This is a genomic window from Nonomuraea spiralis (assembly GCF_014648435.1).
GTDB lineage: Bacteria > Actinomycetota > Actinomycetes > Streptosporangiales > Streptosporangiaceae > Nonomuraea > Nonomuraea spiralis.
Genome location: NZ_BMRC01000052.1, coordinates 1 through 46,705, shown reverse-complemented (window position 1 = coordinate 46,705; position 46,705 = coordinate 1). Strand labels below are relative to the sequence as shown.

The following is a 46,705-nucleotide window of genomic DNA, read 5'->3' as shown; positions in this document are numbered from 1 at the left end:
CGGTGTTTCGTTCTTCTTGGTCGTTGAACCAACTACCGGAGACCTCTTCGTTCAACGATCACCGACACGCCTCACACGTGATCTTTCGAAACACGGCCTAGGCGTACTGGAAACGGACGGTAACCGCTGGAACTGACGGACAGGATCTCGAACCTCAAGAACGACCCGCGGACCAGCGGGTTCGCCCTCACTCCATGAAGTAGCTGGGCATGTCTGGTGCACGCCGGGCCCTCATCGTGGCCAACGACGAATACTCCGATCCAGGCCTGGCGGCCTTGCTGGCGCCGAACCAGGACGCGATCGGGCTCGCCGACGTGCTTGGCGACGAGAACATCGGCGGATTCGACGTCCAAGTACGGCGAAATGCCAACGTTCAAGAGCTGCGCCTGTCCATAGAGGACTTCTTCGTCGATGCCGCCAGAGACGACCTGCTGTTGTTGCATTTCTCAGGGCACGGCCTCAAGAGCCCATCGGGTGAGCTCTACCTGAGTGCTTCGGACACGCGTCCGGACCGGCTCGCGTCCACCGGCCTGTCAGCCGAGTACGTCAGCCGGCTCATGCTGGAGACCCGTGCCCAGCGTGTCGTGCTCTTCCTGGACTGTTGCTATGGCGGTGCGTTTCCCCGAGGAATGGTCGTTCGCGGCACGGCGGACGCGGCGGTCGGTGAAGCGTTCCTCCGGCAGGAGCGCGCCGGATCGGACAGAGGGCGCGTGGTGGTCACCGCCTCCAGCGCAATCGAGTACGCCTTCGAGGGACGCGACATGGTTCCCGATACGAACCTCAGCCCGTCTGTCTTCACCGCCGCCGTGATCAACGGACTCGCCACCGGGGATGCGGACCTTGACGGCGATGGCTGGATCGGGGTTCGGGAACTGTTCGACTACGTGGCGGATCAAGTGCGTAAGACGACCCCGCATCAGACGCCGCATATTTGGATCTTCGGTGCTCAGGGGGATGTGCGCATGGCGCGCGTCCGAGCCTCGCAGGTGGTGGCGACACCCGTGCCCGCGGTGCTTGTCGAAGCCATGAACAGCCCGCTCGCAGGGGCGCGGTTCGGGGTGGTTCACGAGCTTCGGGAGCGCCTGTTGGGCGAGGATCTCGGTCAGGCATTGACCGCGTGCCAGATGTTGCGCACGCTGGCCGAGGACGACAGCCGCCAAGTCTCCCGCGCGGCTGAGGCGCTGCTCGCCGAAGCCAGACCGCATGCGACGGCGCCACTCGTGGACTTCGGCAGCATCGACCTCTCGACCTGGTCCGAAAAGGTCGAACTGGCGCTGAACGGGCCGCCTGTGGCCTGTGCGGTCACCGCGGTGCCATCGGTGCCGTGGCTGCGGTTGGAGGTCCGCGATCGCGTGTTGTCGGCCCAGGTTTTCGGGGATGCTGCGGGCAGGCTGGTGGGAATCGGGACCCTGACGGCACCGGCTGGGGAGATCACGATCGAGGTCCAGGTGTCGGTGGAAGTGCCTGACGCCGTACGGGCCACGCAGCCCATGCCGATCAGTTCCCTGCGACCCTCCGGAGCTCTCGTGTGGCCGCCGAGAGCGAAGGACGTCGAAGCCAATGTGGTGGAGACCGGGACGGATGCGGTGGTGCCGGGACAGGCTTCGGCTTCTCCCACGGCCTTCCCCACATTTGAGGTTCTCCAACGGCTTGCCCCGTGGCGGCGACGCCTGGTTGCGCGGCTGATCGATGCTGCGCTGAACTACGTGATCGCCGTCACGTGCGGCTATCTCATCTACCTCGTCTTGGGCCCATTGCTCGCCGATGGAACCGCTTTGATGCCGGCGGTGATATTCGGATTGTGTTTCGTGTATGAATTCGTGCTGCTGAAGGTCCGCGGGCAGAGCGTCGGCAAAATAATCACACGCATCAAGGTGGTGGAGCTCGGCGCGCCGCCGGCGTCCGGTCTGTCAAACGTCGTCGCGTTCCTGCGCACGTTGCCACTCGTGGCGCCGGTGCTGCTGATGGACGCGTTCGAGTCGGTATTCAGCTACGTGCTCATCTGGCTCTACTGGATCGCTGTTCTCCTGTGGGCCCGTTGGGACAAGCCGCTCGGCCGATCACTTCTCGACAAGGCGGCTGGGACGATCGTCGTCACAATCCCTGCGGCTCGGAAACCTCGCGCTGACCACGCATAAGGGGGGGCCGATGTTTCGCCCCTGCTCCTGGCGGAGCTGCTGGTTCTCTCGAGGAAGGTCATCAGTGATGTCGACTGCCCGTCGCCAACGCTCAAGGGGCCGTACGAGCCCTTCCCAGAAAGATGTGAACGACGGTCCCGACCAGCAGTTCAGTCGAAGGTGGCCGCTCGGCTTCCAGCATCTCGAGGATGAGCTCGTGGAGCACACCGTGCACCCCTAGGGCGTACAGGTACGGATCGTCGGCGCGATTCCCCGGCAGCTTGATCACAACCTCGTGAAAGACCTCGGCGAAGCGCCTGAGCGCCTGTCGCCGGGCCGCTCCGGTGGAACCGGCTCGAACTGCTTCCACATGCATGATGCGCACCCGACGCCAATCCTGCATGGTGAACTCGATGTATCGCCTTATGCCGTCAACGAACTGATCTTCAGGTGCCGAAGCCTCTTCCATCGCTTTGGCGACCTGGGTGAGGGTGTCGTCCACGACGACCTCGTACAAAGTCTGGAGCAATTCCTCGCGGCCACCGAAGCACTCGTAGAAGGCCCTGTTCGAGATGCGAGCCTCTGAACAAAGTCGTTCGATGGTGGTGGCGTCAAAGCGCGGCTTCGCGAACAGGGTGTACGCAGCATTGAGGAGACGCTCACGTCGATCCGCCAGCCGTTGTTCTGCGCTCAGCCCTACATGTCGTCCGGCTCGTTGCTCTTGGATGCGCCGGACCTCGTCAGTTTCAGCTGGGGGGTGCGCTGTCGAAGCTGACGCGCACCGGTCGCGCCGAGTGAGGACCGCTCGATCAGCTCCTCGAACGGCTCATTGGCCGTGCTGTTCACGAGGGATCCCTCCTTCGGGGAGGTGTTGCTGTTCGATCTTTCTCCACCGATACAGCGCCCCCTCCACTGCCCGGACTGAGGCTTCGCCGAGCAGCTCGGCGATTTCCTCCTGGCTGTAGCCGTCGATGGTGAGGGCGACAATCGCCCGGGTGCGTTCACTGGCACGGCGCAGATCATCACGAACGCGGATCCGTCCCAAAGCCTGAGACTCCAAGTCGGCGGTGATGCCGGCGTCCGGGTCCAGCATGATGACTGTCGCGCTCGCTCTTCCACGGTTCCGCCCGCGCGCACTCGTCGAGGGCGGCTGGCTCTACGAAGGTGGCGCGAGCCTTCCCACCTACTTCATGATGGCCAGTTCCTCGCGGGCAGCTGAGTCGCGGTAAAGCTCTTCGAGTTCCGCATCGGTGGGGGCCAGGAAGAGTTTGCGAGTGGCGGTGAGCTTGAAGATGTTTCCGGTGTACATCCAGCCACGAAGCACTGACATGCCGTAGCGGGCCAACTCGTTCTCGAACTGTTGATACCTTTCTCCGCTGAAGTCGTACCGGGCCATCTCATCGCGTAACCGCTGGTCGGCCGCGCGACGTTCCAGGCTTTCTCGAAGCTGATGTGTCTCGACCGTGTGTGACGCCGAGATCGCCTGCACCATCTCCGGGCAAGCCGGCACGTCAAGATCGACAAGAACTTGTTCGGCAGGTTTTACCGGCTGGGCAAGCGCGCTGACCACAGGCGCCGAGCCCGTGATCTGTCGTGGGATGACCTCTCCTGCGTGACTTAGGAGCGACGGTTTCCGTCATCACCCTCGGGAGGATTTGTGGCAGCACCGCCTGGACCGTTGCTGAGTGTTCGTTCCGCCGTCGTCCTGTTGCTGGCGGCCGTCGTAGGTTTGCTTGCAGGACTGCTCGCCTCTCTCAGCGGCCAACCCCTCCCGGCAGCGTTCCTACTGGCCGGCGGAGCGCTGGCCCTGTTCCACACAGTCATCGGACGGTAGAACGACCGTGGGTGGCTACGCGGAGGCAGTCAAGTCGGCCATCGAACGGACCGTCCGCTCGGTCGGGATGGTCCGTGGCCAGGGCGTGGCCGGCGCGGGCGCTGTCTGCGGATCAAGAATGTCTGCAGGCGTCATCCTGGACCGAGTTCGGCGGCTCGGCCACGATGAGGACATGACCGGAAGCGGATCAGCGGGGGCGGGCGGCGGGGGAGCAGGTTCGCGCCTGAACTGGACGGCAGTGAGCGCTCTGGCGGGTTCGATCGCAGCCGTGGTCGCGCTCTTCGCCTACCTGATGCCGCCCAGGACCTCGCCCGGCACAGTAGTTTTCAGTCCGTCCCCGCCTCCATCCCCACCGGGTCGGGTCGTCACCCGGCCCTCACCATCGCCTGCGGACTCGTCGCCTGAGTCCAGCACGTCCCGACCACCGAGCCGCACGCGAGTGGTCCAGGATTCCCCTCCACCGCTGCCGGAGGTCCGGTCCGCCGGCTGCGACGAGACGGCGGCGGCCCTGACCGCCTACCGCAGGGATGCCGGAACCAGCCGCAGCGGCCAGGCGGCCGCGGCCCAGCAGACGTACAGCGACTTGATGGGCGCAGGCCTCAACGCGCAGGGAGCGGTGGGGGCGAAGATCAGGCGACTGGCCGCAGAGTTCCAGGAACTGAGCTTCCGCCTGACGGGCATGACCGGCGGCGACCCCAACCAGGTGATCGCGGATATCAATACGGACGTCGCGGAGTTGAACAGCTTGTGCGCATCCGGCTGATCGCACGACAGGTGTATCCCCTCAGAGGCTCTGGCATGATCTCCAGTGATATCTGAAGGTATGTCGTTGGCCATGGATTTGCCGGCTGGTATCTGAATGCCCGCGATGAACTCCACGGCCTAGTTAAAGCGTGTCTCTTTGTTCGTGGGCTAAGCTCCAGCCATGGGTAAGTTTCTCGCTGTCCTGAACGGCGCGGCCGACAACGCTGACAAGGTGAAGCTCACCGAGCAGCAGCAGAGTGAGTTCATGAATGCCTGGGCGGCGTGGGCTCAGAAGAACGAACACGCCTTGATCGATCCCGGGGCGCCGCTCTTTCGCAAGAAGTTGGTGACGGCCCAAGGCGCCGAGGACTTCACTGACTCGAAGACCGGATACGCGATCGTGGAGGCCGAGACACATGAAGACGCGGCGCGGCTCTTCAGTGACCACCCTCATATCGCTTTGATGCCGGGGAACTCGATCGAGGTCCTCGAGTGCCCGCCTGTCCCATCCTGAGTTCTGCTTCCTTGATCATCTTCGTACCCGGATGAGGATGGGCGGCGAGGTGCAGCGTTGCCTGGTAGGCGAGGGCGGGCGGTCGGCCTCCTCACGGCCTCGGCGCAGACGGTGGCCGACCTGATCGGAGGGTTGAGGGATGACCGCACGGATCCCACGCTGCCGGAGGTGATCCCGGCTCGCGCGGGATGAGAACGCGCGATCCGCCAGGACGGCATCCGGCCGGGTCCTCGATCTTCCGGGCCGGACTCGCGGAACACGGATGCCGGCGGTGATGGCCTCGAAAGCCGGTGTATCGCCCGCCTGGCCGGCGGTGACATGAAGGCCGGCGGCCGTGCTCGGCTGTCGCGGGCAAGGTGGACTTTCGTGCGCAGGCCGCCTCGCGGACGTCCGGTGCCGTGATCGTCGGGTTCAGCTGTCCGGTGCCCCTTCTTCCGGGCTCCGGCTGCATGTTGGTGAGCCCGGCAGACGGTCGAGTCCACCGATACGGTCCAGCCGATGTCCCCGCCGTCGTCGCTCGTTCGGCAAGTCTCTCCAGGGTGAGCCGGTGCGGTACTTCCAGGCGATGGTCTCAAGGGTTCGGCGGTGGTCGGCCCATCGTCGCCCCCGGGTCGGATCGGCCGGCATCAATGGCGCGATCCTGTCCCGCATAGCATCAGTGACTACTAACTAGGAAACAAGCGAAAAATCCGACTTGTGCTCGCACTGTCCGGATCTGAAAGAGATTGTCGGCCGACGGCATAATTTCCTGAGGGCGCCCCTTTCGGAGTCGAATTTGCTCGCGTTATAGTGCGAAAGGCAAGATACAACCAAGATTCGGATGCCTACTTGACGAGCCTCGCACGGGCAATCGCAAGCCTTGTCTGCAGGTCGGACGGCATGGATAGGTCCGAAAGAGCCTCCTTGCAACACATCACCCCCGCAACGTGAGCGACCGCTGCCCAAGATCGGGGGAAACGTCACAGGCGGAGTTGATGCATGGTGGAACGACGCATGTCGGTCGCGACGCACTGGGGTAGTTTCATCGCCGTAGTCGATTCCGGTCGGTTGGTGCGAATCGAGCCGAGGCACGATGACCCCGTGCCGTCGCCCATCGGCCCCGGCATGGTGACAGCCGCCGACGATGGCGCTCGCGTGTTACGCCCCGCGGTGCGCAAGGGCTGGCTGAACGGCGAGCCGCGCGCCCGCGACTCCGCCAGAGGCGCGGACGCCTTCGTGGAGGTGAGCTGGGACGACGCCATCACACTGGTGAGCGACGAACTCCGTCGCGTTCGTTCACAACACGGGAACAGCGCGGTGTTCGGCGGATCCTACGGCTGGGCGAGTGCCGGCAGGTTCCACCACGCGCAGGGTCAACTCCACCGGTTCCTGGCGCTGGGCGGGGGATACACCGACTCCCGCAACACCTACAGCACCGCGGCTTTGGAGGTCATCCTTCCCCATGTGATCGGCGGCCATCCGTGGAGCTACCAGAGCCGGATGCCGATGTGGGACGAGATCGCCGACAACTGTGAACTTGTGGTGGCGTTCGGCGGGCTGGCCCTCAAGAACAGCCAGATCAACCCTGGCGGCCTGGCCAGGCACCAGACCCAGAACCTGCAACGCCGGTGCCGTGAGGCCGGGGTGCGGTTCGTGAGCATCAGCCCCATCCGCAGCGACGTCGCCGGCTTCCTCGACGCCGAGTGGCTGCCCGTCATCCCCAACACCGACACCGCCGCGATGCTCGGCATCGCCCACACGATGCTGGTCAACGGCTGGCACGACGAGGACTTCCTGCGCCGGTGCTGCGTCGGGTTCGACCGCTTCGCCTCCTACCTGGCCGGCGAGCTCGACGGCATCCCGAAGGACGCCGCCTGGGCAGCGAAGATCACGGGCATCGGACGCGAGGCGATCATCGATCTCGCTCGCCGCCTCACCGCCCAACGTTCTCTCATCATGGTCAACTACGCGGTGCAACGGGCGGACCACGGCGAACAACCGATCTGGATGTCCGTCGTGCTGGCCGCCATGGCGGGCTCGATGGGCCGACCTGGCTGCGGCTGGGGCGCGGGCTACGCGACGATGGACGCGACCGGCGTCGCCCCAGGCCGCCCCTTCGTGGCGACGATTCCGGACGTCCCCAACCCCGTTCCGGACTTCATCCCCGTTGCAAGGATCGCCGATGCGCTGCTGCATCCAGGTGAGGTCATCGACTACGACGGTCAGCGCCTGACCTTGCCCGAGCTTCGCCTGATCTACTGGTGCGGAGGGAATCCGTTCCACCACCACCAAGATCTCCATCGGTTGACCCGCGCCTGGCAGGCCCCTGACACGGTGGTGGTTCACGAAGCCTGGTGGAACACCACGGCCAAGTTCGCCGACATCGTCCTGCCCGTCGCCACCAGCTTGGAGCGCGACGACTTCGCCGCCGGATTCTCGGACCCCCACATCGTCGCGATGCCGAAAGTCCGCGAGCCCGCGGGCGAGTCGCGCACCGATCACCACATCTTCACCGCCTTGGCCTCGCGGCTTGGATACGAGCAGGAGTTCACGGAGTCGCGCTCCGAGGTCGAATGGGTCCGGCATCTCTACGAGCAGACGAGGGCCGAGCTCGGCGGCGACGCCGCCTTACCGAGCTTCGACGACTTCTGGCGCAGTTCCACCGCCGAGCTGCCGGCGTTGACCGGACCGTTCCCCGGCAGCTTCGAGGACCTCCGTTCGGATCCGCAGCGTTTCCCGCTGCTGACGCCGTCGGGCCGGATCGAGATCTTCTCCGAGGAGATCGACTCGTTCGGCTACGACGACTGTGCCGGGCATCCGATGTGGTTCGAACCGGTGGAGTGGCTTCGTGCCGATCTGTCGGACCGGTTCCCGCTGCACCTGATCTCGAATCAGCCCGCCTCACGCCTGCACAGTCAGTACGACAACGGCGATCACAGCCTCAGCTCAAAGATCGGCGGACGTGAGCCCGTGACGCTCAATCCGTCGGACGCCGCCTCGCGCGGCATCCAGAGCGGCATGATCGTACGCGTCTTCAACGACCGAGGCGGCTGTCTCGCGGGCGCAGTCCTGTCGGACGACGTCATGCCAGGCGTCGTGCAACTGTCCACGGGAGCATGGTGGGATCCGGTCCAGCCAGGCCTGAGCGGAACATTGGACCGCCACGGGAATCCGAACGTTCTCACGGCGGATCGGCCGTGCTCACGACTGTCTCAAGGACCGAGTGCTCACAGTGTGCTGGTCGATGTCGAGGTCTACGACGGCCCTCTTCCCGATGTGCTCGCCTTTTCCCCACCGAGCCTCGAGCGTTGAGGCAAAGGCGAGCTTGAGGCGCCGGTGGTCAGGAAGCCGCCGCTGTCCTTGAGGTTGAACGGGTAGTGGCCCAGGAAGTTGGTGTGCCGCTTGCCGCTCACAGTCACCGTCTGCCGCCCGGCCGTACTCTCCGGTCGGCGACACCGCCGGGGGTGGCAGGACGTATCGGGCAGAGAGGCCGGGGCGCGGCGAAGGCGAGGTGGCGGGCGCATCTGACCCCACATGAACAGGGCCCCTGCCTCGGACCTTCTTGCCATGTCCTGTGACGTGAACACATATAGCGACACTTCATGTACACAGTGTTACAATCGGGATTGGTGTGCCCGGATGTGGCGCGATGAGCCACGTTGCCGTGCGCGCCACGCTGAGTCGGTGAACGTCCGGCGAATGGTGTGCCCGCCCGCCGGCGGAAGGGTGAGCCTCGGAGAGACGCACCCAAGGAAAGGGGTTTGTCCGTGAGTCGTGCACTGATCATCGTCGATGTGCAGAAGGACTTCTGCGAGGGTGGCAGCGTTCCGGTGAAGGGCGGCGCGGATCGAGCCGCCGCCATCGCCGAGCTGGTCCGGAGCGCCGATGGGCAGTATGCCTTCGTCGTCGCCACCCGTGACCACCACGTCGATCCGGGCGCCCATTTCTCCGACACCCCCGACTTCCAGGACTCATTCCCTGTGCACTGCGTCGTCGGCAGCGAGGGAGGCGAGTTCCATCCGGAGTTCGCGCCCGCAGTCGACTCCGGGCATGTCGACGAGGTCTTTTTCAAGGGCGCCCACTCCGCCTCCAAGAGCGGTTTCGAGGGCTCGACCCAGGACGGCGCGACACTGTCCGCCTGGCTCAAGGCTCGTGACATCACTGACCTCGATGTCGTCGGCATCGCGACCGATCACTGCGTGAAGGCCACGGCGCTGGACGGGGCCCGCGCCGGCTTCACCGTGCGGGTCCTGCTCGACTACACCGCTGGCGTCGCCGCCGACACCACACGCGCCGCGCTGGACGAACTGCGCCGGGCCGGTGTCGCGCTTAGAGGCGAACCCGTCGTCGCCTGAACGGGCCGGTCCCGCTCTGTTCGGCAGCGCTTTCAGGTGGCCTCATGGATCAGGCAACGCGACGACCGGCATGACGAACTTCCCGCGAGCGGATGCGACAGGTGATGGAGATTCTGTGTCATGAAGTAACACACGCCTCACCATCGCGCCATATCACACTCAGTGTCTGCACAAATACGGTCGGCAAGCAGTGGGTGGTGATCGCGACGGCTTCCAGGGCACCGCTGTCCGTTCGGGGTCACGGGCGTGATCACCTCCGGTCGTGGCAGGACTCCCGGGGGTGACGCCTCGGGGCAGACCCGAAGGTGAGGTGGCGGGTGCATCTGACGCCGCACGAACAGGAACGCCTGATGATCCATGTGGCCGCGGACGTGGCCCGGAGACGCAAGGAGCGGGGGGTCCTGCTCAACTATCCGGAGGCGGTCGCCCTGATCACGGCGCACGTGCTGGAGGCCGCCCGGGACGGCAGGTCGGTCCACGAGCTCATGTCCGCCGACGAGAAGATCCTCTCCCGGGCCGACGTCATGGCGGGCGTGCCGGAGATGATCTCCGACATTCAGATCGAGGCCACCTTCCCCGACGGCACCAAGCTGGTCACCATCCGCGACCCCATCGCCGAGCCGGAAGCAGGACCGAAAGCCGGACCGCAGGCGGAGGTGACCGCGGGCCCGCCGGTTCATCCGGGGAAGATCGACCATCCCGAAGGCGCGGAGCAGGTGCCCTTCAACGAGGGGCGCGAGATCACCATGGTGACGGTCACCAACAGCGACGACCGCCCCATCCAGGTGGGCTCCCACTACCACTTCTATGAGGCCAATCCCCGCCTCGACTTCGACCGCGCCGCCGCCTACGGCAAGCGGCTGCACATTCCCGCCGGCAGTTCCGTCCGGTTCGAGCCCCGTTGCACCCGGACGGTGACACTCGTGCCCATTGAGGGCAGGCGCGTCGTCGCCGGCCTGCGTGGCCAGGTCGGAGGGCAGCTCGATGGATGAGTCCCTGGCAGACGCGACGACCGCCGAACCGGCGGAGGGCTCCGCCGGGCCGTCGAGCGCCACGCTCGCCGAGCCCGCGGCAGGAACACCTGGGCAGGAGGACGCGCCGGGTCCGGTGATCCTGCCGATCGAGCGGCCGCTGACCCGCGTGGAGTACGCCGACCGGTACGGCCCGACAGCCGGCGACCGCGTCCGGCTGGCCGACACCAACCTGAGGATCGAGATCACCGAGGACTGGGCCGGTGGGCCCGGCCGCAGCGGCAACGAGGTCATCTTCGGCGGCGGCAAGGTGATCCGCGAGTCGATGGGCCAGTCCTGCGCGCCGCGCGACTCGGCCAAGTTCGGCGCTCCGCTACCGCCCGACACCGTCATCACCGGTGTGGTGATCCTGGACCATTGGGGCGTGGTCAAGGCGGACGTGGGCATCCGTGACGGCCGGATCGTCGCGCTCGGCAAGGCCTACAACGACGAGACCATGGACCGCCTGCACGACGGCCACGAGCGGGCCACCGACTTCCTGATCGGCCCGGAGACCGAGGTCATCGCGGGCAACGGCAAGATCCTGACCGCCGGCGGCATCGACACCCACGTGCACTTCATCTGTCCCGAGCAGGTGCACGAGGCACTGGCCGCCGGGGTCACGACCCTGATCGGCGGCGGCACCGGCCCCGCCGAGGGCAGCACCGCCACCACCGTCACGCCCGGCGCCTGGCACATCGCCCGGCTGTTCGAGGCGCTGGACGCCTTCCCGGTCAACATCGGCCTGCTCGGCAAGGGCAGCACGATGTCCACCGAATCCCTGTACAACCAGGTCGAGGCGGGCGTGCTCGGGTTCAAGATCCATGAGGACTGGGGGGCCACTCCGGCGGTGCTGCGCCGGTGTCTGGAGGTGTGCCGGGCGACCGGCGTCCAGTTGGCCCTGCACGCCGACTCCCTCAACGAGGCCGGCGCCGTGGCCGACACCATCGAGGCCATCGGGGATCACCCGATCCACATCTTCCACGTCGAGGGCGCCGGCGGCGGCCACGCCCCCGACATGATCACCATGGCGGGCCTGCCGAACGTGCTGCCCGCCTCCACCAACCCCACCCGGCCCTTCACCGTCAACACGGTCAAAGAGCACATCGACATGGTGATGGTCTGCCATCACCTCAACCCGCTGGTGCCCGAGGACCTGGCCTTCGCCGAGTCGCGGATCCGGCCCTCCACGATGGCCGCCGAGGACGTCCTGCACGACCTGGGAGCCATCTCGATCATGTCGTCGGACGCCCAGGCGATGGGACGGATCGGCGAGATGATCATCCGGACGTGGCAGACCGCACACGTCATGAAGGCCAGACGCGGCCCGCTGGACGGCGACCGGGACGGCGACGCCGGGGCCGACAACCACCGCGCCCGCCGCTACGTCGCCAAATACACCATCAACCCGGCCGTCGCGCACGGCATCGATCACGAGGTCGGCTCGGTCGAGGTGGGCAAGCTGGCCGACCTGGTGCTGTGGGAGCCGAAGTTCTTCGGCGTCAAGCCGTACCGGGTCATCAAGGGCGGCCAGATCGCCTACGCCCAGGTCGGCGACGCCAACGCCTCCATCACCACCCCGCAGCCGATCCTGCCCCGGCCCATGTGGGGCGCCACCGGTCGGGCGCCGGGCGCCAACGCGGTCAACTTCGTCACGGAGCAGGCCATCCGGTCCGGGCTGGCCGACAGGGTCGAGGTGCGCAAGCCGTTCCGGGCCATCCGCGACACCCGCAAGGTGTTCAAGGCCGACATGCGGGAGAACAACGCCTGCCCCGACATCGACATCGACCCCGACACCTTCGAGGTGGTGATCGGCGGCGCGAAGGCCAAGGACGTCAAGACCGAGATCGACGATCAACTCGTCGACGGCCGGCGCTTCGCCGACACGCTGCCCATGGCCCAGCGCTACTTCCTGTTCTGACCACACGCCGGGCAGCCCGCCGTATGGGTCCTCGCCGTCCACGAAAGGTGAGCCACGCACGATGAACCGCGCCGCCCTGCTGATCCTGGCCGACGGCCGCTTTCCCGCCGGAGGCCATGCCCATTCCGGCGGGGCTGAGGAGGCCGTCACGGCCGGTTGTGTGCGGGACGTGGCGAGCCTGGAGGAGTTCTGCCGCGGCCGGCTGCACACCAGCGGCCTGGTCGCGGCCGGGCTCGCCGCCGCTGCCGCCACCGGATACGACCCGCTCCTGCTGACAGAGGCGGCCGACGCCCGCACCGCGGCCCCCGCGCTGCGGCACACCTCGCGCAGGCTGGGTCGGCAACTGTTGCGGGCCGTTCGGGCCGCCTGGCCCTGCGCCGAGCTCGACGCCCTGGCCACTGCCCGGCCACGCGGCGCCCACCAGCCTGTGGTCCTCGGCCTGGCCGCCCGCTGCGCCGGGCTGACCCCACTGGACGCCGCCTACATGGCTGCGTACGAGAGCGTCAGCGGGCCGGCCACTGCGACCGTCCGCCTGCTCAGGCTGGACCCCTTCGACATCACGGCCGTCCTCGCCCGCCTGGGCCCCGAGGTCGACCACGTCGCGGGTGCCGCAGCCGAGGCAGCGCAACACGTCCACACCGACGGGCCCACCGCGCTGCCGGCCGCATCCGCGCCGCTGCTCGACATCATCGCCGAACGGCATGCCGCCCGCCCGGCCCGCCTGTTCGCCTCCTGACCACTCCGTCACCTCTTTCCAGGAGCAGCCATGCACCTGCACCACGACGACGCCTTCCCCGAAGGTTTCCCCAACGGCTCCGGCGGCTCCTCCCGCCGGCGTCCTGACGGCAGCCGTCGCGCCCTGCGCGTCGGCCTGGGCGGGCCGGTCGGCTCCGGCAAGACCGCCACCGTCGCCGCCCTGTGCCGTGCGCTGCGCGAGGAACTGTCCATCGCGGTCGTGACGAACGACATCTACACCCGCGAGGACGCCGAGTTCCTGCTGCGCGAGGCCGTCCTGCCCGCCCAGCGCATCACCGCGGTCCAGACCGGCGCCTGCCCGCACACCGCCATCCGCGACGACATCTCCGCCAACCTCGAAGCCGTCGAGGACCTGGAGGACCACCTCGGTCCCCTCGACCTGATCCTGGTGGAATCGGGCGGCGACAACCTCACCGCCACCTTCTCCAAGGGCCTGGTCGACGCGCAGATCTTCGTCATCGACGTCGCGGGCGGCGACGACATCCCCCGCAAGGGCGGCCCCGGCGTCACCACCAGCGACCTGCTCGTCATCAACAAGACCGACCTCGCCCCGCACGTCGGCGCCGACCTGGAGGCCATGGTCCGGGACGCCAAGACCCAGCGCGGCGACCTGCCCACGATCCTGACCGCGGTCAAGACCTCAGGCGGTATCACCCCCGTGGTCGACTGGGTCCGCGAGCGGCTCGCCGACTGGACCGCGCACGCCGCATGACGCCCACGGCCACCCCGCTCCCGCCCACCCAGCCCTCGCCGGCCCAATCCCCGCCGGCGCAGTGCGGGCCCGGTGTGCGCGCCACAGCCCGTATACGCGCCACCCGCGCCGGCGACACCACCGTCCTGCCCCTGCTCGCCGGTGACGGCCCCTTCGACCTGCGCCGCGCCCGCCCCCACGGACACCAGGCACGCGTGTGCGTCGTCGGCGCCATGAGCGCCCCCCTCGGAGGCGACCGGCTGCGCATCGAGGCCACCGCCGAACCCGGTGCCCACCTGCACATCACCACCGCCGCCGCCACCATCGCCCTGCGCGGCCCCACCACCGCCCACGCCACCTACGACGTACACCTGAATGTGGCCGAACACGCCAGCCTGCACTGGCTGCCCCAGCCGCTCATCTCCGCCGCCCGCAGCAACCTGCGCCAGAGCTGCACCATCGACCTCGCCCCGACCGCCCGGCTCCTGCTCCGCGAACAGATCGTCCTCGGCCGCGCGGACGAGCCTCCAGGTCGGCTGACCACCCGCCTGACCGTCAACCGCGACGGACGCCCCCTGCTGGACCAGCAGACGAGCTATGGACCCGGCGCACCCGGCTGGGACGGCCCCGCCATCGCCGCAGGCCACCGCGCCATCGGCCAGATCCTCATCATCGACCCCGTCCTGGACCGGCACCCGCCCCACGCCCGCCTGCTCGGCGACGATCCGGCAACCGGCCAGGCCGTGCTGACCCCTCTGGCCGGCCCCGCCATCCTGATCACGGCTCTGGCCCCGGACACCCTGCACCTGGACCACCTCATGGAGGCGGCATACACCCTGCAGTGAGCACCACGTCGTCGGCCGCCACAGAGCTCGCCCGCACACAGCGCCCCACAACGTCACAGCCCTTCGAGGTGGATCACTGCTGATCCTCAACATGAAAGGAACCGCACCATGTCGGAGTCGTTCAGCTCCCGCCTGCCCACCCCGCCCGAGCGCACCACCTCCGGCGCTCACGTCGGCATGACCGCCCTTCAAGAACGCAAATACCGCCAGTGGTTCAGGGGCGCCGACGTCGACGGGGACGGGGTCATCACCCGGCAAGACGTCCTGCTGATGGCCGAGCGCTATATCGTCGCCCGTGACGCGTCGCAGTCCCCGACAGCCCAGCGGCTCACCCAGGAGCTGGACGCGTTCTGGACCCACGTGATCGCTCCGATGGATCAGGACGGTGACGGGAAGGTCGACCTGCGGGAGATGACCGAAGGGTTCCAACGGGCCCTGACCGACCCCGCCCTGTACCCGCAGCAGATCCAGCTGGTGGCCGACTGCTACTTCGACCTCATCGATCTCGACGGCAACGACAAGATCGACCAGGAGGAGTTCCAGCAGATCTTCGGCCTGGCCGGCAATCTCCCCGTCGAGCACTGCGGCGCGGTCTTCACCGCTCTGGACCTGGACGGCTCAGGCGTGCTGGATCGCACCGAGTTCCACCAGGCGCTCGCGGAGTACTTCTACGGCAACGACCCCGATGCCCCCGCCAACCATCTGTTCGGCAAGGTCGCCGACTGACGGGTCCCGCAATGCCTCCGGCTGTGGGCGCGCGCGTTCTCGGCCGGGGCCACGTCGTGGGGTGAAGATCTCCCGCCGAACTCGAGTGAGCCGCAGGAGTCCACGCAACAGCCCCTTCGGCAGTCCGGTGGTGAGCAGCACGCGGGGTTTGAGGCGAGGCCGGTTACCGCGGATTGCTCAGGTGGCGTCAGATCGAGGGGCCAGTTGCCGAACCGGCGCGCAGCGCGGGTGACGTGGGGTGAGCCGGTGGGCAGGGGTGTCCAGGTCGACGGTCTCCTTCAGCGGCGAGGTCGTTGTGGCCGCTCAGCTTGCCAACCGGATCACCGGTGTCTTCGACAGGGGCACGGCGCCCGGGGGACACGCCGACGACCGGACGAATCCGGCTCAGGCGCGCCGTTGTTGCTTGGACCTGGTGCCGGAGGTCGAGCCGCAACCGGGCGAGCTGCTCAAGGTCACCATTTGGGTGGCGGTGCTCGTTTCTCAACGGATGTCCCGGAGCGGACGTAGGCGGCGGTGTGGCCGGCCATGGCGTTCCCCAGCTTCGTGGACGCCTCGTCCAAAGTGCCTGTTGTCGATCGCGTCGCCCGCCCGCCGAGGACTACGACACATTCGTCGAGACGTACGAGCACGAGGCGTCCGGTCAAAGGCCGTAGGCGCTCAATACTCCGCCGGCGTAGGCGGCGATCGGTGTCGCTACGTGTTCGGCGTCGCGGTGGACGCCGCGCAGAGTGTTGGAGGCGAAGGAACGCTGGAACTCCAGCCCGACGTAGCCGAGCCCTAGGTGAGTGGTGGACAGGCCGCCGGTGTGCAGGGGGAGTCCCGTCTTGTCGAGGGCGCCGAGCGGGGCCAGGTAGTCCAGGTGCGGCAGGTAACCGGTCGCGTAGATGACCGCGTCGATGCTCTCGCGTTCACCATCGGCCCAGATGAGGTGGTCGCCGTCGAAGGCGGTGAACATGGGGCGGCGCCGCAGGCGGCCGTCGGCCAGGGCTGCGGCGTAGTCGCCGGTGTCCATGACCAGGGTGCCGGTGGCGATGCGGGCCAGCCAGGCGGGCGGAAGCTGGTCGAAGCCGGTGGTGGTGTGCCAGTAGTGCACGTCCTTGCCGCCGACGATCTGTGGCATGAGTTGCAGCGGCTGGCGTGAGGCGATCGTGACGTCGGCCACGTCGGCCAGTTCGTAGGCGACCTGGATGGCGGAGTTGCCGCCGCCGACCACCACGACGCGCTGCCCGGCGTAGTGCTTGGGGTTGCGGTAGTCGGCCACGTGGAGGGCTTGGCCGGTGTAGCCGTCCTGGCCGGGAAGGGCGGGGATGTAGGGGTTGCCGAAGGAGCCGCTGGCGGCGATCACGCCCATGGCGCGGAGGGTGTCCCCGGCGGCGGTGTGGACGAGGAAGCCGCCCGAGCCGTCGGCTGCCACCGCGGTGACGTGGGTACCGGTGCGGATCTCGACGTCCAGGCTGTCGGCGTAGCGCCGTAGGTAGGCGACGACCTCGTCACGGGTGGGGTAGTGGTCGCCGTCGCCGGGGAAGTCCTGGCCGGGCAGGGCGCTGTAGCGGGCGGGTGAGAACAGGGTGAGGCTGTCGTAGTAGCTGCTCCATGAGCCGGTGGGCGTGTGGCCGGCTTCGAGGATGACGGGGGTGCGGCCGGCGTCGCGTAGTGCGCGGGCTGCTGCCAGGCCGGACTGGCCGGCGCCGATGACGATGGTGTCCATGCCGCCGGATCATATCCTCATATACAGAAATGACAATACGGTAGAGTCGTGCCATGCAGACGGCAGGCAGCGGCATCCAGCTCACCGACGCGGCGCGAGGCTTCCTCAAGGCCCTGGCCAGCGACACCCGCCAGCAGATCCTGTTCCTGTTCGAGGGTGGGGTCGAGCTGACCGTGGGCCAGGTGGCCGAGCGTCTGTCGTTGGCCCAGTCGGCCACCTCCACGCACCTGGCGACGCTGCGCGAGGGCGGAGTGCTCGCCTCCCGACGCGAGTGGAAGACCGTCTACTACCGGGCCAATCCCGATGGGGTGCGGCAGGCGCTGGCCGACCTGCAGGCGGCCTTGGCTGCGTGCTGCCCGCCCGGCGAGGGTCCCTCTGTCGGCGGTTGCGGCTGACTGAGGAGGAGGCGGTCGTACGCCAGGGTCTGAGCGCTCTGCTGATTTGACAACCTTCTAAGCAGTGGTTCAGAATCTGAGCTGTTTAGATGAAGTTCTATTCAGGAGGTGCGCGATGCGCGCTCTGCTCACCAACCTGCGCCGCCCCGCCGACGCCTCGGAATTCACCTTCAACGAGGCCACCTCGGAGGTGTGCGACCGCGTCTGCCGTGCCGATGCCGCCATCGAGCGCGCCCGCACCTCCGCCCTGTCGTCCTTGTCCTTCCGCTGACCCGCGCGCCATCTGGAGAGCCGTCATGAGTGACAGTTGCTGCGGCACCGTTGCCGTCGAGATCGAGCAGTTCGCCACCCCTCAGCAGGCCACCTCCGGGCAGACGTGCGACCTGCCCGTCGCCGTGATCGGCTCCGGCCCGGTCGGCCTGGCCGCCGCCGCCCACCTGGCCGAACGCGACATCGACTTCCTGGTGCTGGAGGCCGGCGAGCAGATCGCCGCGTCGATCGCGCAGTGGGGGCACGTACGGGTGTTCAGCCCCTGGAAGTACGACATCGACGCCGCCGCCCGTCGCCTGCTGGAGGCCGACGGCTGGACGGCTCCTGACTCCGACTGGCTGCCGACCGGTGCCGAGCTCATCGACGACTACCTCGCCCCGCTCGCCAAGCTGTTCGGCGACCGGGTACGGCTCGGCACGCGGGTGAGCGCGATCAGCCGTCTCGGCTACGACCGGGTCCGCACAGCCGGCCGCGAGCAGGCCCCGTTCCTGATCCGGCTCGACGACGGCACCGAACTGCAGGCCCGCGCGGTCATCGATGCCTCCGGCACCTACACCAGCCCGAACGTGCTCGGCGCGAGCGGCCTGCCCGCCCACGGCGAGAACGAGGTGTCCGTCGACCACGCCCTGCCCGACGTCCTGGGCGCCGACCGCGACCGCTACGAGGGCAGGCGCGTGCTGGTCGTCGGCGCCGGCCACTCCGCCGCCACCACCCTGCTCGCCCTGGCCGAGCTGGAGAACACCCCGATCACCTGGGCGATCCGCGCCGGCAGCGCCACCCGCGCCTACGGCGGCGGCGCGGCCGACGCCCTCCCGGCCCGCGGCGCGCTCGGCACCCGGCTGCGCGCCCACGTCGAATCCGGCCGCATCCAGTTGCTGCCCGGCTTCTTCACCCACCGCGTCAACGCCACCGACCAGGGCGTCGAGGTGATCAGCCGCGACCCCTCCGGCCACGAGCAGGCCGTCACCGTGGACCGGATCGTGTCCGCCACCGGCTACCGCCCTGACCACTCCATCGCCTCCGAACTCCGGCTCGACCTGGACCCGGTGCTCGGCTCCCCCCGCGCCCTGGCCCCGCTGATCGACCCCAACCAGCACTCCTGCGGCACCGTCCCGGCCCATGGCGTGGACGAGCTGTCCCACCCCGAGCCCGGCTACTACGCGGTCGGCGTCAAGAGCTACGGCCGCGCGCCGACGTTCCTCATGGCCACCGGATACGAACAGGTCCGCTCGATCGTGGCGGCGCTGGCGGGCGACTGGGAGGCGGCCCGGGACGTGCAGCTCGACCTGCCCGAGACCGGCGTGTGCTCCTCCAGCCTGGTCGAGGCCCAGGAGCAGCGGGTCGGCCTGGCCACGGGCATCAGCGGCGGCCTGCTGTCCACCCCGCTTCCCCTCGCCACCGTGAGCGCCACCGCCGAGTCCGGCGGCAGTTGCTGCGGCTGAAAGGACCCCCGGATGTCCGACGGCTACCCCACCGCCGCTCAGAAGGAGGCGCTGCGCCTCATCTGCGACCACGAGCCGATGCCTGCCAACCGGCTGGCCGACGAACTGGTCGCCGCCCGCAGGCCCAGCACCAATCCCGGCTACGCGCCGGCGATCGCCCGGATGGCGGGAACGCTCGCCTGGCGGCTGCAGGCCCAAGGTTTCGTCGCCGAGACCTGCGCGGGCGGCTGGGCGACCACGACTGAGGGCCGCGCGCTGATCGCCTGTCCGGCATGAGTTCCCCCGCCGAGACCGCCGCCCTCGAACAGCAGGGCGGCGGTCCGCCGCGTTCCGGACACGGCTGGCGGGTCGTGGCGGCGCTGGCCGTCACCCAGACCATCGGATACGGCGTGCTCTACTACGCCTTCTCCGTCTTCCTCGCTCCCATGGCCCGCGACCTGCACGCCACCAACGCGCAGATCGCCGCGGCGCTCACCCTGTCCGTCCTGATCGCCGCACTGTGCGCGCCGCTGGTCGGCCGTCTGCTGGACGCCCGCGGCGGGCGCGTCCTGATGACCGCCGGGTCGGTGCTCGGCGCCGCGGCGGTGCTGGCCTGGTCGCGGGTGGAGACCTTGCCACAGTTGTACGCGGCGTTCGCGCTCGTCGGCGTCGCCTGCTCCTTGGTGCTGTACGAGGCCGCGTTCGCCGTCATCGTCTCCCTGTACGCAGGCAACGAGCGTGGCCGGGCCAACGGGCTGCTGGCGTTGACCATCGTGGCCGGGTTCGCCTCCTCGATCTTCCTGCCGCTGACCGGCCTGCTGGTCGACCGGTACGGCTGGCGTACGGCGCTGGTGATCCTGGCCCTGGTCTACGGGACCGCGGCGATCCCGCTGCACGCCCTCGTGCTGCGCCGCCGCGCCCGTACGGCGAGCACGCAGGCGTCCGCTGAGGCGCAGGAGCGGGCCGCCATCGTCAAGGCGGCCACCCGCCGGCGGCCGTTCTGGCTGCTGGTGATCGCCTTCACCGCCAACGGCGGCGCGGTCGCCACCGTGGCGGTCCTGCTCATCACCTACCTGGTCCACCTCGGCCACCCGCCCGTGCTGGCCGCCACGCTGGCCGGGCTGCTGGGCGTGCTGTCGGTGACCGGACGGCTGATCACCACCGGCTTGCAGACCCGGCTGCCCGCCGCCCTCATCGCCGCCGCCATCTTCGCCCTGCAAGGCGTGGCCGTGCTGCTGCTGCCGCTGGTCGGGCGCAGCGTGGCGGGCGCGATCGGCGCGGTGCTGCTGTTCGGGCTCGGGTTCGGCATCGCCTCGATCACCCTGCCGCACCTGCTGGTCGGCCGGTACGGCACCACCGCCTACGCCTCGCTCGCCGGCCGCATCGCGATCTTCTCCGTCGCCGACAAGGCCCTGGCCCCGCTGGGCGCGGTCGCCCTGGCCCAAGCCGTTGGCTACGGCTGGGTGATGGGCGCGGTCGCCGCCGCCTGCGGGATCGCCGCGTTCGCGCTGCTGGCCTATCATCGCCTAGGATTTAGACAAGCTTCGAATCAGGAGGGCTTGTCATGACCGTCCCGACGGGCCAGTGCTGCGCCCCGATCGCCCGCGAACCGCTCGGCGAGGCCGACGCCGCCGAGCTGGCCACCCTGCTCAAGGCCGTGGCCGACCCGGTGCGGCTGCGCCTGCTGTCGATGATCGGCTCCCACGCCGGCGGTGAGGCATGCGTCTGCGACCTGACCGGCACCTTCGACCTGACCGCCCCCACCATCTCCCACCACCTCAAGGTGCTGCGTACCGCCGGGCTGATCGACGGCGAACGCCGCGGCACCTGGGTCTACTACCGCATCATCCCCGAGGCGGTGAACAAGCTGGGCACGCTGTTCGCCCCGCTCGCCGCCCCAGCCGGGGGGCCTGGCCCGGTGGACGTGGAACTCCTCACCGTATGACGGGCGCGGCGCGCCTGGCCGATGTCGTGGTCATCGGCGCCGGGCAGGCCGGGCTGGCGGCCGGCTACCACCTGCGGCGGGCGGGCGTCGACTTCGTCATCCTGGACGCCCAGCAGGCCCCCGGCGGCGCCTGGCAGCATGCCTGGCCGTCACTGCGGCTGTTCTCGCCCGCGCAGTACAGCTCCCTGCCCGGCCGCATGATGCCGATCCCAGCCGACGGCGGCTACCCGGACGCCGCCCACGTCACCACTTACCTCACCGACTACGAGCAGCGCTATCGGCTGCCGGTTGTCCGCCCCGCCGCGGTGCGGGCCGTGCGAGATGTCGGTGAGCGTCTGGCCGTGGACAGCGGCGCAGGCACCTGGCACGCCCGCGTCGTCGTCAGCGCCACGGGCACCTGGTGGCGTCCCTACGTGCCGCACTACCCAGGCATCGGTGACTTCCGCGGCGAGCAGCTGCACGCCGCCGGCTACCGCGGCCCCGAGCCCTTCCGCGGCCGCCGGGTGCTCATCGTGGGCGGCGGCAACTCCGCCGCGCAGATCCTCGCCGAACTCTCCCAGGTCGCCCGGACCACCTGGGCGACGCTGCGCCCGCCCCGGCTGCTGCCCGACGAGATCGACGGCCGCGCCCTGTTCGACCTGGCCACCCGCCGCCATCAGGCCGCCCTGGCCGGACAGAACACCGGAAGCGTCGGTGACCTGGGTGACATCGTCGCCGTCCCGTCCGTACGCGAGGCCCGAGACCGGGGCGCGCTCAAGGCTGAGCCCATGTTCTCCCGCATCACCCCCGACGGCGTGGCGTGGGCTGACGGCAGCACCGAGGCGTACGACACGATCGTGTGGTGCACGGGCTTCCGTCCCGCATTGGCCCACCTGGCCCCGCTACGGCTGCGCGGCCCCGGCGGCGTGATCCCCACCGACGGCACCCGCGCCCTGGCCGAACCGCGCCTGCACCTGCTCGGCTATGGCGACTGGACCGGCCCCGCCTCGGCCACCCTCATCGGCGCCGGCCGCACGGCCCGGCAACTGACCGCGGAGATCATCGCCCAGCTTCAGGCGCAGCACGACCTCTAGTTCGACTGCTGTCTATCTTGACGGGCGTCTAAATAGCATGAGATCGTAACTTCTGATTCGACGTACGTCTAAGTGTTGACGGTCTCGACCTCACACCCGCAGAAGGGAAACCACCATGACGACGAACCAGACCAGCGGCGGCTTCATCGGCGACCTGGCAGAGGCGTTCACGCCGCCCGCCGCCGGCGGCTGCTGTGGAGCTCCTGCCGTCGCCTCCCCGACGGCCCAGCAGGCAGAGGCGGCCGCCACCTCCTGCTGCGGCAGCACGGCCGCCGCGCAGCAGGCCACCCAGGCCGGCTGCTGCGGTCAGGCCCCAGCCGCCGAGGCCGCCTCAACCGGCTGCTGCGGATGACCTCCACCATGCCGGACATCCCTCAGGCGCCCGGCCTGGCCGCCGTCGTGGAGCGGGTGTCGGCGGCGCGGATGCTGGCCACGGTGCACGAGCTGGCCCGCGACCACTACGCCGGGCGGCGCGTGGGCACACCCGGCGGCCGTGCCGCCGCCGCGTGGCTCGCGGAGCGGCTGCGGGAGCTGGGCGGAGAGGTCGAGCTCGACTCTTTCCCCGTCGCCGACGTGCGGGAGTTGTATGCCTCGCCGGTGCTCGAATGGAGCGCGGACGGTCAGGCGCTGCGCCTGGAGCACCGCCGTGACTTCGTCGAGCACCTGGCGACCGCCGAGTTGCCGAACCCGTGCACCGCGCCGCTGGCCGCCGCCTCCGAGGCCGACCTGCGCGGCCGATGGGTCCTGGCCGAGGCCGGGGACTGGGCGCGGGCGTGCGAACGAGCCGAGGCCCACGGCGCGGCCGGAGTACTGACCGCGCGCGGCACCGACGCCGAGGGGTGGATGCCCAAGATGATCGCCGGACCGGCCCCCCGCGCCGTCCCGATCATCGCCCTGCGCACCGACCGGCACGCCAGCCTGGCCGACGCGCTGGCCGCCGGCCCGGTGCAGGTGACCGGCTCGATGCCGCTCCGGCAGGTCACTGCGGAAGGCCACAACGTCCACGCCCGCTTCCCTCACGCCGGAGGCGCGGGGAGCGGGCCGCGGGTACTGCTGACCGCGCACTACGACGGCGTCGGCGACGATCCCGGCATGCGGCTGCCCGCGGCCGCCGACAACGCCTCAGGCGTGGCCGCCGTCCTGGAGGCCGCCCGCGTCCTGACGGCCGACCCGGCCCTCGGGGCCGAACTGTCGGTGGCCTTCCTGGACGCCGAGGAGAGCGGGGCATGGGGCTCGGCCCACCACGCGCCCACGCTGCCGTCCGACACGCTGGTGCTCAACCTCGACGGCGCCGCGCAGTTGCACGATGCCGCCGCAGTCGAGGCGGGCGGACCCGCGCACGCCCTGCTGGCCACCCTCGACCAGGCCGCCCGCTTGGTCGACGTGCCGCTCCGGGCCGGCGCGATGGCCTCCGACAACCGCCGCTACGCCGCCGCCGGACTGGCCGCGATAGGCATCGGCATGGGCATGCCCGGCTACCAGACCCCCACCGAGACCCCCGACCGCGTCCAGCCGGACACGCTCGTGGCGGCGGCGCGGCTGCTGGTGGCCACCATGTGGCTCCTGGCCCCCTCGGCCACCTCAGCCCCCTGACGGGCGAGCGCTGCGCCGTGGCGCCCTGGTGGTGAGCAGGGCGTCATGGACGCGCGTCCGCCTCCGGCGACGTGGCGGACGCCTCTACTGGCGATCCGAGCGTCGGTTGGGGATGGACGGGGGCTGGATGGACGGGGCGCCGTGGCCGGCGGCGTCCTGACAGGCGGCTCGCCGGGCTCGCCTTCTGCGCGACGGGCCAGCTGGCGGCGCGCCGGCGTGATGGCGGTGTACAGGCCAGCCGCGGCGGAGGCCACCTGCAGGAGGCCGGTGAGCAGGTCGAGAATCTGCATGACGTACTTTCTCCTAGGCGAGCACGCCCTCAGGCGGCCCGCGGCGCATACGGGGACTGCTCCCCAGCACAGCGGCAACCGGGGGTGACCAGCCAGATCAGGGGCCAGGCGCAGGCCGAAGTGATGCCAGGGCCGATCGTCCGGGGCCGCCCCGGCGGGCCGACCCCGCAGTTGCGGCCATTCGGGGCCATTCGGGGCCATCCGGGGCCAGGGGCGTCTACGTTGTGATCCCCGGGCAGACGTCGGCGCGCGCCGCCGGCAGGACGGAGGAGCGTGCGCTGGTGAAAGATGCCACATCGGAGAGCGCGTAAGGCAAGCAGGGCGGGCTGCCGGCCGACCCCGAACAGGTGCAGACCCTTCAACAGCTCGCTCAAGCGCTGAGTTTGCTGCTGGCCAGCTCGGGACTGTCGATGCGGCAGGTAGCGAACCGCACCAAGCACGACCCCGTGCCGGTGGCACGCGAGACCGGCGGCAAGATGCTGCGGGCCGAGCGCCTGGCCAGCAAGGTCGTCACCCTGGCGCTGGTGACCCACCTGGGCGCTCCCAGGCACCAGAACTTGATGCCTGGGAGCACGCCTGGCAGCGGGCCTTCTTGGACGAGGGCGGAGTACGCACCGCGCCACCGCGGGGACAGATGGCCGAGCTGCGCGAGCTCGTCACCGAGCTCCGCGAGACCGTCCAAGCTCAGCAGGACAAGCTGAGCAGGCTGGGTGACCAGCTGGCTGACCTGCAACGATCCCCGGCCGGAGCCGCTCCTCCTGCTGCGGCGAGCGCGGTGAGGTTGCCGCAGTTGTCGCTGAAGCTCCAGATGCAGATGGAAGAGGCCGCAGCGCAGGTGGCGCGGCAAACCGCCGCCGAGCTGGCGGCTGACCTCGTGCGCCGGCACCCGATGCTGGAGATGGATCTGCTGCTCGTGATGCAGGAGGCGGTCGCCCCCACGGGGCGTGAGGTGGTCCGGGAGATCGCCCGAGGCATCACCTGACGGCATCATGGGACGGCGCGGTCTGAAGTCACGCGCCGCCCTGCTCTGATGCGGCTACAGCTGCGTGATCAGCTTCTCAATCCGGGTGCGGATGTCGTCACGGATCTTGCGGACGGCCTCGATGTCCTGCCCGGCGGGGTCGTCGAGCTTCCAGTCCTCATACCGCTTGCCGGGGAAGATCGGGCAGGCGTCGCCGCAGCCCATGGTGATGACCACGTCGCTGGCCTCGACCGCGTCGACAGTGAGGACGTTGGGCTGGGCGGCGGTGATGTCGATGCCCACCTCGCGCATCGCCTCGATGGCGACCGGGTTGACCTGATCGGCCGGGGCCGATCCTGCGGAACGGACCTCGACGCGGCCTGCGGCCAGGTGGGTGAGCCATCCGGCGGCCATCTGGGAGCGTCCGGCGTTGTGCACGCAGACGAACAGGACTGACGGCTTGCCGGTCGTGGTCTCGGGGGCGATCTCAGGCACGGGTGGGCTCCTCTGCGGTGCGAAACAGGCGGCGCCCGGCCAGGCTGACGTAGACCAGGGCGACCAGGACGGGGACCTCGATGAGCGGGCCGACCACGCCCGCGAGGGCCTGGCCGGAGGTGACGCCGAAGACGCCGACCGCCACGGCGATGGCCAGCTCGAAGTTGTTGCCGGCGGCGGTGAAGGCGAGGGTGGTCGTCTTGTCATACGGCAGGCCGATCGCCTTGCCGGTCAGGAAGCCGCCGCCCCACATGAGGGCGAAGTAGGCCAGCAGCGGCAGGGCGATGCGGGCCACGTCGCCGGGCTGGGAGGTGATGGTGTGGCCTTGCAGGGCGAACAGGATGACGATGGTGAACAGCAGGCCGTACAGGGCGATGGGGCCGATGCGGGGCAGGAAGCGCTGCTCGTACCAGTCGCGGCCTCGGGCGCGTTCGCCCAGCTTGCGGGAGGCGTAGCCGGCGGCGAGCGGGATGCCGAGGAAGACCAGCACGTAGAAGGCGATGTCGAAGGCCGACACTTCCAGCGCCGACTGCGTCAGGCCGAGCCAGCCGGGCAGCACCTGGAGGTAGAACCAGCCGAGCGCGCCGAATGCGATCACCTGGAAGACGGAGTTGAGCGCGACCAGGACAGCGGCGGCTTCCCGGTTGCCGCAGGCCAGGTCGTTCCAGATCAGGACCATGGCGATGCATCGGGCGAGCCCGACGATGATCAGGCCGGTGCGGTACTCGGGCAGGTCGGGCAGGAAGATCCAGGCCAGCGCGAACATCAGCGCCGGGCCGAGCACCCAGTTGAGCAGCAGCGAGGAGAGCAGCAGGCGGCGGTCGCCGGTGACGGTGCCCAGGCGGTCGTAGCGGACCTTGGCCAGCACCGGGTACATCATGAGCAGCAGGCCGAGCGCGATGGGCAGCGAGATCTCGCCGATCTTGACGGCGTCCAGCGCGGCATCCAGGCCAGGCACCAGACGGCCGAGCAGCAGTCCGGCGCCCATGGCGGCGATGATCCACACCGGCAGGAACCGATCCAGTACCGACAGAGCGCCGATCACGCCGGCCGACGGCGCGGTGGCCTGTGCGGGTTGAGTCGACATCACCGTGACACCGCCGCTGCAGCGGTCGGCCCACTGGCAGGCAGGGTCAGCAGCGCCGACAACTCGCCCAGCGTTTCGGGCACCAGGCGGTAGTAGACCCAGGAGGCGCGCCGCTCGGAGGTCAGCAGCCCGACTTCCTTGAGCACCTTCAGGTGGTGGCTGATGGTCGGCTGGGACAGCTCGAAGGCGTCGGTGATGTCGCACACGCACACCTCGCCGCCGGCGCGGCTGGCCACGATGGACAGGATGCGCAGCCGTACGGGGTCGCCCAGTGCCTTGAACACGCGCGCCACCCCGGCCGCCTGCTCGCTGTCCAGCGGTTCACGGGTCAGCGGCGGGCTGCACTCCAGGATCTCCAGCAGTTCCATCCACTGCCCCTTCCGTATAGATGTTCATCGAAATAGATATATGCCTATATTGACATCTGTCTCTGCGTGCTTGGAACGGCGAGTACTCTCAGCCGGCCGGGACGCCGATGTCGGCCAGCAGGGCGCGGACCCGGCGTTCGATGTCGTCGCGGATCGGGCGGATCTGCTCCGGCGTCTTGCCGTCCGGGTCGTCCAGGTCCCAGTCCAGGTAGCGCTTGCCCGGGTGGACCGGGCAGGCGTCGCCGCAGCCCATGGTGACCACCACGTCGGCGGCCTGGACGATCTCGCTGGTCCACGGCTTGGGGAACTCGCCGGTGATGTCGATGCCGCGCTCGTGCATGACCTCGACGACGGCCGGATTGATCAGCTCGCCGGGCTCGGTGCCACCGGACCAGCCGAGCGCGCGTTCACCGGCCAGGCGGGCGAAGAAGCCGAGCGCCATCTGCGAACGGCCGGCGTTGTGCACGCACAGGAACAGCACGATCGGCACGCCGCTGCCGTCCTTGCCCTCGACGCGGGCCAGCGCGCGCAGCCGCTGGCGGGCGAACCGCTCGGCCAGCAGCGGCAGGTAGTTGGCGATGACGGCACGGCCGGCGAACTGGTCGTAGCTGGTGTGCAGGAACCGCTCGATGGTCTCGGTGCCGAAGGTGCCGGCGAACTCCGCGGCGAGCGTGCGGGCTGCGGTGAGCAAGGCGTGCTGCTGATCGACGGTCAGATCAGCATGACGGTAGGTGCTGTCCATGAAGGGCTCCCGCGGCGTCACTCATATCGACGGCTGTCGATTTCGATGTTCATCGATATTGACAGCCGTCGATGTCGTGAGGATGAACGCCAGGCCAACATCGGCCCTCGTGGTTGCTCAGGCGCCGATCACAGCGCTGCGGCGTTCGATCAGCATCACGTCCCGCCAGAGGCCGTGGTGGCGGGCGATGCGCTCGCGCGTCCCCACCACCTGGAACCCGAGCGCCTGATGCAGGCTCAGGCTCGCGGCGTTCTCCGGGAACACACCCGACTGGATCGTCCACACGCCGGCGTCCTCGGCGGCGGCGATGAACGCCGCCAGCAACGCCCGCCCGATGCCGTGGGCCTGGCAGCCGGGATGGACGTAGATGCTGTGCTCGACCACGCCCGCATACACCGGACGGGACGACACCACCGAAGCCGCCACCCAGCCGAGCACCTCGCCGGAGTCGCCATCGGTCGCCACGTACCGCAGGTGCGGCAACCGGCTCGCGGTGAATCCCTCCCAGCTGGGTGCGGTGGTCTCGAAGCTGGCCTGGCCGGTGTCCAGCCCGGCCTGGTAGATGGCCAGGACCTCGGCGGCGTCGCTCTCGCGCATCGGCCGGATCTCCAGGCCGGGCCCGATGGCGGGCTTGACGGCCTGGACGATGGCCGAGTGCACCCCGTCGCCGTGATCGGCGCTCAGCGTGATGGCGACCTGGACGAAGCCGGCCGCGGCGAGCAGGTCCCGGTACTCCTGCATGGTGAGGGACCCGGCGGCGCAGCCGATGCGCTGCTCGGCCTGCTGTCGCGCCTGCTCGTCGAGCACCTGGGCGGTGACGACGTCGCTGACGCCGAACCGGCCGCCAGGCCGCAGCACCCGGAACGCCTCGGCCAGCACCGCCGCCTTGTCGTCGGACAGGTTGATCACGCAGTTGGAGATGACCACGTCGACCGTGTGGCCGGGCAGTGGGATCGCCTCGATCGTTCCGTGCAGGAACTGCACGTTGGCCACGCCTGCCTGTTCGGCGTTGCGCCGGGCCAGTTCCACCATGGCGGGGCTGGCGTCCAGGCCGAAGGCGGTGCCGTACGGGCCTACCCGGCGGGCTGACAGCAGCACGTCGATGCCGCCGCCGGACCCGAGGTCGAGCACCGTCTCACCGGCACACAACTCGGCGACGGCGACCGGGTTGCCACACCCCAGACTGGCCCGAAGCGCCCCGTCGGGAAGGGCGGCGGTGTCGTCGTAACCGGCCGGGCCGAAACCGCCGTCGGCAAAGGCGGCGGGGTCGCAGTCGGCGATGCGTTGCCCGTTGAGCGCGCTGCGGGCCAGGGCGGAGTAGTGGTCGACGATCTCGTCGTGTGCCATCGGATCTCCTCAGTCGCAGACCGGTGCGGCCGGCACGGGGTTGCCCATCACCACGTCCGCGGCGGTGGGGAAACAGCTCACGCAGGCTTCGTTGATCCGGTACAGGCTGGAGGTCCCCTGCCGCTCCACCAGGACGAACCGCACCTCGGACAGGATCTTCAGGTGGTGCGACACGGTGGACTGCCCCACTCCGGAGGCGGCCACGATCTCGCCCACGCTCATCGGCTCGCGCCGCCGGGCCAGCAGCGACACGATCTGAATGCGGGTGGCGTCGGCCAGGGCCTTGAACCAGCTCGCGTACTCCTCGGCCTCGGCGCGCGGCAGAGGCCCCTTCGCTTCATTCATCGAACATCGACGATAGACGATGAAGCACGAGGCGTAAACGGCCCACGCGCCAAACTTGCATGAGTGTGCGGATTGCTACGTCGCCGATGGGGCTGCTGCGCGTCAATGCGGATCATCACGCGGCATCCCAGTCGAGTGCCTCAGGGCCCGCCCTCCCCGTGTATCGAAGGCTGAGGTGATTGGGGCGGCCTATTGCCCGAGATCTGTTCAGTCCATTAGCAGAGAGCTGCCTACTCGATTTACGATCACGTGCAGTTGAGCTTCGTCTTGGATGCTTCAGCTCCCTACCTTCTGGAGGAAGCTATGGCCAAGCGCCGCGGGCAACTCACGGACCGATAGAGGGAGCGCGCCAGGCGGTTGCGTCTGGAGGAGCAGGCCAGACGAGCGCGAGCGCAAGCCGAGCTCAAGGCGCAGCGGGAGCGGCAGCGCGCCGAACGGGCCGCCGCGCAAAGGCCGCAGCCACGGAACGGGAGCGCAGGCGCCTGTACGTCGAGGGCCGTAAAGCCGAAGCTTAGATTCAAACGATCAACGCAACACTGCTAGTGGATGGGTGGATCGTGGCTCGGATGGGTCGGCCGGGAATGTCGGACGCGATGAAAGAAGACTTATGGCGACGCTGGCGCGCCGGTGATTCCATCAGCGTGATCTCCCGGGCACTGGGCAAGCCCCCGGGGTCGGTTTTCACGGTGCTGAAGCACCATGGCGGCATCGCGCCGGCCGAGCGGGTGCGCCGGGCCGATCGTTTGAGCGCCGAGGAGCGGGAATCGATCTCTCGCGGCCTCGAGGCTGGAGCCTCACTACGTTCGATCGCCGTGTCGATCGGCCGCCCGGCATCCACGGTGAGCAGGGAGGTCGCCCGCAACGGCGGCCGGGTGAAGTACCGTGCGGTCGCCGCCGAGCAACGCGCTCAAGAGCAGGCACGTCGCCCGAAACCGTCCGCCCTGCAGAGCAACCTGGTGCTGCGCCAGCTGGTGATCGAACTGCTCGATAACGAGTGGTCTCCGGAGCAGATCGTGGGACATCTGCGGCTGATGCACGCCGGCAACCCGCTGATGCGGATCGGCCACGAGAGCATCTACCGTGCGATCTACACGACTCGGTGGAAAGTGATCCCGCGTGAGCTGTGCACCAAGCTGCGCACGCGCCGTCCCATCCGCAAAAACAAGAAGAACACGGTCAAGGGCCAGTGGCGTTCCCAGATGATCGGGGCACGGCCGATCGAGGAACGGCCTGAGGCAGCCAACGCCCGGACCGAGCTCGGCCACCTTGAAGGCGATCTCATCGTCGGAGCCAAGAACAGCCAGGTCGCGACGCTGGTCGATCGCAAGTCTCGCTACCTGGCCATGGTCGCGCTACCCAGCCGTCACTCCACGACGGTCATCCCCGCCCTGCAGCAGGCGTTCTCACGGATGGATACTCGCCTGCTCGGCACTCTGACCTGGGACCGCGGTATGGAACTTGCCGGTCACCGGCTGCTGACCGAAGCGACCGGCGTCGACGTCTTCTTCGCGGCACCGCGCAGCCCATGGCAGCGGGGCACAAACGAGAACACGAACAAACTGATCCGGCAGTACCTACCGAAAGGCATCGATCTAAGCCTGTACAGCCAAGCCGACCTCGACGCCCTGGCCGCCCGACTGAACAACCGCCCCCGCAAGTGCCTTGGCTACCGAACCCCGGCCCAATGTGTTGCCTTGACTCTTTGAATCTAAGCTTCACCGCCCAGCGGCCGAACGCAACCTGGGTGGCCGACTTCACCCACGTTTCCGCCTGGTGCGGAGTGGTCTACGTCGCGTTCGTGGTCGACATCTACTCACGGGCGATCGTCGGCTGGGCCGCCTCGCCGAGCAAGCACACCACCCTCGTGCTGGACGCCCTGGACATGGCTCTGTGGCGGCGCGAGCGCACCGGCCACCCGGTCGGGCCGGGACTAATTCATCACTCGGACGCGGGCAGCCAGTACACGTCTTTCCGGTTCACCACCCACCTGCTGGCTGCCGGCATCGACGCTTCCATAGGCACGGTCGGCGACGCGCTCGACAACGCCCTGATGGAATCGCAGATCGGCCTCTACAAGACCGAGCTGATCAAGCCCCGCGGCCCGTGGCACAGCCTGGCCGACGTGGAACTGGCCACCGCCGAATGGGTGTCCTGGTTCAACACCACCCGCCTGCACTCAGCCATCGGACACCTCCCGCCCGAGGAGTTCGAGGCGATCTACTACGCTCAACACCACCCCAACGAAGCCCTTGCAATCAACCGCTGAGTTCTCCATCAAACCCGGGGCGGTTCAGGCATTGGGAATGGTCACCCCGTTGCCCCTCTGCGCGTGTCCACTTGTTCCATGCATTTGCCCCTGTAGGGGGCCGACTTGATTAGAGGTGGATGGCTTGTGGCGTCACGCCGTGGGGTGCAGGAGGCTTCCGGCGGCGAGCGCCGTTGCAGGACGCCGTCCTGGATGTGCTGGCACATCACGGCCGTGCTCCCCGCCACAGAAGACGCCGGCACGCGGCGCTTCGCCGCCTCGGCAATCGCCTCTGGGTTGTGGACCCGCGTGCGCACGATGTCGGCCACCCGAGCAGCCATGCCACTCCTCCACCGGAGACTTTGCCAGGCCATAGTCTTTGGCCTGGCTGAACTACCAACCGGGGCTGTGGGAGTCAACGCTCACTCTGGGCGACGGATCCCGTGTGCCGCTGCACTATCGATCGCGTTGTGCTCGACCTGAGAGTCTCGGGTGTACAAGGCCGAGCAGACCATCGTCGAGCCCCGCGTGCCGGCCGGCTCGTCCGTGATCTCGCGCCGGATGTAGTCCTGGTCACCCACCGTCCTGTTGGAAGAGGGCCGTGGCGTTGGCGCCGCTGCTCAGGGGCGTTCGCCGTGCCGGGAATCAGGGCGAGGCCATCGGCGGCGGCGGTCGCCGCGAGTCCCATGCGATGGAGCTCGTTCATCTCCCGCGACGATTACCCCGGGGTGACCACGCGCGGGGAAGGGGCGGGTGCCGGTCAGCGCGGGATGGTGTCGCGGTGGACGGCCAGCCACGCGTCGAACGACTGCAGTCGCGGGTTGAGCTCGCGCAGCAGCTCGAAGTCGATGAGCTCGGCGATGTCGGGGGCGGCCGTGATCAGGTACTGCAGCATGTTGCCGACCTCGCCCGCGCCCGGGAACCCCGCGGCCCGGATCATGTCGGGGCTGACCGCCTGGTACGTGACGGGCTCGCCGAGCGCCAGGCTCAGCACGGCGGCGTACTGCGCGCCGGTGAGCACGGCCCCGGCGACGCTCACCCGCCTGCCGGCCATCCCGTTTCCCTGGCGGAAGATCCCCAGCGCGGTCCTGCCGACGTCCTCCGCGGCCTGTGCGGCCACCCGCGCCTCGCCGAAGCCGAGTGGCAGCACCAGTGCTCCCGTCTCGTCGCGCTGGGGGGCGAACATGTCCTGGAAAGCCTCGTAGTAGACGTTCGCCTGCAGGAAGGTGGTGGGCACGCCCGACTCCAGGAAGAACCGGTCGGCCTCGGCCTTGCCGTCGGCGTGCGGCACCTTGTACGTGCCCTCGAAGCTCGGCGTCCCGTCGTCCGGACGGAAGTAGCCGCGGGTGTCGGACAGCGTGGACCAGACGAAATGCCGGACGCCGGCCTCCCGGCCTGCCCGCGCGGCGTTGCCGGCCTGCTCCCGCTCCTTGGTGGTAGCGGGCCGTGCCCGCTCCTCCTCGGGCGTGCGCGGCTCCCAGAAGTTGGTCACCGCGAAGGCGCCGTGCGCGCCGTCGAACGCCCTGCGCAGGCTGCCCGCGTCGTCGAGATCGGCCCGCACGACCTCGGCCCCCAGGGCGGCCAGTTCCCTGGCCCGCGCCGAACCCGGATCCCGGGTCAGGGCTCGCGCGGCGAACCGCCCGCCGCGGTCGTCGAGGATCGCGCGGACCAGCCCGCCTCCTTGCGCTCCGGTCGCGCCCACCACGGCGATGATCTGCTGCACGCTCACAGAAACGGTCCCCTCATGGTTCAGGTTGATGTATCAACCCGGCCACCATACAGCACCAGGTTGATACGTCAAGCGACCGGTAGGGTGGGCGTCATGAGATGGGAGCAGGACATCGGCGAGGCCGACCGGATGTGGCGCACGTACATCGAGATGGCCAAGCACCTCGGCTCTCACCTGCAGCAGCACCTGCAGCGCGAGTGCGACCTGTCCGCGGCCGACTTCGAGGTGCTGGTCCGGCTCACGGAGTCGGAGCGGCGGGAGATGCCCGTCGCGGAGGTGGCCGCCGCGACCCAGTGGGAGAAGAGCCGCCTGTCCCACCAGCTCACCCGGATGGCGCAGCGCGGGCTGGTCGAGCGGGTGGACTCCGACGACCGCCGCTATCCCGACGTGCGGCTCACCGACAAGGGCTGCGCGGCGATCGACAAGGCCGTCCCCGAGCACACCGAGCTGGTGCACGCCCTGTTCATCGACGTGCTGGGCCCCGAGCGGCTGGCCGGTTTCGCGCAGGCCTGCGCCGACGTGCTCCGCGCGCTCGACGAGCACCGGGAGCGGGACTGCTCGTTGTGATCACGCTCCCGCGCCGGGGCATGGGCGAGAAACGAGGATGCCGGGGCCTTCGCCGGGGCGCGCGTACGGCACTGGCGGGGGCCGTTTCCGCGGCCCGGCGAAGGCGTCCGTCATGGGTCGTGATCCGTTGTGGTGATCGGCAGGCACGATGCCGCCGACGGTCAGCTTGCGATGGCTTTCCAGGTCCAGGTGAGCCCATAGGACGCGCTCAGCGCCAGCAGACCCGGGCCGACAGCGCCGAGGTTGAGGAAGCGGCCTTGCGCGTCGTACTGGCCCACCGTCGTCAGTTGTGAGGCGTGCCTGTCGGCCGGCGGAGTGCAGAACATGTAGCCGCCGTCATTGGCACGGAATTCGTTCAGCGTGAGCAGGTTGCCGTCGCCGACTGCGGGGTTGGTGGCCGTTGAATTGACATACAGTCCCTTGTGGACCAGGTAATAGCAGTAATAGTCCTCGGTCTTGTCGGCGTATATGGGTATGAATTCTTCTTCGGAATCGTCGCTGTCGGGTTCGAGCGCCACCGGCGTGCCCGGTTCCGGATCGGAGTCCTGTACGGTCATGGCCGATCCCGCGCCGGTGACGATCTCATCGACGTCCAGCGCCTCGTTCTCGGCGTCTTGGAGGAACCAGCGCTGGTCGGGATCGAATTCGTCGGCGAGGTCACGACCCACCAGTTCTTCGCCGTCCGCGCGGTCCAGGGCGGTCAACGCCTGGCCGGTGGCCTTGTTCAGCAATATCCAGGTGCCGTCTCCCATGTCGAGCAATCGCCACAGCTGGGAGTCGCCGTCGTCGGTGCCCTGGAGAATCGCCGGCGCGTCGGCGAGTCCGGATTCCTGGCCCAGATAGGTACGCGTGAAGCTGTGCAGGACGCGATAGTGTCCCGGGTCGTCACCGGCGGCCAGGAACCGGAAATTGTGCGCGCTCTGCTCGGACCGGGCGAACGTCCTGGTCTTGAGGCGACTGCTGCCGGGCCGCGTCCCCGCGCCCGAAGGGTAGGGGGAACGGGTGCTGGAGGCGCTTCTGAGATTCTGCGTTGTTCGCGGAACGGCCTTCGCCTGCCGCGCCGGTTGGGACGTCGTGCACCGCGGGTCCTCGGTGAGATAGGAGAAGTCGTATTCGACGGGAAGGTGGTCCGACATTTCGAAGTCGGTCATCGGCGTTCCGAACCCGTACCCCCTGTAGAGCGCCGGGGTGACGCCGTTCTGGGTGACGGCGTAGTCGATGGTGCGTCCCGTGACGGGCCGGGTGGGTCCGCTGGAGGGCAGTACGTCGAACTGAGGGGCGTCGCCGCCGAGGGCGTTCAGCAGTCCCGCCTGCCCGTAGACCTCCATGTTGTAGTCGCCGAGGACCACCCAGCGCAGCGGCTGCCCGTTCGGGCCGGCGTTCTCCATACGACTCTTGATGTTCCTCAGCATCGTGACGTTGTCCGTGCCGCCTGCTGCGGCCCCGTGCCAGGTGAAGTAGACGACCCCGCAATAGTTGACGCCGAGCGCGGGACGGGACTTGCCCTCGTGAACGCCGTTCCGGGTCGCTCCGGGGACGACGAATATCTCGTCCCTGCGGACACTTCTCCGCGTCCAGACGGCCAGATTGATTTTCTCCGGGTTGCCGGAACCGGTGTCGACGTTCGTGTTCAGCCAGTAGAGGTAACCTCCGCCGCGGCCTCCACTGGTCCGGCTGAGCCAGATCTCCTCGACGGGAGGCGCGTTCGTGCTGCCGTCGCGCATCCTTTTGACGTAGTCGGCCTGCGCGATCGTGTCTTTGCTCCAATAGTGCCGGTCGGCGGGGTAGCCGGTCTCCTGCAGGGCCAGGATGTCGTTCTCCCTGGGAGGACTCTCCCGGGTGTGCAAAGCGGGCAGCGCGGTCGCGTACCTGTCGCCCTGCTGCGGCGAGGACGCGCCGGCCATGTTCCAGGTGGCCGCCTTGATCTCGACGGGCTCCGGGTCACGTGGGGGGAGCTCGCCGCCAGTGTCGCGGAGGAACAGCGACTGCCGGTGTCCCACGTCGAGGGCGGCCACTCCGTTGCCCTGGTAGTTCAGGGTCTCTCGTCCGGTCCAGTCCGTGATCGCCTGCCCGTTCTGGCTCAGGGGCAGGAACGCGCGTGGGTCGGAGTCGTCCGATCCGAACTGGAAGGCGGTGCCGGCCTGGGCGCCGTACGGCCGGTACGGCTCGAACGGGCCGCCGGCGGTGGTCTGCTTGCTCAGCGTGTTGTCGTAGAAGACGTTCTGCGGCCCGGAGGAGCCGGCCCACTTGCCCGCCTTGGGCCCGGCCGCCCACCAGACCGGATACCAGGTGCCCGCGTCGATCTCGCCGCCCTCGCCACCGCAGTTGGCGGAGCAACTGGCCGAGCGGTGCTCGTAGGGGACTCGCACCGTGTTCTGCTCGAACAGGTTGTCGTGCTCCCAGCCGCCGTGCAGGTTCAGGTCGGAGTCGAGGTCGTTGCGGAAGGCGACGTTGCCGCCCGCCGACCACTGGAAGGTGAAGTGGCGCAGGTTGCGGCTGAGGTTGTGCGCCCACAACGAGTCCCACACGCGGCTGCCACGCAGGTAGCCGTTGCCGCCCTTGCCCTTGTTCCAGGCGCCGTCGAAGCTGTTGCGCTCGATCTGCAGGTTGCGCGCCACCTCGGTGACGATCGGGTGCGAGCCGGTCATCGTGGCCTTGAGCCCGCGCGCCCAGCTGTTCGCCGCCCACTTGAACACGATGCCGTGCATGGCGTACTCGGGCGCCAGGTTGCCGTAGTTGTGCACGGCCTGCTCGGGAGTGAGCGAGTACGTCTCCTGGCCGCCGATCTTCGGCAGGCCGTTCATGTCCTGGGTGAAGGAGAAGTCCTCGAACCCGACACCCTCGACCACCTTCAGCGGCGTGACCTTGCTGGCGTACGGGGTGCCGTTGCCGTTCAGCGGTTCGGAGCCGTCCGATTCGGAGTTCACCGGCAGGTCCCACCTCAGCGGCCGGTCCAGCGTGATCGTCTTGGCCGTGGCGTCCATGCGGCTGAGCCGGAACATCTCCTGCCGCATGTGGAGCGCCTCGATCATGCTCTGATCGGTGATGCCCTGCTGCGCGTAGAACTTCCTGCTGTTGGCCGCGCCCACCCAGACATAGCCGCCGGGCCTGAACCTGGTCATGTCGGCCTTCGCGTCCAGCCGCACGACCGTGCCTCCTGTTCGTGCCGAGAAGCCCGGGTCATCGGCCGCGGCGGCCACCTTGAAGCCGGAGACCCAGTGCTGGTTGACGCTGCCCTCGTAGAGGTCCTTGCGCATGGGCAGGCTGGAGGCCAGCTCCCAGTCGTCCTTGTACCGGGTCGCCACCTCCCGGGTCTGGACGCGGAACATGCCACGCCCAGGCCAGATCCAGCCACCGTTGCCGATGTCGGGGGCGGTGCCGGCAATCATGCTCTCCTGGTCCCACCGGCCGTTGATCACCTGGTCGTAGCGGGTCTGGAGGCCCGGCCTGAACACCAGCCGGGTGCCGCCGTCGCCGGAGCCCTTGCCGCGTACGATCAAAAATCCCGCGTCTACGTAGATCTGCCGGGTGATGTCGATCCGGCCTGCCGGTAGCTCGATGAGCGAGAGCCGGTTGAAGTTGGCGTTCGGCGAGCAGTCGCTCTTGATGTGGTCGATCGCCTTCTGCAGTCCGGCGGTGTCGTCGGTCCCGTCGTCCGCCGTCACCCCGTAGGAGGAGGCGAGCTTCTCCGGCGAGATGCGGCAGGAGGCGTCGTCGGTCAGATCCGCATCGCCCTCAGGCAGCTCCTGGCCGCCTCGGTACCCGGCGCGTGACCAGTCCGGCAGTCCGGCCGGCGGGGCTGTGCGGTTGCTGTGACTCAGGTCAGGACCGGACGCTCCCGGCCCGGCCCACGGCGGGTCCTCCGCCGTGGCAGGTGCGGTCACGGACGTCGGGGAGGCGGACGCCCCCCACGCCGCCGGGGTGCTGCCCGGCGACGATAACGAGAGCAGCAGGACGGACATCATGGCCGCCGCTGGTCGGACCATTCTCACGTGATCTCTCCGAGAAGGACGCAGACGCCGGGATCCGGCGCCGGTGACGATGACGTCGTGCGGCTGAGCGTTCGCCGGCTTCACCACTGCGGGGCCGACGGCGTGGGCATCGCCGCGAAGTCGTAGACCTTCTTCCACAGCACGCCGCTCTTGCCGCTGGCCGAACCGTTGATGACGTAGTAGAGATCGGTGCCGGCCACCACGGCCAGCGGGGTTCTGCCGGGGGAGAGCGCGAAGCTGTTCTCCTCGTAGTAGCCGCTCCACCCGCCGTCGCGCGAGATCATGTAACTGCCGATGGTGTTGTCACGGTCCTCGGTGATGGTGATGACGCCGTAGCCGCTTCGGGAGAGCGCGACGGACGGGCCGTTCCTCGTGTAGCCCGGGGTGCCTGTCGCATAGACCCGGAACGGATTCGTCCAGTTGCCGGTCCCGTACCGCTGCCGCGACATGTACACGTAGTTGTCGGTGCCCGTGAAGGCGAGCACGACCTGGTTCCAGGGAGCGGGGTCGGCGCTGGCGCCCACCTGGGCGGCCAGTCCCGGCGCGTCCTTGCTCCGCGCGCCCGGCACGACGCTGGGCGAGCTGTAGGTGCCGGTGTCGCCGTTGTAGTACATCGTCCAGATGTCGTCGGTGGACTGGCTGTTCCAGGCGAGCATGAAGGAGTTGCCGGGCAGCGCGGCGGCCGCCACGGGCTCGGTGTCGGTGGTGCGCGTGTCGTTGGGGATCCTGGTCCAGCTGGGCAGGGTGGCGGGTAGCTGGTAGCTCGGGCTGAGCTGGACGCGGTGCTGGTAGACGTGGCCCTCGGTGCCGGTGTGGAAGATCCGGAAGTTGCCGCGGCCCCCGTCGTCCGTCCAGATCACCCGCGGAGGCGTCCATGTCTGCGCGTTGGGCAGCGAGTACGCGGGCCCGTTGTTCAACGAGATCCAGATGGAGTCGTTGTCCGCGCCGCGCCAGGCGTGCAGGATGTTGCCGCGGTTGTCGCGCGCCTCTCCCGGAGTGGACCTGCTGGTGATCTGCCCGCCGGCGTAGGTCACCGGCTGCCAGTCGGACCCCTCACCGGGGAAGCCCCAGGAGCTGATCGAGGCGCCGCCGTCGTCGGCCGAGGCCGGCACCGTCATTCCACCGGCAGAGGCGATCAGCGACACGGCCGCGATGAACAACCTCTTCTTGATGAACATCTCTTCTCCTGCATCGTCTCTCGAATCGACGACCATCGCGCCGTTGGCCCGGCGGTGACTCATGGACCGTCGTTACAGAGACAAGGTGCGGGAGGCCGCTTGTGACATGACGCTCGTCACATCACCATCCCGCTTGCGGACGGCGGCGGGCCGCGGATCCTCAGGCTGTGAGCGCCGCGCCTTCGAGCAGCGTGATGCGGATCTGCTTGCGTGAGGTGATGCCGAGCTTCGCGAAGACCTTGCGCAGATGCCATTCGACGGTGTGCGGGCTGATGAAGAGCTGAGCGCCGATCTCGGGGTTCGTCAGCCCGTCGCCGGCCAGGCGCGCTATCTGCGCCTCCTGGGCGGTGAGAGTGGCGCGTGCCTCGACGGTGCGCTTGCGTACCGTCTCACCGGTGGCCTGGAGCTCGCGCCGGGCGCGTTCCGCGAACGCCTCGGCCCCCATGTCGCCGAGCAGCTCGTATGCGATGCCCAGCTGCTCGCGTGCGTCGAGGCGGCGGTTCTCCCGGCGCAGCCACTCGCCGTAGAGCAGCCGGGTGCGGGCGAGCGTCGTCCGGACCTCGGTGCGGCCGAGCCGCTCGATCGCCTCGCGGTAGAGAACGTCGGCGTCCGCTCCGTCGCTCACCTGGGCCCGTACGCACGCCGAGGTCCCGAGGGCCCAGTCGGTGCCGCTGGCTCGGGCCATCTCGTCGAGTCGCCAGGCGACTTCGGCTGCCCGAGCGGGCCTCCCGCTCCGGACGGCGGCCTCGACGAGTTCGACCGTGGACCTGATGGCCGTGCCGCCGAGCTCCTGCGGGTGCTCGAAGGCTCGCTCGGCGGCGACGTACGCCTCCTCGTACCGGCCGAGGCCGTTGCAGAGCACCGCACTCGCCCATTGGGTGGCGGTCACCACCTTGCCTTCTCCCTGGATGGCCGGGTCCCGCATGATCGCTGCGCTCACCTGACGCATCGCGGCTTCTCGTCCTCTCCACGGTTCGAGTACCAGGGCCGCGTACTGGGCCAGATAGCGGCTGCCCGTCACCTCGCCGATCGTCACCGCCTCGGCGACCAGCGCGTCGGCCAGGGCGAACTCGCCGGCGAGGACCCTGTTCGACACGAGCATGTGGAGAGCTGAGGGCAGCACCGACAGTGCACCCGCCTCGCGTGCCAGATCGACCAGTCTCGCGGAGAGCACCGACCAACTGTCGAAGTCCCAGACGTTATGGGCCATCCGGGACGCGAACGGCAGCCAGCCAAGGCCCTGTTCCCTGGAGATCCCTTCGGCGCGGAAGGACTCCAGGGCCCGCAGCACCATCGGCACGCCTGCGGCGGAGCCCTCGGTGAGCGCCACGCCCACGCCGTTCAGGAGCAGGTCGTTGCGCGCCGGCGGCGGCCCAGGCGGTGCGGCGAGCAGCGCCTCGGCGATGTCCACCACTTGGGCGCCGCTCGGCAGCCGGCCCGCGTTCATGGCCGCGTTCAAGGTGTCGCGGTAGGTCTCGCGGGCGAGCCCGGCGTCCAGCGGCGCCAGGCGCTCACCGGCTCTGAGCAGCAGCGGGAAGGCGGAACCGGCGCTCCTGGAGGCGAACGCGATCTGACCGCGCAGCAGGCCGGCCTGGGCGAGTTCGCGTTCGTCCAGAGTGCTGAGTTCGGCCGCGTCCAGCAGTTCGAGCGCGGCGTCGTACCCGCCGGCCTGGTATTTGGCCCGTGCCGCCGCCAAGGCCCTGGCGCCGCGGCGCGCGGGATCGGGGGTCAGCTCGGCTGCCCGCTCGTGGAACGCCGCCGCCGCGGCGACTCCGCCGCGCGCCTGCGCCCGATCGGCCGAGCGCTCCAACTCGGCGGCCACCGTCTCGTCGGGGCCGGCCGTCGCGTTGGCGAGGTGCCACGCCCGGCGATCGGGGTCCGCTCGGGGATCGGTCGCGTCGGCCAGCGCCCGGTGGACGTCCTGCCGGTCCTGCGGGGACGCGACGCGGTAGGCCGCCGATCGCATGAGGGGATGACGGAAACGCACCCGCGTACCGATGGCGATCAGCCCCGCCGCCTCGGCCGGCGACGCGGCGGACACCTCGATGCCCAGCAACTCCGCCGCGCGAGTCAGCAGAGTCACATCTCCGACCGGCTCGGCCGCCGCGATGAGCAGCAGCCGCTGTGTCTCGGCCGGCAACGACCGGACCCGCCGCAGGAAGCCCTGCTCGATCTGACTGGCCAGCGGTCGCGCGTCGGGCCGCCCGAATCCACCCGCCAGCTCCGCCGGCGTCAGCCCCCGGGGCAGTTCGAGCAGGGCCAGCGGGTTCCCCCGCGTCTCGACGACGATCCGGTCCCGGACCTGCTCGTCGAGTCGTCCAGGAGTCACGGAGTCCAGCAGGGCGCGGGCGTCGCTGTCGCTCAGCCGTCCCACGTCGAGCTGGGGCAGCCCCTTCAGCTCCTGTTCGAGGTGGTGCTCGCGCACCGCGAACACCAGCCCGATCGGCTCCGCGAGCAGGCGCCGCGCGACGAAGGCGAGGGTCTGCGCGGAGACCTGGTCGAGCCACTGCGCGTCGTCGACGAGGCAGACCAGGGGCCCTTTCTCGGCCACGTCGGCGAGCAGGCTGAGCACCGCGAGCCCGACCAGGAAGCGGTCCGGTGGGGTTCCGGCGCTCAGGCCGAACGCCGTCCCGAGCGCGTCGCGTTGCGGGCCCGGCAGGCGACCCAGGTGCTCCAGGAACGGGGAGCACAGCTGATGCAGCCCGCCGAAGGCCAGCTCCATCTCGGATTCCACGCCGGTCGCTCTGATGATCCGGCAGCCGGACGCGCTGTCCCGCGCGTACTCAAGCAGCGCCGTCTTGCCGATGCCGGCCTCGCCGCGCAGAGCCAGGACCGAGCTGTGGCCGTCCTGCACCGTCGCCACGAGCTGATCCAGCGCCTCGCACTCCAGCTGCCGCCCGCGAAGTTGCGACCCGGGACCTCTGCTTGCCATGGCACTGCCCCCGACGATCATCTGTTCGTTGCCCCATGACTGCCGAACATGGGGAGAAACCGGCGTACATCCTAGATGGACCCGTAACCTACCGTTCTGCCATTAAGCCCAGCAATCTGCTGGTGACACCGGCCGCAGGATGAGCCGGGTGGCCGCGGAACAGCCCACCGTCCGAAGCGCCTCCGCTGCCCCCCACGCCCACCCGCCACGGTGCGGGCCAGGGTGCCGACCACGGTGTTCCCAGGGCGCGATGGAGCAGCACGGGCAGCGACCGTGATCGCAGCGGCATCACCGGATGCCAGCTGTCGAACGGAGCCGCCATCGTGACCATGAGCCTTTTGGAGTCGTACGAAGACCACGCGGAGCAGCCCGATGACCGGCCGATCACATATGGGGACGGAGGCGATTCGGCGTTCGTCAGCGCCGCGCCCCGGCTTTTCACGATCGGTTTGCGCGTCCTGCAGGACGTGGGCGAAGCCGAGGACGTGGTGCAGGAGACGTGGCTGCGTTGGGCCCGTGCCGATCGGTCGGTCGTCATCAGCCCGCCGGCCTTCCTCGCGCTGACCACCATGAGGCTCGCCATCAATGTCGCCCAGTCCGCCCGCAGGCGCCGAGAGACCTCCGCCGGCACCTGGCTCCCCGAGACGGCGGACCTCTCCGCCGGGCCCGAGACGGCGGCCGAACGACGAGAGGCGGTCGACACTGCGATCCGGCTGCTGCTGGAGAGGCTGACACCCGCCGAACGAGCCGTCTATCTCCTGCGCACGGCCTTCGACTACCCCTACCGCCAGATCTCCGAGCTCCTCCACCTTGGCGAGGACCAAGCGCGGCAACTCCTGCGACGCGCGCGCAATCACCTCGCCACCGAGCGAGGCCGCCAGGTGAGCACCGCCGCGCACCGGCGCCTCGTACGGACGTTCGTCGCCGTCGCCCAGTCCGGCGACCTCGCCGAGCTGGAAGAAGTGCTCGCCGCCGACATCGTCCGCTGAGTTCGATCGCTGTTGCGGCGATCTGTCACAGATCCCGACGCCGTCCGGTCTTTCGGGGTGAATCGGACGCCGAAAGAGCGACAGGAGCGTGAGCGTGCCCTCGACCATGACCACCATCCGGATCCGGGTCAGGATGAGCTCACGGCCCGTCGACGAGCCGCATCGCGCGTCGAGCCAGCTCGAGCTCCTCTTCGATCTCACCTTCGTGGTCGCGGTCGCGGCCGTCACGGCGCAGTTCGCGCACGTCATCGCCGAAGGTCACGGCCTGACCGGGCTGGTCCCGTTCCTCCAGGTATTCTTCGCCATCTGGTGGGCGTGGATGAACTTCACCTGGTTCGCCTCGTCCTACGACACCGACGACGTTCCCTACAGGCTGCTGACCATGGTGCAGATGGCGGGGGCGCTGGTCCTCGCCGTCGGCGTGCCCGCCGCGGCCGGCCACTCCGACTACGGGATCATCACGCTGGGCTACCTCATCATGAGGATCGGGCTCGTCGCCCAATGGCTGAGGGCCGCGTTCGAAGACCCGGCGAGCCGCCGTACAGGGCTCCGCTACGCCGCGGGCATAGGTCTGGTCGAGTCGGGCTGGTTGCTCCGGCTCGCTCTCATGGACGCCGGTCTCCTGCCGGCCTCACTCCAGCTGCCGTTCTTCGCCTGCCTGGTCGTCCTGGAGCTGGCGGTGCCGTGGTGGGCGGAGCGGGTCAGGGCGACCACCTGGCACCCGCGGCACATCGCCGAGCGCTACGGCCTGTTCACGATCATTCTGCTGGGCGAGAGTGTCCTGGCCGCGAGCAGAGGGGTTGAAGGGGCGCTCGAAGCGGCTCCCCTCGTCGTCATCGCCGGATCCGGTCTCGTCCTGCTGTTCGCCCTGTGGTGGCTGTACTTCCTGGTCGAGGCAGGGGAGGGGCTCAGCGAGCGGCGTCACCGGTCGTACTGGTGGGGGTACGGCCACTTCGGCATCTTCGCCGCGCTGGCGGCTCTCGGCGCCGGGCTCGAGGTGGCGGTGGAGCAGAGCGGGCGCCAGGTGGCGGCATCGCCGATGGCGATCGGCTACGCGGTCGCCGTCCCGGTCGGGGTGTATCTCATCCTGCTCCGGGCGGTGCACGCGCTGGTCGACGCGGACTCCGTCGTCCCCCGCACTGCCCTGGCAGGGTGCGTCGGGGCCGTCGTGTTGTCGCCGCTCGCGGCGCCGTGGATCGGGGTGGCCGCCGTGGTCGCGCTGATCGCGGCCGCCTGCGTCGCGCTGGTCGCCGTCGCCATCTGGGCGGCACGTAGCTGAAGGAGCATCATGTACGCGTCAGAGAACAGAATCGCCACGTCCGTCCTGGTCATCGGGACCGGAGGGGCCGGGCTGCGGGCGGCCGTCGAACTCGCCGAGCGCGGGGTGGATGTCCTCGCGGTCGGCAAACGGCCGAAGGCGGACGCACACACCTCGCTCGCGGCAGGCGGCATCAACGCAGCCCTCGCCACGATGGACCCCGAAGACACCTGGCAGCAGCACGCGGCCGACACTCTCAAGGAGAGTTACCTGCTGGCCAACCCCGAGACGGTGCGCATCGTCACCGAGGGGGCCGCGCGTGGCATCGAGGACCTCGTGCGGTACGGCATGCCGTTCGCACGCGAGCAGGACGGGCGGATCTCCCAGCGCTTCTTCGGCGCCCACACCTTCCGGCGCACCTCGTACGCGGGGGACTACACCGGACTCGAGATCCAGCGCACGCTGATCAACCGGGCGGCCCAGCTCGATGTCCGCGTCCTCGACACGATGTACATCACGCGGATTCTCGTGCGCGACAACGCGGTCTTCGGCGCGTACGGGTTCGACCTGACCGACGGCAGCCACTACGTCATCCATGCCGATGCGGTGATCCTGGCCGCGGGTGGCCACACCCGGATCTGGCGGCGCACCTCCTCCCGGCGTGATGAGAACACCGGCGACTCCTTCCGCCTGGCCGTCCTGGCCGGCTGCCGCATCCGTGACCCCGAGCTGGTGCAGTTCCACCCCTCTGGTCTCATCGCGCCGGAGAACGCGGCGGGCACGCTCGTCTCCGAGGCGGCACGGGGCGAGGGCGGGGTCCTGCGCAACCGGCTCGGCGAGCGGTTCATGTCCCGGTATGACCCGGAGCGGATGGAGTTGTCCACGCGCGATCGGGTCGCGCTGGCCGCATACACGGAGATCAAGGAAGGTCGCGGCACCCCGGACGGCGGCGTGTGGCTGGACGTGTCGCATCTCCCGCGCGAGGCGATCATGACGCGGCTGCCTCGCGTCTACCAGACGCTCCTGGAACTGCAGATGCTCGACATCACCAAGAAGCCGATCGAGGTCGCGCCGACCGCGCACTACTCGATGGGCGGCGTCTGGGTGCGCCCCGAAGACCACGGCACGGGCGTCGACGGCCTGTACGCGATCGGGGAGGCGGCCAGCGGCCTGCACGGCGCCAACCGCCTGGGCGGCAACTCCCTCATCGAGCTCCTCGTCTTCGGCCGCATCGTCGGTCAGGCGGCGGCGGAGTATTCCGCGGGTCTGGACGCGCAGCGCCGCTCCGCCGAGGCGCTCGCCGCAGCGCGGGAGGAAGTGGACGAACTCCTGTCCGCCGACGGCCCGGAGAACGTGCGCTCGTTGCAGCGAGCGCTCCGCGACATCATGACGGAGCACGCCGGAGTGGTACGCGACGAGGGCGGCCTGCGAAAAGGCCTCGCCGAGCTGGCCGCGGTCGAGGCGCGCATCAGCAAGATAGGCGTGCACCCGGACATCGCCGGCTTCCAAGACCTGGCCCACGCCTTCGACCTGAAGTCCGCGGTGCTCGCCGCGCGCGCGACCATCGAAACCGCGATCGAGCGCCGCGAGACCCGCGGCTGCCACAACCGCTCCGACTACCCGGAACTCGACCCCGCACTGCAGGTCAACCTCGTGTGGTCCGGCCCCGGATCGGTGGAGCGGGAGAGCATCCCGCCGATTCCCGGCGAGATCGCGGCGCTCATGGGCGAGGTCTCAACCGTGGGAAAGCTCGTCGAATAGCTGGATCTTGTCACAAACGCCGAGGCCGTCCTGTCTTAGCTGGCGATCGGACCACACGGGCGCGGGAGTCGGCGGGCCGGCGGGCTGAGCGGTTCGGGGTCCGGCCGATCCTGACCGAGTCGATGCCGGCCGCCGGCCGAGTGCAGATCCCTTGGAGGAGACATGAGCACCCCGAACAGTGAGTACGAGTTCCTGTACGAGCTCCACGTCGAGATCGAGGAGGAGCTGATCATCGCCGAGGCCAGCCACCCGGAGGAGGAGGTGGGGCAGCCGGTCACCGAGTGGCTGTACGACCCGACGGACGTCGAGCGCGAGAAGATCGCTCTGCGGGGGCTGCGCGACGCGGTCGAGGTGCTGGAGGCCGGCCCGAGGCCGGGTGACGACGTTGCCTGAGCCGCGGATCGGCACGCTCGGCAGTCTGCGTGAGCACCTGCAGTGGGCGATCGAGCTGGAGCATGCGACGTTGCCGCCGTACTTGACGGCGCTGTACTCGCTGGATCCGGAGCGTAACCCGGCGGCTGT

General features: G+C 69.2%; 45 protein-coding genes and 2 pseudogenes. 29 read left to right on the top strand and 18 right to left on the bottom strand.

Annotated elements, in window-relative coordinates; translation table 11 throughout:
* Window positions 1–209 precede the first annotated feature (209 nt).
* Window positions 210–2,138, top strand: a complete 1,929-nt coding sequence (locus IEZ27_RS51445) for a caspase, EACC1-associated type (protein ID WP_189653970.1) — start codon at window positions 210–212, stop codon at window positions 2,136–2,138.
* 91 nt (window positions 2,139–2,229) lie between these two features.
* Here the strand turns inward: IEZ27_RS51445 and IEZ27_RS51440 are convergent, their stop codons facing one another.
* From IEZ27_RS51440 to IEZ27_RS51425, 5 genes and pseudogenes are all read right to left on the bottom strand, one after another.
* Window positions 2,230–2,619, bottom strand: coding sequence for a hypothetical protein (locus tag IEZ27_RS51440; protein ID WP_229825113.1), 390 nt, complete (start codon window positions 2,617–2,619; stop codon window positions 2,230–2,232).
* Window positions 2,620–2,649: 30 nt separating this feature from the next.
* A pseudogene (locus IEZ27_RS55215) lies at window positions 2,650–2,793 on the bottom strand (TetR/AcrR family transcriptional regulator); the annotation flags it as partial.
* A gap of 20 nt (window positions 2,794–2,813) precedes the next feature.
* Complete coding sequence (locus tag IEZ27_RS51435; RefSeq protein ID WP_189653969.1) at window positions 2,814–2,963, bottom strand: hypothetical protein; 150 nt, start codon at window positions 2,961–2,963, stop codon at window positions 2,814–2,816.
* The gene (locus IEZ27_RS51430; RefSeq protein WP_189653968.1) at window positions 2,944–3,210 is read right to left on the bottom strand and encodes a sigma-70 region 4 domain-containing protein; all 267 of its coding nucleotides are present in this window, start codon (window positions 3,208–3,210) and stop codon (window positions 2,944–2,946) included. Before IEZ27_RS51430 ends, IEZ27_RS51435 begins: the two co-directional genes overlap by 20 nt.
* 90 nt (window positions 3,211–3,300) lie before the next feature.
* A complete protein-coding gene (locus IEZ27_RS51425) occupies window positions 3,301–3,687 on the bottom strand; it encodes a hypothetical protein (protein ID WP_189653967.1) in 387 nt (128 codons plus the stop codon).
* 703 nt (window positions 3,688–4,390) lie between these two features.
* Here IEZ27_RS51425 and IEZ27_RS51420 point away from each other — a divergent pair.
* On the top strand, window positions 4,391–4,714 hold the full coding sequence (locus IEZ27_RS51420; RefSeq protein ID WP_189653966.1) for a hypothetical protein: 324 nt from the start codon (window positions 4,391–4,393) through the stop codon (window positions 4,712–4,714).
* A 162-nt stretch (window positions 4,715–4,876) separates the two neighbouring features.
* Entirely contained in the window at window positions 4,877–5,209 is a 333-nt protein-coding gene (locus tag IEZ27_RS51415) for a YciI family protein (RefSeq protein ID WP_189653965.1), read from the top strand.
* A gap of 15 nt (window positions 5,210–5,224) precedes the next feature.
* Here IEZ27_RS51415 and IEZ27_RS55750 read toward each other — a convergent pair.
* Window positions 5,225–5,524, bottom strand: a pseudogene (locus IEZ27_RS55750) (hypothetical protein); the annotation flags it as partial.
* A gap of 96 nt (window positions 5,525–5,620) precedes the next feature.
* Window positions 5,621–5,860: a transposase gene (locus IEZ27_RS54675; protein WP_379478631.1), complete on the bottom strand. Its 240-nt coding sequence runs from the start codon at window positions 5,858–5,860 to the stop codon at window positions 5,621–5,623.
* Window positions 5,861–6,187: 327 nt separating this feature from the next.
* On the opposite strand from IEZ27_RS54675, the gene IEZ27_RS51405 reads away from it, so the two are divergent.
* From IEZ27_RS51405 to IEZ27_RS51370, 8 genes are all read left to right on the top strand, one after another.
* On the top strand, window positions 6,188–8,500 hold the full coding sequence (locus IEZ27_RS51405; RefSeq protein ID WP_229825112.1) for a molybdopterin-dependent oxidoreductase: 2,313 nt from the start codon (window positions 6,188–6,190) through the stop codon (window positions 8,498–8,500).
* Window positions 8,501–8,955: 455 nt separating this feature from the next.
* On the top strand, window positions 8,956–9,543 hold the full coding sequence (locus IEZ27_RS51400) for an isochorismatase family protein (protein ID WP_189653964.1): 588 nt from the start codon (window positions 8,956–8,958) through the stop codon (window positions 9,541–9,543).
* 317 nt (window positions 9,544–9,860) lie between these two features.
* Window positions 9,861–10,535, top strand: a complete 675-nt coding sequence (locus IEZ27_RS51395) for an urease subunit gamma (RefSeq protein WP_189653963.1) — start codon at window positions 9,861–9,863, stop codon at window positions 10,533–10,535.
* Entirely contained in the window at window positions 10,528–12,474 is a 1,947-nt protein-coding gene (locus IEZ27_RS51390; RefSeq protein ID WP_189653962.1) for an urease subunit alpha, read from the top strand. The genes IEZ27_RS51395 and IEZ27_RS51390 overlap by 8 nt, the downstream gene beginning before the upstream one ends.
* A gap of 61 nt (window positions 12,475–12,535) precedes the next feature.
* Window positions 12,536–13,210 carry an urease accessory protein UreF gene (locus IEZ27_RS51385; RefSeq protein ID WP_189653961.1) on the top strand — a complete coding sequence of 225 codons (675 nt, stop codon included), beginning with the start codon at window positions 12,536–12,538 and terminating at the stop codon, window positions 13,208–13,210.
* Between the two features lie 30 nt (window positions 13,211–13,240).
* Entirely contained in the window at window positions 13,241–13,942 is a 702-nt protein-coding gene (ureG, locus tag IEZ27_RS51380; RefSeq protein WP_189653960.1) for an urease accessory protein UreG, read from the top strand.
* 74 nt (window positions 13,943–14,016) lie between these two features.
* Window positions 14,017–14,766 carry an urease accessory protein UreD gene (locus IEZ27_RS51375; protein ID WP_229825111.1) on the top strand — a complete coding sequence of 250 codons (750 nt, stop codon included), beginning with the start codon at window positions 14,017–14,019 and terminating at the stop codon, window positions 14,764–14,766.
* Between the two features lie 108 nt (window positions 14,767–14,874).
* Window positions 14,875–15,492, top strand: coding sequence for an EF-hand domain-containing protein (locus tag IEZ27_RS51370; RefSeq protein ID WP_229825110.1), 618 nt, complete (start codon window positions 14,875–14,877; stop codon window positions 15,490–15,492).
* A 640-nt stretch (window positions 15,493–16,132) separates the two neighbouring features.
* Here the strand turns inward: IEZ27_RS51370 and IEZ27_RS51365 are convergent.
* Window positions 16,133–17,200, bottom strand: coding sequence for a flavin-containing monooxygenase (locus IEZ27_RS51365; protein WP_189653958.1), 1,068 nt, complete (start codon window positions 17,198–17,200; stop codon window positions 16,133–16,135).
* A 53-nt stretch (window positions 17,201–17,253) separates the two neighbouring features.
* On the opposite strand from IEZ27_RS51365, the gene IEZ27_RS51360 reads away from it, so the two are divergent.
* The 10 genes from IEZ27_RS51360 to IEZ27_RS51315 all read left to right on the top strand — a co-directional run bounded on the left by IEZ27_RS51360 (window position 17,254) and on the right by IEZ27_RS51315 (window position 25,169).
* Window positions 17,254–17,595: an ArsR/SmtB family transcription factor gene (locus IEZ27_RS51360; RefSeq protein ID WP_189653957.1), complete on the top strand. Its 342-nt coding sequence runs from the start codon at window positions 17,254–17,256 to the stop codon at window positions 17,593–17,595.
* 115 nt (window positions 17,596–17,710) lie between these two features.
* Window positions 17,711–17,866, top strand: a complete 156-nt coding sequence (locus IEZ27_RS51355; RefSeq protein ID WP_189653956.1) for a hypothetical protein — start codon at window positions 17,711–17,713, stop codon at window positions 17,864–17,866.
* A gap of 25 nt (window positions 17,867–17,891) precedes the next feature.
* Window positions 17,892–19,307 carry an FAD-dependent oxidoreductase gene (locus IEZ27_RS51350; RefSeq protein ID WP_229825109.1) on the top strand — a complete coding sequence of 472 codons (1,416 nt, stop codon included), beginning with the start codon at window positions 17,892–17,894 and terminating at the stop codon, window positions 19,305–19,307.
* A gap of 12 nt (window positions 19,308–19,319) precedes the next feature.
* A complete protein-coding gene (locus IEZ27_RS51345; RefSeq protein ID WP_189653955.1) occupies window positions 19,320–19,583 on the top strand; it encodes a hypothetical protein in 264 nt (87 codons plus the stop codon).
* On the top strand, window positions 19,580–20,854 hold the full coding sequence (locus tag IEZ27_RS51340) for an MFS transporter (protein WP_189653954.1): 1,275 nt from the start codon (window positions 19,580–19,582) through the stop codon (window positions 20,852–20,854). Before IEZ27_RS51345 ends, IEZ27_RS51340 begins: the two co-directional genes overlap by 4 nt.
* Entirely contained in the window at window positions 20,851–21,231 is a 381-nt protein-coding gene (locus IEZ27_RS51335; protein WP_189653953.1) for an ArsR/SmtB family transcription factor, read from the top strand. Before IEZ27_RS51340 ends, IEZ27_RS51335 begins: the two co-directional genes overlap by 4 nt.
* On the top strand, window positions 21,228–22,304 hold the full coding sequence (locus IEZ27_RS51330; RefSeq protein WP_189653952.1) for an ArsO family NAD(P)H-dependent flavin-containing monooxygenase: 1,077 nt from the start codon (window positions 21,228–21,230) through the stop codon (window positions 22,302–22,304). Before IEZ27_RS51335 ends, IEZ27_RS51330 begins: the two co-directional genes overlap by 4 nt.
* 115 nt (window positions 22,305–22,419) lie before the next feature.
* Complete coding sequence (locus tag IEZ27_RS51325) at window positions 22,420–22,656, top strand: hypothetical protein (protein WP_189653951.1); 237 nt, start codon at window positions 22,420–22,422, stop codon at window positions 22,654–22,656.
* Window positions 22,657–22,664: 8 nt separating this feature from the next.
* Window positions 22,665–23,897, top strand: coding sequence for a M28 family metallopeptidase (locus IEZ27_RS51320; protein WP_229825108.1), 1,233 nt, complete (start codon window positions 22,665–22,667; stop codon window positions 23,895–23,897).
* 924 nt (window positions 23,898–24,821) lie between these two features.
* On the top strand, window positions 24,822–25,169 hold the full coding sequence (locus tag IEZ27_RS51315; RefSeq protein WP_189653949.1) for a hypothetical protein: 348 nt from the start codon (window positions 24,822–24,824) through the stop codon (window positions 25,167–25,169).
* 54 nt (window positions 25,170–25,223) lie between these two features.
* Here the strand turns inward: IEZ27_RS51315 and IEZ27_RS51310 are convergent, their stop codons facing one another.
* From IEZ27_RS51310 to IEZ27_RS51280, 6 genes are all read right to left on the bottom strand, one after another.
* On the bottom strand, window positions 25,224–25,643 hold the full coding sequence (locus tag IEZ27_RS51310) for an arsenate reductase ArsC (protein WP_268246139.1): 420 nt from the start codon (window positions 25,641–25,643) through the stop codon (window positions 25,224–25,226).
* Window positions 25,636–26,730: an ACR3 family arsenite efflux transporter gene (gene arsB / locus IEZ27_RS51305; protein WP_229825107.1), complete on the bottom strand. Its 1,095-nt coding sequence runs from the start codon at window positions 26,728–26,730 to the stop codon at window positions 25,636–25,638. The genes IEZ27_RS51310 and arsB overlap by 8 nt, the downstream gene beginning before the upstream one ends.
* Window positions 26,730–27,098: an ArsR/SmtB family transcription factor gene (locus IEZ27_RS51300; RefSeq protein WP_189653948.1), complete on the bottom strand. Its 369-nt coding sequence runs from the start codon at window positions 27,096–27,098 to the stop codon at window positions 26,730–26,732. Before IEZ27_RS51300 ends, arsB begins: the two co-directional genes overlap by 1 nt.
* Before the next feature lie 88 nt (window positions 27,099–27,186).
* Window positions 27,187–27,840 (bottom strand): arsenate reductase ArsC, encoded by a 654-nt coding sequence (locus tag IEZ27_RS54670; RefSeq protein WP_189653947.1) that lies wholly within the window; start codon window positions 27,838–27,840, stop codon window positions 27,187–27,189.
* A 117-nt stretch (window positions 27,841–27,957) separates the two neighbouring features.
* Window positions 27,958–29,187 carry a GNAT family N-acetyltransferase gene (locus IEZ27_RS54665; RefSeq protein WP_229825106.1) on the bottom strand — a complete coding sequence of 410 codons (1,230 nt, stop codon included), beginning with the start codon at window positions 29,185–29,187 and terminating at the stop codon, window positions 27,958–27,960.
* Window positions 29,188–29,196: 9 nt separating this feature from the next.
* The gene (locus tag IEZ27_RS51280) at window positions 29,197–29,532 is read right to left on the bottom strand and encodes an ArsR/SmtB family transcription factor (protein ID WP_189653946.1); all 336 of its coding nucleotides are present in this window, start codon (window positions 29,530–29,532) and stop codon (window positions 29,197–29,199) included.
* Window positions 29,533–30,113: 581 nt separating this feature from the next.
* Between IEZ27_RS51280 and IEZ27_RS51275 the strand changes: the two genes are divergently transcribed.
* Both IEZ27_RS51275 and IEZ27_RS51270 read left to right on the top strand, forming a co-directional pair.
* Window positions 30,114–31,238, top strand: coding sequence for an IS30 family transposase (locus IEZ27_RS51275; RefSeq protein WP_229825105.1), 1,125 nt, complete (start codon window positions 30,114–30,116; stop codon window positions 31,236–31,238).
* Window positions 31,217–31,798, top strand: coding sequence for an IS3 family transposase (locus IEZ27_RS51270; RefSeq protein WP_268246138.1), 582 nt, complete (start codon window positions 31,217–31,219; stop codon window positions 31,796–31,798). The genes IEZ27_RS51275 and IEZ27_RS51270 overlap by 22 nt, the downstream gene beginning before the upstream one ends.
* 739 nt (window positions 31,799–32,537) lie before the next feature.
* Here the strand turns inward: IEZ27_RS51270 and IEZ27_RS51265 are convergent.
* Complete coding sequence (locus tag IEZ27_RS51265) at window positions 32,538–33,506, bottom strand: NmrA/HSCARG family protein (protein WP_189653943.1); 969 nt, start codon at window positions 33,504–33,506, stop codon at window positions 32,538–32,540.
* A 93-nt stretch (window positions 33,507–33,599) separates the two neighbouring features.
* On the opposite strand from IEZ27_RS51265, the gene IEZ27_RS51260 reads away from it, so the two are divergent.
* On the top strand, window positions 33,600–34,073 hold the full coding sequence (locus IEZ27_RS51260) for a MarR family winged helix-turn-helix transcriptional regulator (RefSeq protein WP_189653942.1): 474 nt from the start codon (window positions 33,600–33,602) through the stop codon (window positions 34,071–34,073).
* 161 nt (window positions 34,074–34,234) lie between these two features.
* On the opposite strand, the gene IEZ27_RS51255 is transcribed toward IEZ27_RS51260, so the two are convergent.
* The 3 genes from IEZ27_RS51255 to IEZ27_RS51245 all read right to left on the bottom strand — a co-directional run bounded on the left by IEZ27_RS51255 (window position 34,235) and on the right by IEZ27_RS51245 (window position 42,175).
* Window positions 34,235–38,059, bottom strand: a complete 3,825-nt coding sequence (locus IEZ27_RS51255) for an RICIN domain-containing protein (RefSeq protein ID WP_189653941.1) — start codon at window positions 38,057–38,059, stop codon at window positions 34,235–34,237.
* A gap of 86 nt (window positions 38,060–38,145) precedes the next feature.
* Window positions 38,146–39,243, bottom strand: a complete 1,098-nt coding sequence (locus tag IEZ27_RS51250; RefSeq protein ID WP_189653940.1) for a hypothetical protein — start codon at window positions 39,241–39,243, stop codon at window positions 38,146–38,148.
* A 160-nt stretch (window positions 39,244–39,403) separates the two neighbouring features.
* Window positions 39,404–42,175 carry an ATP-binding protein gene (locus IEZ27_RS51245; protein WP_189653939.1) on the bottom strand — a complete coding sequence of 924 codons (2,772 nt, stop codon included), beginning with the start codon at window positions 42,173–42,175 and terminating at the stop codon, window positions 39,404–39,406.
* A gap of 329 nt (window positions 42,176–42,504) precedes the next feature.
* Between IEZ27_RS51245 and IEZ27_RS51240 the strand changes: the two genes are divergently transcribed.
* The 5 genes from IEZ27_RS51240 to IEZ27_RS55745 form a co-directional block, all read left to right on the top strand.
* Complete coding sequence (locus IEZ27_RS51240) at window positions 42,505–43,164, top strand: sigma-70 family RNA polymerase sigma factor (RefSeq protein ID WP_189653972.1); 660 nt, start codon at window positions 42,505–42,507, stop codon at window positions 43,162–43,164.
* Between the two features lie 94 nt (window positions 43,165–43,258).
* Complete coding sequence (locus IEZ27_RS51235) at window positions 43,259–44,443, top strand: low temperature requirement protein A (protein ID WP_229825102.1); 1,185 nt, start codon at window positions 43,259–43,261, stop codon at window positions 44,441–44,443.
* Window positions 44,444–44,452: 9 nt separating this feature from the next.
* The gene (locus IEZ27_RS51230; protein ID WP_189653938.1) at window positions 44,453–46,183 is read left to right on the top strand and encodes an L-aspartate oxidase; all 1,731 of its coding nucleotides are present in this window, start codon (window positions 44,453–44,455) and stop codon (window positions 46,181–46,183) included.
* A 162-nt stretch (window positions 46,184–46,345) separates the two neighbouring features.
* Complete coding sequence (locus IEZ27_RS51225; protein ID WP_189653937.1) at window positions 46,346–46,576, top strand: hypothetical protein; 231 nt, start codon at window positions 46,346–46,348, stop codon at window positions 46,574–46,576.
* The coding region (locus IEZ27_RS55745) for a ferritin-like domain-containing protein (RefSeq protein ID WP_379478632.1) at window positions 46,560–46,705 on the top strand (146 nt) is incomplete at its 3' end. The genes IEZ27_RS51225 and IEZ27_RS55745, both read left to right, overlap by 17 nt.

Coding starts and splice junctions, on each gene's coding strand:
- IEZ27_RS51445 (WP_189653970.1), top strand. CDS start 210: ATGTCTGGTGCACGCCGGGCCCTCATCGTGGCCAACGACGAATACTCC.
- IEZ27_RS51430 (WP_189653968.1), bottom strand. CDS start 3,210: ATGCTGGACCCGGACGCCGGCATCACCGCCGACTTGGAGTCTCAGGCT.
- IEZ27_RS51415 (WP_189653965.1), top strand. CDS start 4,877: ATGGGTAAGTTTCTCGCTGTCCTGAACGGCGCGGCCGACAACGCTGAC.
- IEZ27_RS54675 (WP_379478631.1), bottom strand. CDS start 5,860: ATGCGGGACAGGATCGCGCCATTGATGCCGGCCGATCCGACCCGGGGG.
- IEZ27_RS51405 (WP_229825112.1), top strand. CDS start 6,188: ATGGTGGAACGACGCATGTCGGTCGCGACGCACTGGGGTAGTTTCATC.
- IEZ27_RS51390 (WP_189653962.1), top strand. CDS start 10,528: ATGGATGAGTCCCTGGCAGACGCGACGACCGCCGAACCGGCGGAGGGC.
- IEZ27_RS51385 (WP_189653961.1), top strand. CDS start 12,536: ATGAACCGCGCCGCCCTGCTGATCCTGGCCGACGGCCGCTTTCCCGCC.
- ureG (WP_189653960.1), top strand. CDS start 13,241: ATGCACCTGCACCACGACGACGCCTTCCCCGAAGGTTTCCCCAACGGC.
- IEZ27_RS51370 (WP_229825110.1), top strand. CDS start 14,875: ATGTCGGAGTCGTTCAGCTCCCGCCTGCCCACCCCGCCCGAGCGCACC.
- IEZ27_RS51365 (WP_189653958.1), bottom strand. CDS start 17,200: ATGGACACCATCGTCATCGGCGCCGGCCAGTCCGGCCTGGCAGCAGCC.
- IEZ27_RS51360 (WP_189653957.1), top strand. CDS start 17,254: ATGCAGACGGCAGGCAGCGGCATCCAGCTCACCGACGCGGCGCGAGGC.
- IEZ27_RS51355 (WP_189653956.1), top strand. CDS start 17,711: ATGCGCGCTCTGCTCACCAACCTGCGCCGCCCCGCCGACGCCTCGGAA.
- IEZ27_RS51350 (WP_229825109.1), top strand. CDS start 17,892: ATGAGTGACAGTTGCTGCGGCACCGTTGCCGTCGAGATCGAGCAGTTC.
- IEZ27_RS51345 (WP_189653955.1), top strand. CDS start 19,320: ATGTCCGACGGCTACCCCACCGCCGCTCAGAAGGAGGCGCTGCGCCTC.
- IEZ27_RS51340 (WP_189653954.1), top strand. CDS start 19,580: ATGAGTTCCCCCGCCGAGACCGCCGCCCTCGAACAGCAGGGCGGCGGT.
- IEZ27_RS51335 (WP_189653953.1), top strand. CDS start 20,851: ATGACCGTCCCGACGGGCCAGTGCTGCGCCCCGATCGCCCGCGAACCG.
- IEZ27_RS51330 (WP_189653952.1), top strand. CDS start 21,228: ATGACGGGCGCGGCGCGCCTGGCCGATGTCGTGGTCATCGGCGCCGGG.
- IEZ27_RS51325 (WP_189653951.1), top strand. CDS start 22,420: ATGACGACGAACCAGACCAGCGGCGGCTTCATCGGCGACCTGGCAGAG.
- IEZ27_RS51320 (WP_229825108.1), top strand. CDS start 22,665: ATGCCGGACATCCCTCAGGCGCCCGGCCTGGCCGCCGTCGTGGAGCGG.
- IEZ27_RS51315 (WP_189653949.1), top strand. CDS start 24,822: ATGGCCGAGCTGCGCGAGCTCGTCACCGAGCTCCGCGAGACCGTCCAA.
- arsB (WP_229825107.1), bottom strand. CDS start 26,730: ATGTCGACTCAACCCGCACAGGCCACCGCGCCGTCGGCCGGCGTGATC.
- IEZ27_RS51300 (WP_189653948.1), bottom strand. CDS start 27,098: ATGGAACTGCTGGAGATCCTGGAGTGCAGCCCGCCGCTGACCCGTGAA.
- IEZ27_RS54670 (WP_189653947.1), bottom strand. CDS start 27,840: ATGGACAGCACCTACCGTCATGCTGATCTGACCGTCGATCAGCAGCAC.
- IEZ27_RS54665 (WP_229825106.1), bottom strand. CDS start 29,187: ATGGCACACGACGAGATCGTCGACCACTACTCCGCCCTGGCCCGCAGC.
- IEZ27_RS51280 (WP_189653946.1), bottom strand. CDS start 29,532: ATGAATGAAGCGAAGGGGCCTCTGCCGCGCGCCGAGGCCGAGGAGTAC.
- IEZ27_RS51275 (WP_229825105.1), top strand. CDS start 30,114: ATGTCGGACGCGATGAAAGAAGACTTATGGCGACGCTGGCGCGCCGGT.
- IEZ27_RS51270 (WP_268246138.1), top strand. CDS start 31,217: ATGTGTTGCCTTGACTCTTTGAATCTAAGCTTCACCGCCCAGCGGCCG.
- IEZ27_RS51260 (WP_189653942.1), top strand. CDS start 33,600: ATGAGATGGGAGCAGGACATCGGCGAGGCCGACCGGATGTGGCGCACG.
- IEZ27_RS51255 (WP_189653941.1), bottom strand. CDS start 38,059: ATGGTCCGACCAGCGGCGGCCATGATGTCCGTCCTGCTGCTCTCGTTA.
- IEZ27_RS51250 (WP_189653940.1), bottom strand. CDS start 39,243: ATGTTCATCAAGAAGAGGTTGTTCATCGCGGCCGTGTCGCTGATCGCC.
- IEZ27_RS51245 (WP_189653939.1), bottom strand. CDS start 42,175: ATGGCAAGCAGAGGTCCCGGGTCGCAACTTCGCGGGCGGCAGCTGGAG.
- IEZ27_RS51240 (WP_189653972.1), top strand. CDS start 42,505: ATGAGCCTTTTGGAGTCGTACGAAGACCACGCGGAGCAGCCCGATGAC.
- IEZ27_RS51230 (WP_189653938.1), top strand. CDS start 44,453: ATGTACGCGTCAGAGAACAGAATCGCCACGTCCGTCCTGGTCATCGGG.
- IEZ27_RS51225 (WP_189653937.1), top strand. CDS start 46,346: ATGAGCACCCCGAACAGTGAGTACGAGTTCCTGTACGAGCTCCACGTC.